The 57,671-nt window shown below is 41.7% G+C and carries 51 protein-coding genes and 1 other RNA gene (2 of these 52 cut by a window edge); 25 read left to right on the plus strand and 27 right to left on the minus strand.

The annotated features are described in order from the left end of the window. Nucleotides 1-55: the beginning of an RNA polymerase factor sigma-54 gene (gene rpoN / locus ACEN9X_RS23885; protein WP_413667516.1), read on the minus strand. The gene continues 1,421 nt to the left of window position 1, outside the view; 55 of the gene's 1,476 nt are visible here — the first part of the coding sequence; the start codon lies at nt 53-55; its stop codon lies off the left edge, out of view. A 176-nt stretch (nt 56-231) separates the two neighbouring features. Between rpoN and mscL the strand changes: the two genes are divergently transcribed. After that, complete coding sequence (mscL, locus tag ACEN9X_RS23890) at nt 232-636, plus strand: large-conductance mechanosensitive channel protein MscL (protein WP_413667517.1); 405 nt, start codon at nt 232-234, stop codon at nt 634-636. Between the two features lie 77 nt (nt 637-713). Here mscL and ACEN9X_RS23895 read toward each other — a convergent pair whose 3' ends face one another. Further along, nucleotides 714-1,592, minus strand: a complete 879-nt coding sequence (locus ACEN9X_RS23895) for a ChaN family lipoprotein (protein ID WP_413667518.1) — start codon at nt 1,590-1,592, stop codon at nt 714-716. A gap of 369 nt (nt 1,593-1,961) precedes the next feature. On the opposite strand from ACEN9X_RS23895, the gene ACEN9X_RS23900 reads away from it, so the two are divergent. The 5 genes from ACEN9X_RS23900 to tsaB all read left to right on the plus strand — a co-directional run bounded on the left by ACEN9X_RS23900 (nt 1,962) and on the right by tsaB (nt 4,542). Then, nucleotides 1,962-2,534, plus strand: coding sequence for an ankyrin repeat domain-containing protein (locus ACEN9X_RS23900; RefSeq protein WP_413667519.1), 573 nt, complete (start codon nt 1,962-1,964; stop codon nt 2,532-2,534). 407 nt (nt 2,535-2,941) lie between these two features. Beyond that, the gene (rpmH, locus tag ACEN9X_RS23905) at nt 2,942-3,100 is read left to right on the plus strand and encodes a 50S ribosomal protein L34 (RefSeq protein WP_083878950.1); all 159 of its coding nucleotides are present in this window, start codon (nt 2,942-2,944) and stop codon (nt 3,098-3,100) included. Nucleotides 3,101-3,177: 77 nt separating this feature from the next. Further along, the gene (locus ACEN9X_RS23910; protein ID WP_413667520.1) at nt 3,178-3,585 is read left to right on the plus strand and encodes a ribonuclease P protein component; all 408 of its coding nucleotides are present in this window, start codon (nt 3,178-3,180) and stop codon (nt 3,583-3,585) included. Nucleotides 3,586-3,597: 12 nt separating this feature from the next. Next, the gene (gene yidD, locus ACEN9X_RS23915; protein ID WP_091211634.1) at nt 3,598-3,840 is read left to right on the plus strand and encodes a membrane protein insertion efficiency factor YidD; all 243 of its coding nucleotides are present in this window, start codon (nt 3,598-3,600) and stop codon (nt 3,838-3,840) included. A 9-nt stretch (nt 3,841-3,849) separates the two neighbouring features. Continuing rightward, nucleotides 3,850-4,542 carry a tRNA (adenosine(37)-N6)-threonylcarbamoyltransferase complex dimerization subunit type 1 TsaB gene (gene tsaB / locus ACEN9X_RS23920; RefSeq protein WP_413667521.1) on the plus strand — a complete coding sequence of 231 codons (693 nt, stop codon included), beginning with the start codon at nt 3,850-3,852 and terminating at the stop codon, nt 4,540-4,542. On the opposite strand, the gene ACEN9X_RS23925 is transcribed toward tsaB, so the two are convergent. Beyond that, complete coding sequence (locus ACEN9X_RS23925) at nt 4,539-5,990, minus strand: DUF5723 family protein (RefSeq protein ID WP_413667522.1); 1,452 nt, start codon at nt 5,988-5,990, stop codon at nt 4,539-4,541. The genes tsaB and ACEN9X_RS23925 overlap by 4 nt on opposite strands. Nucleotides 5,991-6,123: 133 nt before the next feature. Continuing rightward, nucleotides 6,124-7,713, minus strand: coding sequence for a hypothetical protein (locus ACEN9X_RS23930; RefSeq protein WP_413667523.1), 1,590 nt, complete (start codon nt 7,711-7,713; stop codon nt 6,124-6,126). 86 nt (nt 7,714-7,799) lie between these two features. Here ACEN9X_RS23930 and ACEN9X_RS23935 point away from each other — a divergent pair, with 86 nt between their 5' ends. Together ACEN9X_RS23935 and priA are read left to right on the plus strand one after the other, a co-directional pair. Beyond that, nucleotides 7,800-8,189: a DUF423 domain-containing protein gene (locus ACEN9X_RS23935; RefSeq protein WP_413667524.1), complete on the plus strand. Its 390-nt coding sequence runs from the start codon at nt 7,800-7,802 to the stop codon at nt 8,187-8,189. 6 nt (nt 8,190-8,195) lie between these two features. Continuing rightward, nucleotides 8,196-10,685, plus strand: coding sequence for a primosomal protein N' (gene priA, locus ACEN9X_RS23940; RefSeq protein ID WP_413667525.1), 2,490 nt, complete (start codon nt 8,196-8,198; stop codon nt 10,683-10,685). A 141-nt stretch (nt 10,686-10,826) separates the two neighbouring features. On the opposite strand, the gene ACEN9X_RS23945 is transcribed toward priA, so the two are convergent. The 4 genes from ACEN9X_RS23945 to argB all read right to left on the minus strand — a co-directional run bounded on the left by ACEN9X_RS23945 (nt 10,827) and on the right by argB (nt 17,011). Continuing rightward, nucleotides 10,827-13,637, minus strand: coding sequence for a prolyl oligopeptidase family serine peptidase (locus ACEN9X_RS23945; protein WP_413667526.1), 2,811 nt, complete (start codon nt 13,635-13,637; stop codon nt 10,827-10,829). 140 nt (nt 13,638-13,777) lie between these two features. Continuing rightward, the gene (locus ACEN9X_RS23950) at nt 13,778-15,154 is read right to left on the minus strand and encodes an aspartate kinase (protein ID WP_413667527.1); all 1,377 of its coding nucleotides are present in this window, start codon (nt 15,152-15,154) and stop codon (nt 13,778-13,780) included. Between the two features lie 196 nt (nt 15,155-15,350). Beyond that, nucleotides 15,351-16,169, minus strand: a complete 819-nt coding sequence (gene proC / locus ACEN9X_RS23955; RefSeq protein ID WP_413667528.1) for a pyrroline-5-carboxylate reductase — start codon at nt 16,167-16,169, stop codon at nt 15,351-15,353. After that, nucleotides 16,166-17,011, minus strand: a complete 846-nt coding sequence (gene argB / locus ACEN9X_RS23960) for an acetylglutamate kinase (RefSeq protein ID WP_413667529.1) — start codon at nt 17,009-17,011, stop codon at nt 16,166-16,168. The genes proC and argB overlap by 4 nt, the downstream gene beginning before the upstream one ends. Before the next feature lie 204 nt (nt 17,012-17,215). Here argB and ACEN9X_RS23965 point away from each other — a divergent pair, with 204 nt between their 5' ends. Together ACEN9X_RS23965 and ACEN9X_RS23970 are read left to right on the plus strand one after the other, a co-directional pair. Beyond that, entirely contained in the window at nt 17,216-18,514 is a 1,299-nt protein-coding gene (locus tag ACEN9X_RS23965; RefSeq protein ID WP_413667530.1) for an NAD(P)/FAD-dependent oxidoreductase, read from the plus strand. Between the two features lie 42 nt (nt 18,515-18,556). Continuing rightward, nucleotides 18,557-19,804, plus strand: a complete 1,248-nt coding sequence (locus ACEN9X_RS23970) for a cation:proton antiporter (RefSeq protein WP_413667531.1) — start codon at nt 18,557-18,559, stop codon at nt 19,802-19,804. A 141-nt stretch (nt 19,805-19,945) separates the two neighbouring features. Here the strand turns inward: ACEN9X_RS23970 and ACEN9X_RS23975 are convergent, their stop codons facing one another. The 13 genes from ACEN9X_RS23975 to ACEN9X_RS24035 form a co-directional block, all read right to left on the minus strand. Then, nucleotides 19,946-20,554, minus strand: coding sequence for an FMN-binding negative transcriptional regulator (locus tag ACEN9X_RS23975; RefSeq protein ID WP_413667532.1), 609 nt, complete (start codon nt 20,552-20,554; stop codon nt 19,946-19,948). An 81-nt stretch (nt 20,555-20,635) separates the two neighbouring features. After that, nucleotides 20,636-21,583, minus strand: coding sequence for an N-acetylornithine carbamoyltransferase (locus ACEN9X_RS23980; protein WP_413667533.1), 948 nt, complete (start codon nt 21,581-21,583; stop codon nt 20,636-20,638). Nucleotides 21,584-21,665: 82 nt separating this feature from the next. Continuing rightward, entirely contained in the window at nt 21,666-22,793 is a 1,128-nt protein-coding gene (locus ACEN9X_RS23985) for an aspartate aminotransferase family protein (RefSeq protein WP_413667534.1), read from the minus strand. A 66-nt stretch (nt 22,794-22,859) separates the two neighbouring features. Then, nucleotides 22,860-23,789 (minus strand): N-acetyl-gamma-glutamyl-phosphate reductase, encoded by a 930-nt coding sequence (argC, locus tag ACEN9X_RS23990; RefSeq protein WP_413671155.1) that lies wholly within the window; start codon nt 23,787-23,789, stop codon nt 22,860-22,862. Nucleotides 23,790-23,927: 138 nt separating this feature from the next. After that, entirely contained in the window at nt 23,928-24,353 is a 426-nt protein-coding gene (locus ACEN9X_RS23995) for a cupin domain-containing protein (RefSeq protein WP_413667535.1), read from the minus strand. After that, nucleotides 24,343-25,566 carry an argininosuccinate synthase gene (gene argG, locus ACEN9X_RS24000; RefSeq protein WP_413667536.1) on the minus strand — a complete coding sequence of 408 codons (1,224 nt, stop codon included), beginning with the start codon at nt 25,564-25,566 and terminating at the stop codon, nt 24,343-24,345. The genes ACEN9X_RS23995 and argG overlap by 11 nt, the downstream gene beginning before the upstream one ends. A gap of 94 nt (nt 25,567-25,660) precedes the next feature. Then, nucleotides 25,661-26,308 carry a GNAT family N-acetyltransferase gene (locus tag ACEN9X_RS24005; protein ID WP_413667537.1) on the minus strand — a complete coding sequence of 216 codons (648 nt, stop codon included), beginning with the start codon at nt 26,306-26,308 and terminating at the stop codon, nt 25,661-25,663. 434 nt (nt 26,309-26,742) lie between these two features. Further along, nucleotides 26,743-27,699: a YpdA family putative bacillithiol disulfide reductase gene (locus ACEN9X_RS24010; protein WP_413667538.1), complete on the minus strand. Its 957-nt coding sequence runs from the start codon at nt 27,697-27,699 to the stop codon at nt 26,743-26,745. Next, a complete protein-coding gene (locus ACEN9X_RS24015) occupies nt 27,700-28,650 on the minus strand; it encodes a hypothetical protein (RefSeq protein WP_413667539.1) in 951 nt (316 codons plus the stop codon). A 52-nt stretch (nt 28,651-28,702) separates the two neighbouring features. Then, nucleotides 28,703-28,801, minus strand: an RNA gene (ffs, locus tag ACEN9X_RS24020) — signal recognition particle sRNA small type. 79 nt (nt 28,802-28,880) lie between these two features. After that, on the minus strand, nt 28,881-29,510 hold the full coding sequence (locus tag ACEN9X_RS24025) for a hypothetical protein (RefSeq protein WP_413667540.1): 630 nt from the start codon (nt 29,508-29,510) through the stop codon (nt 28,881-28,883). A gap of 172 nt (nt 29,511-29,682) precedes the next feature. Beyond that, nucleotides 29,683-30,312, minus strand: coding sequence for a hypothetical protein (locus ACEN9X_RS24030; protein ID WP_413667541.1), 630 nt, complete (start codon nt 30,310-30,312; stop codon nt 29,683-29,685). Between the two features lie 12 nt (nt 30,313-30,324). After that, nucleotides 30,325-30,945: a 2'-5' RNA ligase family protein gene (locus ACEN9X_RS24035; protein WP_413667542.1), complete on the minus strand. Its 621-nt coding sequence runs from the start codon at nt 30,943-30,945 to the stop codon at nt 30,325-30,327. A gap of 76 nt (nt 30,946-31,021) precedes the next feature. Here ACEN9X_RS24035 and dinB point away from each other — a divergent pair, with 76 nt between their 5' ends. The 8 genes from dinB to ACEN9X_RS24075 all read left to right on the plus strand — a co-directional run bounded on the left by dinB (nt 31,022) and on the right by ACEN9X_RS24075 (nt 41,644). Next, nucleotides 31,022-32,206: a DNA polymerase IV gene (gene dinB, locus ACEN9X_RS24040; protein ID WP_413667543.1), complete on the plus strand. Its 1,185-nt coding sequence runs from the start codon at nt 31,022-31,024 to the stop codon at nt 32,204-32,206. A gap of 490 nt (nt 32,207-32,696) precedes the next feature. After that, nucleotides 32,697-33,911 carry an acyltransferase family protein gene (locus ACEN9X_RS24045; protein ID WP_413667544.1) on the plus strand — a complete coding sequence of 405 codons (1,215 nt, stop codon included), beginning with the start codon at nt 32,697-32,699 and terminating at the stop codon, nt 33,909-33,911. An 18-nt stretch (nt 33,912-33,929) separates the two neighbouring features. Continuing rightward, entirely contained in the window at nt 33,930-34,988 is a 1,059-nt protein-coding gene (locus tag ACEN9X_RS24050) for a sensor histidine kinase (protein ID WP_413667545.1), read from the plus strand. Continuing rightward, the gene (locus ACEN9X_RS24055; RefSeq protein WP_413667546.1) at nt 34,975-35,673 is read left to right on the plus strand and encodes a LytR/AlgR family response regulator transcription factor; all 699 of its coding nucleotides are present in this window, start codon (nt 34,975-34,977) and stop codon (nt 35,671-35,673) included. Before ACEN9X_RS24050 ends, ACEN9X_RS24055 begins: the two co-directional genes overlap by 14 nt. A 104-nt stretch (nt 35,674-35,777) precedes the next feature. Then, entirely contained in the window at nt 35,778-38,384 is a 2,607-nt protein-coding gene (locus ACEN9X_RS24060) for a hypothetical protein (protein ID WP_413667547.1), read from the plus strand. Nucleotides 38,385-38,671: 287 nt separating this feature from the next. Then, a complete protein-coding gene (gene rpe, locus ACEN9X_RS24065; protein ID WP_413667548.1) occupies nt 38,672-39,322 on the plus strand; it encodes a ribulose-phosphate 3-epimerase in 651 nt (216 codons plus the stop codon). Between the two features lie 201 nt (nt 39,323-39,523). After that, nucleotides 39,524-40,591, plus strand: coding sequence for a 3-phosphoserine/phosphohydroxythreonine transaminase (serC, locus tag ACEN9X_RS24070; RefSeq protein WP_413667549.1), 1,068 nt, complete (start codon nt 39,524-39,526; stop codon nt 40,589-40,591). 99 nt (nt 40,592-40,690) lie between these two features. Further along, a complete protein-coding gene (locus ACEN9X_RS24075) occupies nt 40,691-41,644 on the plus strand; it encodes a D-2-hydroxyacid dehydrogenase (RefSeq protein ID WP_208864729.1) in 954 nt (317 codons plus the stop codon). Nucleotides 41,645-41,848: 204 nt separating this feature from the next. Here the strand turns inward: ACEN9X_RS24075 and ACEN9X_RS24080 are convergent, their stop codons facing one another. The 4 genes from ACEN9X_RS24080 to ACEN9X_RS24095 all read right to left on the minus strand — a co-directional run bounded on the left by ACEN9X_RS24080 (nt 41,849) and on the right by ACEN9X_RS24095 (nt 46,593). Further along, complete coding sequence (locus tag ACEN9X_RS24080; protein ID WP_413667550.1) at nt 41,849-43,249, minus strand: MBL fold metallo-hydrolase; 1,401 nt, start codon at nt 43,247-43,249, stop codon at nt 41,849-41,851. Nucleotides 43,250-43,413: 164 nt separating this feature from the next. Beyond that, nucleotides 43,414-45,246 carry an ABC transporter ATP-binding protein gene (locus ACEN9X_RS24085; RefSeq protein ID WP_413667551.1) on the minus strand — a complete coding sequence of 611 codons (1,833 nt, stop codon included), beginning with the start codon at nt 45,244-45,246 and terminating at the stop codon, nt 43,414-43,416. A gap of 30 nt (nt 45,247-45,276) precedes the next feature. Beyond that, the gene (locus ACEN9X_RS24090; RefSeq protein ID WP_413667552.1) at nt 45,277-45,804 is read right to left on the minus strand and encodes a hypothetical protein; all 528 of its coding nucleotides are present in this window, start codon (nt 45,802-45,804) and stop codon (nt 45,277-45,279) included. A 12-nt stretch (nt 45,805-45,816) separates the two neighbouring features. Further along, entirely contained in the window at nt 45,817-46,593 is a 777-nt protein-coding gene (locus ACEN9X_RS24095; RefSeq protein WP_091211666.1) for an S-adenosyl-l-methionine hydroxide adenosyltransferase family protein, read from the minus strand. A gap of 101 nt (nt 46,594-46,694) precedes the next feature. On the opposite strand from ACEN9X_RS24095, the gene ACEN9X_RS24100 reads away from it, so the two are divergent. The 4 genes from ACEN9X_RS24100 to ACEN9X_RS24115 all read left to right on the plus strand — a co-directional run bounded on the left by ACEN9X_RS24100 (nt 46,695) and on the right by ACEN9X_RS24115 (nt 50,061). Further along, nucleotides 46,695-47,660, plus strand: coding sequence for a PhoH family protein (locus ACEN9X_RS24100; protein WP_413667553.1), 966 nt, complete (start codon nt 46,695-46,697; stop codon nt 47,658-47,660). Nucleotides 47,661-47,751: 91 nt separating this feature from the next. After that, a complete protein-coding gene (locus ACEN9X_RS24105; protein ID WP_413667554.1) occupies nt 47,752-48,696 on the plus strand; it encodes a phosphoribosylaminoimidazolesuccinocarboxamide synthase in 945 nt (314 codons plus the stop codon). 50 nt (nt 48,697-48,746) lie between these two features. Continuing rightward, entirely contained in the window at nt 48,747-49,124 is a 378-nt protein-coding gene (locus ACEN9X_RS24110) for an STAS domain-containing protein (RefSeq protein WP_091211669.1), read from the plus strand. 22 nt (nt 49,125-49,146) lie between these two features. Continuing rightward, nucleotides 49,147-50,061: a ribonuclease Z gene (locus ACEN9X_RS24115; RefSeq protein WP_413667555.1), complete on the plus strand. Its 915-nt coding sequence runs from the start codon at nt 49,147-49,149 to the stop codon at nt 50,059-50,061. 101 nt (nt 50,062-50,162) lie between these two features. On the opposite strand, the gene ACEN9X_RS24120 is transcribed toward ACEN9X_RS24115, so the two are convergent. Together ACEN9X_RS24120 and ACEN9X_RS24125 are read right to left on the minus strand one after the other, a co-directional pair. After that, nucleotides 50,163-51,107: an MlaD family protein gene (locus ACEN9X_RS24120; RefSeq protein WP_091211671.1), complete on the minus strand. Its 945-nt coding sequence runs from the start codon at nt 51,105-51,107 to the stop codon at nt 50,163-50,165. A gap of 112 nt (nt 51,108-51,219) precedes the next feature. After that, nucleotides 51,220-52,152, minus strand: a complete 933-nt coding sequence (locus ACEN9X_RS24125; RefSeq protein WP_413667556.1) for an N-acetylmuramoyl-L-alanine amidase family protein — start codon at nt 52,150-52,152, stop codon at nt 51,220-51,222. A gap of 52 nt (nt 52,153-52,204) precedes the next feature. Between ACEN9X_RS24125 and ACEN9X_RS24130 the strand changes: the two genes are divergently transcribed. The 3 genes in view from ACEN9X_RS24130 to ACEN9X_RS24140 are tightly spaced (at most 43 nt apart) and all read left to right on the plus strand, a layout consistent with a single transcriptional unit that may run on beyond the window. Beyond that, on the plus strand, nt 52,205-54,943 hold the full coding sequence (locus ACEN9X_RS24130) for a putative LPS assembly protein LptD (RefSeq protein ID WP_413667557.1): 2,739 nt from the start codon (nt 52,205-52,207) through the stop codon (nt 54,941-54,943). Between the two features lie 7 nt (nt 54,944-54,950). Further along, nucleotides 54,951-56,198, plus strand: coding sequence for a competence/damage-inducible protein A (locus ACEN9X_RS24135; RefSeq protein WP_413667558.1), 1,248 nt, complete (start codon nt 54,951-54,953; stop codon nt 56,196-56,198). Between the two features lie 43 nt (nt 56,199-56,241). Further along, nucleotides 56,242-57,671: the 5' portion of a dihydrolipoamide acetyltransferase family protein gene (locus tag ACEN9X_RS24140; RefSeq protein ID WP_413667559.1), read on the plus strand. The gene runs 139 nt beyond the window's last position; the window shows 1,430 of its 1,569 coding nt (coding positions 1-1,430); the start codon lies at nt 56,242-56,244; its stop codon lies beyond the right edge, outside the window.

Here is a 57,671-nt window from a genome sequence, read left to right on the forward strand (position 1 = left end):
TTTGCTGCGGCGAAAGTTTTTGTAAAAGTTTTTGTTGAAGGTTCTGTTTAAGCATATTTAAGATGTAGCCAAAAATACATCAAATTAATATTAACTAAAAATTACTTGAGGTATCTGCCTTAAAGTTGTTAAATGTTTTAGGCATGTCAATTGTTTTGCTCGCAACAAAAAAACTATATAAATAAATTGTTTGTGTAATATTATTAACTTTAAGTAACCAAACTTTAATTTATGGCAATAGGAAAAGAGTTTAAAGAATTCGCAATGCGGGGCAACGTGGTTGACCTTGCTGTAGGTGTTATCATCGGTGCTGCCTTCGGTAAAATTGTTACATCGTTAGTAAATGATATCATTATGCCGCCAATAGGTATGTTAACCGGTGGCATTGATTTTAAAGATCTTAAATATGTACTTAAGCCCGCGGTTGATAAAACTCCGGAAACGGCTATCAATTATGGTTTGTTTATCAATAACATAATTGATTTTATCATTGTGGCGTTCTGTATCTTTTTAATTGTAAAAGGTATCAACTCGATGAAGAAAAAAGAAGAAGCTGCCCCGGCTGCTCCGCCCGAACCAACTAAGGAGGAAGTATTACTTACCGAAATCCGCGATTTACTGGCTAAGAAAGCTTAATAGTTCATGGATCATAGTTCATGGATCATAGTTTTTTCCTTAATAGCTATGATCTGTGAACTATCAACTATGATCTATCAAAAGGTTTTTGGCAGCTTTGGATCGGTTAAAATAACGTAGTCGGCCATGCCGGCGAATTTACTCCAGTTGGGATTGTCAAAACTATCATCTGCGTATGTGGCTATGTTAAGTACACGCAGTTTGGGTGCATATTTTTTGAGTTGTGCCACAGCACCAAGTTTCTCCCCGCTGTGAAATCCGCCATTTAGTTGTAGTACTTTAAAACTCGAGTGACTTTTCATGAATTTTGCTATCGACCACCCCATCGTAGCATCCCATAAATTTTGCGACTGATAGATCTGCATGCCAGGCATGGATGCGTGGCCTCCCATTATTTTAGCAAATTTATCATAATAGGCTCCTGTTGCGGTATCAATAGGTAGCGGTGCGAGATAGCTTTTGGCCTGAGCGTCAAGCTGCTTTAAAATATCAAGGCCACCGCGCGTAACCATATTGGTATAGCGGGTAGGTGCGTTGGCGGCTATTACAGGCAGATGGTTGCTTTTAGCCAGCTCAACCATTGGTTTGTAATCCTTGTAGTTGGGCCAGGTACGAGCATCTGTAATCAGGTTTTTTTCGCGGATAAGCCCAGCAAGGTATTCATTTAACACAAGCTGGCAGTCGGTTTGAAACATCTCCATTGACAGTGCGGTTTTTTGCGGATATTTTTCGGACAGTTTTTTTAATAAGCTCAGTTCAAGATAATGTGCTGTTGAATCATTATGCTCTTCGCCAAAGAAAAGAACATCTGCGTTAGCCATATCATTGACTATATCATCTTCCGAAATTATCTTTTGTGCCGATGTACTGTAAATTTTATAATGGCTTACAGGTAAGTCCTGGGCAATACCTGCAGTTGACAGGCCTGCTAATAATATGGAGAGGATTAATTTCATTTTTCGTAATAAAACGGGTGAATTTACGCGCTGATTTGTGCTTAGAGCTATTTTGTTTAATCTTTTTAAGGCTGTAGTGTCATTCAAATGTCAGCTAATATTCTTTAAAGATTTAGGTGGCTAAACTAATAATTAACTCACTTTTTAACTGTTTGTTTAGCGGTTTAAATACCGGTAATTTTTTCAGTTCATTTCGTTCATTTTTTCTGAAAATTATGATGTTATAAATTTAAATGCTAAGAAAACGGTCATTTTTTCAATGGTTTTTGTTCTTGCCCTGAAGTTATTCAGTTAAAATTACGGTAATGTTTTTTTTGTTAATTGCGAAGATTTATTAACCGGCTTATGCCACTAAACAATTGATTATTAATGAAAAAGAAACTTACCCTGTTGTTCCTGATGCTTTCATGTTCGCTGCCAATCTTCGCTCAAAACATTTTTACAGCAATCCAGGCCAATGATACCCCCGGGGTTAAATTTTTGCTGAGCAAGAGTGCTAATGTAAATGTGAAAGACGAAAATGGCGATAGCCCCCTGATCGTTGCAGTTAAAAACAACCAAAGCAGAATGGTGAACCTGGTATTACAGGCTGATGTTAAGGTAGATTATAAAGATAAAGAGGGCAATACCGCTTTAATGATTGCCGGCAAAAACGGCAATGCCGGAATTATTGATCAGTTGCTGCATTATTACCCTAATATCAATATCCGTAATAGCAATGGTGCTACTGCTTTAATGTTAGCCGTTAATGAAGGTAATGCCGGCATAGTAAAGAGCCTGCTTGAACATGGTGCAAGTGTTAAAATAAAGGATAAGCAAAATAAAACAGCTGCTGACTATGTTAAGGATGCCGGCAAAGATGAAATGCTATCATTACTGAATACTTACCCGGTTACTGCCAGTCTTAAAAATAGCGGCTCATACGCTATTCCGTTTCAATAATTATGCTTCGACGAGCTACCTATGATAAGTTGTAGAATCCAGACTTACGAAGTTTTTAAAACTTCGTAAGTCTTTTCGCTTGCCATTTTACACCCAGACTTTAACTCTACCCATGACAACTTAAAAAGGGTGTCATATTGAGCTTGTCGAAGTATAGCGGGTTAGGACTCTACGCACGAGTCATCGATAGGCCCAGACTGACAGGCAGTGTAGTTAGCCGGGATTTGTTTACCAGTTGAAAATATCGCAGATCAATTAGTTATTGTCAATAAAAAACTGCTAATTTGCTGTTATTGGGCATGTGTGCTCATGTTATAATAAATCAGAAAAATAGTATTTGAATTATTAAATAAAATAACTACATTTGCGCTCTTGTTTAAAAAAGACGAATAGAATAAAATATAGCCATGAAAAGAACGTTTCAGCCTTCTCAAAGAAAAAGAAGAAATAAACACGGTTTCCGTGAACGCATGTCAACTGCTAACGGTAGGAGAGTATTAGCAGCCAGAAGAGCTAAAGGCAGAAAAAGATTAACCGTTTCTGACGAAGGCAGGCACAAAGCATAATTGAGGTTGCCCTGCCCTTATTTATAAGGGTTTGGAACCGCTTATCTGCTTTATCCTTCGGTTCAAAAATGGCAACAATGTATACTTTTAAAAAAGAAGAACGGTTATGTAACAAGAGGCTTATCGATAAGCTTTTTCATAACGGTTCTTCTTTTTTATGTTATCCCTTCCGGGTATCCTGGCTTGTTAATCCCGAGCCTCAGCTTCACCCTGCACAAATTCTTTTTTCTGTACCCAAAAAGCGTTACAAGCACGCTGTCGACCGTAATTTAGCGAAAAGATTAATGCGGGAGGCTTACAGGTTGCATAAACAACAACATCTTTATGATATCCTGCAGCAAACAGATAAGAGGATAATTGTTTCGGTAGGATATGTTGGTAAGGAAGTCGAACCGTACCTTTTCATCGAAAAAAAGATGCTGAAGATGCTTACCCAGCTTGGTAACGAATTAGCGGCAGCTTCGGTACAGGTTCCGGCTAATTAACATGGCAGGGTTATGGATTTAATTGTCAGGTTTTTAAAAACGATAGTCGGGTGGATCTTCATTATCCTGATTAAGTTTTACCAGTATTTTATATCACCGCTTTCGGCTGCATCATGCCGGTACACACCTACCTGCTCGCAATACGGTGTTGAAGCTATCAAGAAGCATGGCGCTTTTAAAGGTGGTTGGTTAACCATAAAACGCATAGCAAGTTGTAATCCCTGGGGCGGTCATGGGCATGATCCCGTACCTTAAATTTGTAATATGAGCCTGATACTTCAAATAGAAACAGCAACAACATCTTGTTCGGTAGCCCTTGCCCGTGTTGGTGAGGTTTTGGATTTTAAGGAAATAAATGCCCGTAATATTCATGCCGAGGTTATTACAATTTACATAAACGAACTGCTGAATAATACAGGGATAAGTTATAATGATCTTGATGCTATTGCTGTAAGCAGTGGCCCCGGTTCTTATACCGGTTTGCGGATAGGCGTGTCTACCGCTAAAGGCTTATGTTTTGCTTTGGATAAACCCCTGATAGCTATTGAAACCCTTGAGGCTATGGCTGACGGCGTTATTAATAACCCCGGCTTTTTCGCTGATGACAAAACGTTGCTATGCCCAATGATTGATGCGCGCCGGATGGAGGTTTATACCGCCTTATTTGACGCATCGGGTAACAGGGTACGTGAAACCGCAGCTGATATTATTGATGAAAACAGCTTTGCTGATTATCTGTTGCATCACAAAATCATCTTTTTTGGCGATGGCGCCGAAAAGTGTAAAGACGTATTAAGCAATAATGCTAATGCGATGTTTTTAGATGATTTTGCCAATTCGGCAATTTACCTTACCGAAAGGGCTGCTCAAAAATTTGCCGATGGTAATTTTGAGGATGTAGCTTATTACGAACCTTATTATCTCAAAGATTTTATAGCCGGAAAAAAAACACTTTAATTATTGGTTTTAAAGATCCGGCCAAATAAACGGCCAAAGAAACCTTTTTCACCCATAGGGATGTAGCTTGAATTCATGGGGTGCTCAATTACCCGCCCAAATTTAAGTGAAAAACCCAGGAATACATCAGCTCCGGTATAGTTGCCCACGCGATTTATTTGATTAGTATTGCCCAAAGCTGCAAAGGCAAAACGGCCGCTGTTCAGTAACCGTTCGGAGCCGATAAAAAATTCGGCATTGGGTGATTTTACCATAATTTGCGCACCGAGATTAAAGAATTTATAATCATCATAGGTTGCCGATAAGGTAGCTACGAGGTTGTTTTTTTGTATAGAGTTAACCAATGCGCCTGTAAAACCGGTGTCAAACATTTCTTTTTGGGCTACAACAGTTGGAAAATACCTGAATGTTTTTTCATCATCAAGCCAATAGCTTTTAGATACGCTCAGCTCGGCTTTGGCATTGGTTTTTGTGCTAAAAGAAGTAACCATGCCATTGCCTCTAACTAAAGCATAAACCGCATTGTAGATATTTTCTTCCCTGTGTTGGGAGGTGATATCGGCTATATTGGTTGTATTATCAAAATCAGTAATGGTTGAACGTTTATTCCAGTGAATAAAACCCAGGTCTTTTATATTGCCTTGTATAAGTATGCCATCTTCGGTTCGATAAGTAGCACCCATAGATATCGAAGCGCCCGGATTGCGAAGCGTTGGTAAAAAATCACGACCATCCAGGCGGCCGGGCACATAGCTTCTGTAATAACGCCCCTTCATATAAACGTCGGCATTGTCGTTGTTTGGGTCAACCGGATCCCTGTTAATTTGCAGGCTCGACTCGTCCACATCAATTTTATTATATTGAACACCTGAAAGGTAACTTAGCTTAAAACCTATTGCCAATTGTTTGTTAATCTGTTCGCGATAAGAATAACTTAACTGATCATACATCTGCAACTTGTAATGATTGTTAAATATATTATTGTAGTTGTTGTAGGCGAAATTTGAGGGGCCATCAAGAAAAGCTACTGATTCGTCAGTAGCGAGAGCTTTGCCTTCCACTCTTGTTTGGGCCGAAAAACCCATTTCCACATTCCCGTTCAGACTTGTAAAAAACTTAAGCATTATTAAATAAGCATTGGCATTAACATTAAAATGGTTAAGCGCATTTTTGCCAATGTGCAGCGATGAAGTATTATAGTACGCAGGTTTTCCAAACGCGCGGCTTTTAAGCGGCCGCTGAATATCGCCGGTTAAAAAAAGATTGGCGTCAAAATTAGGTATCAAAAAGTTGAACGCTACTGCCCTGCTCGAATCCGGGATAAAGGACCTTTGTGACGGGTTTTCAAAAGAATCATACAGCGTGCCCGTATTGTATTGTGAAAATTGTTGAGCCGACACAGATAAAGAACAAAGGGTTAAAAAGAGAATAGTAAAGATCTTATTCATATTATAGCTCACACACCTCCACTCCGGATTATTAAAAAAAGCCAAAGTTGATGCCGGTAAAGTTTATTACAAATTTCTATTTGTATTGTTCTACGAAATCGGCCGGGTATTGTTGTGTAAACACACAACAAATTTATTTTTTTAGTGAGCTGGTGTCGGGAGCGTTCAGGCGCATGCAGAAATTGGTGTAAAAATTCTTATCAGAAGCAGTGAGCTGAAAAGCTGCGCTATAATAGTCTTTCCAACCGGGGCTGTTATTTTCAAAAGCGTCGTAAAAAGGTTTTTTTAAATCGCGCTTTAATACAGGCTGCATGTTTTTAAAGTTGATAAAGTACGCTACGTTACTTCTTTCGGCCAGTAAATTATCAAATTGTGTATACTGATCTGTTTTGCCGATGAATTTCCGGTTAAAGTAGGTATCGTTATAACTCTCCAGTTCGGATACTGATGTAGCAAGAATAAGATAGTTGTCGATAATCATAAAGTACGGCTTCCTGAAAACGCTGAAAGCATCACCCAATAAAAAGAAAGGCAGCTTTTCATAATTAAACTGGCCAACCTTATCGGTCACCATATTGCTGATATTCATCATCAGCGGAAACAGCCTTGAGCCATCCTTAACAGATATAATGGCGAATTTTTCAAAATAGCGCGTTGTAACTATCGCAAACTCGTTACCAAGCAGCTTTTCAAATTCCGGTTTTATAAACAGGCCCGCTTCTGATTTTACTTTGGCTAAAAGTTCGTTTTTTTCCTTGCTCACACCTGCTTTATCATGCCATTGCGAAAGATCGGCCTCGAATTTTTTAGGGTCCGAAACAGCAAAACTGATGCTATAGGCCGTAGTGGCCGGGAAAATGTCTTTCAAATGGTTCTCAACCGGTTGCTGGGTCGAATAGATGTTCAAATAGCTGGTAGCATTATTTTGCTTAGTTGTAAAGCCGTTAAACATCAACGCGTCGCTTTTATAATTCAGGTTTAATGCGGCGTAAGCCGGTAGCATCCGGAAACTCTTAAAAAGATCGGTAGTTTTATTAATGAACAACTGATCAAAAAGCGGGTTAAGCTGGTTATAGTTGATATAAAGGTTTGCCAGCGAATTGGCGTTTTGCTGCTCGGGCAGCGGTACAAAGCCATTTTGGCCTTTATCCTGTTGGTATATGGCGCTATGGTCGACCAAATCTTTTGAAAAGCTGCCCGAAAATATATTGTCGCCTGTTTTTATGATGTAGAAATGTTTGTTTAACGGTTTGACGAAAATATTATACCCCTGGCTTGCGGCTATCTGCATCGGTGCTATTTGTAAACTGTTTTTGGCCACGCCGGTTAAGTTATTAAACATGGCTGCCGAAAAGTTTTTTGATGCCGAGGTAGTTACAAGCAGGTCAACATCGTCGGTATGCGTTGGGTGAATAGAGATAAAAATGTTTTGACCGCTAAAAAACTGGCTGAGCTGCGGAGAAGCTATAAGCAACTTGCGTAATGTATCAAGCTCGCTTAATTTATCATGCCCGGCAAACGCACTGAGGAGTTTGTTACCTGCAAAAATCTCATAAAATCCTTTTTCGTTAGTAAACTCAAATACCGCAACGGCATTATCAGGAATAGCATGCATAACCTGCCCGGTACGCACTCCCGGCGGACTCAAATTTTTAAAATATAACACCGTTACAAGCACGGTAGCTATAATTAAAAATATAGTGGTTACTATCAGTCGTTTCATAGCAGGGGTGTGCAGCAAATATAGAATTTTACCCCACGGCGTTAAAGTAATACTTTCAATTGGTTAACTTAGCTTTTTATATCTGCATGAACAAACAAATAATTATTACTGCTTCGTTTTTAGGTATGCTGGCCGTTATAACCGGCGCTTTTGGCGCACATGGATTAAAAGCTGTGTTAACGCCTTCACAGCTTGAGGTTTGGCATACCGCTGTTCAATATAATTTTTACCATGTTTTTGCCTTGCTATTCCTGGCTGCCTTTGCAGGTAACAGGGACGGTGGGCTGATATCTGCCGCGCATTATCTTTTTACATTTGGCATCATCCTTTTTTCAGGGTCGTTATACTTGCTTTCCTGCCGTGATTTGCTTGGCTGGAACTGGCTTGTATTTATGGGGCCAATTACACCTATTGGTGGTTTATTGTTCATACTGGGTTGGCTGATGCTGGCCTTAGCCGCTATCCGCAACAAATAATACTGCATGTTAGAGTTTGCCGAAATTGAACATACCGACCGCGAAACACTTTTTGCCGAAGTGATTTTGCCCCTGGCTATTTCAAAAAACTATACTTATCGGATACCTTACGAGCAAAACAATGCTATTGCTATAGGCAAAAGGGTGGTGGTGCAGTTTGGCAAAAGCAAACTGTACACAGCAATTGTTAAGGAAATAGGCAAGCTCGCCCCCGAAAAGTATGAGGCCAAATATATCATCGAAATATTGGATGACCGCCCGGTTGTAACGCCAAAGCAGCTTGAGTTTTGGCAGTGGCTGGCCGATTACTATATGTGTAACATCGGTGAGGTGATGAATGCTGCGCTACCGTCGGCATTAAAACTGGCCAGCGAAACCCGCATAGTGCTTAACCGTGAATACGAGATAGATAAAGCTACACTTCATGACAAGGAGTTTTTAATTGTTGAAGCTCTTGAAATTCAGCCAGAGCTTACTATTAGCGATATTACCAAGCTGTTAGGGCAAAAAACTGTAATGCCGATATTGAAGCTGATGTTTGAGAAAAATATCATCAATATATCCGAAGAAGTTAGTGAACGCTACAAGCCCCGCAGACGCACGTTCATTACCCTTAACCCGGTTTATAATAACCAGGATAATTTACGTGAGCTATTCCCCATACTGGAAAAACGTGCACCTAAACAGGCGGATGCTTTACTGGCCTACATTAAGCTGTCGCGCCATCAAAAAAATATAACCAAAAACGAGCTTATTGAAGAGAGCGGGGCGGGCGAATCAAGTATTAAATCGCTCATTGAAAAAGAAATCTTTTTTTCGGAAGATAGGAGCGTTAGCCGTTTGCATTTTGAAGGAGAAGAGGGCGAAGGAAATAACTTCGAGTTGAGCGAGCAGCAAACCGGGGTGCTTCAAAGCATTCGTGAGCAGTTTAAAGAGAAAGATGTGGCCCTGTTACATGGCGTAACCTCATCGGGCAAAACACAGTTGTATGTAAGGCTGATAGAAGAGATTGTACGAAATGGTAAACAGGTGCTTTACCTGCTGCCCGAAATTGCGCTCACAACGCATATCATCGAACGTCTCAGGGCATATTTTGGTGCTGACATTGGCGTTTATCATTCCCGCTTTAATGATAATGAGCGGGTAGAAGTTTGGCAAAAAGTTTTAAGCGGAGAGTACAAGATTGTGCTTGGTGCCCGTTCGTCGGTGTTTTTACCGTTTGCTGATCTGGGCCTGATCATTGTTGATGAAGAACATGAAACCTCTTACAAGCAATTTGACCCGGCGCCGCGCTATAATGCACGTGATGCAGCTATCTTTTTAGCCAACATGCACCAGGGTAAAGTGCTGCTGGGTTCGGCTACGCCCTCTTTTGAAAGCTACTACAATGCCCGCACACATAAATACGGTTTTGCCGAATTAACTGAACGCTTCGGAGGCGTTGAACTGCCTGATGTGCAGGTGGTAAGCATCGCGCATGAAACCAAACAGAAAACTATCCAGTCGCACTTTACCAGTGTGTTGATGGAGGGGATAAAACAGGCGCTTGAAAATAAAGAGCAGGTGATTTTGTTTCAAAACCGCCGTGGCTATGCACCTATCCTGATGTGTAAAGTTTGTGCTTACACGCCTAAATGTATCAATTGTGATGTAAGCCTAACCTATCATAAAAGCAGCGGCAAACTGCATTGCCATTACTGTGGCTATAAGGAAGATACACCATCCATTTGCCCGGCCTGTGGCTCAACCCATTTGGAATACAAAGGCTTCGGCACCGAAAAAATAGAGGACGAGCTGAGCGTTTTATTGCCCGAAGCCCGGATTGCCCGTATGGATTTGGATACCACACGGTCAAGAAACTCCCTACAGACTATCCTTAATGATCTGGAAGAAAAACGGATAGATATTTTGGTTGGCACCCAGATGGTAGCCAAAGGGCTCGACTTTTCTGATGTGACGCTCATTGGGATTATTAATGCGGATAGCTTGCTGAAATTCCCGGATTACAGGGCTAACGAACGCGGGTACCAACTCCTGTCGCAGGTGAGCGGCAGGGCAGGACGAAGGGGCAAACAGGGTAAAGTAGTAGTGCAAACCTATGATATTTATCACCGGGTATTAAAGCAAGTGATTGATAACAATTACGCCGATCTTTATTTTACGGAGATGGAAGAGCGGAAAAGCTTTAAATACCCGCCATTCTATCGTATCGTCAACCTTGATATCAAACATAAAAATCCGGATGTGCTTTATAACCAGGCCGAATATCTCGGCGCACGCCTCCGGGAGCATTTTGGCGAACGGGTGATAGGCCCGGAGCAGCCGCTCATCAGCAGGATCCGTAATTACTACATCAAAAGCATCATGCTTAAGTTTGAGAAGGATGGCATCTCCATCGTAAAAGCAAAATCTGTTTTACGGGATGTGATCACTCAATATTATACAACCAAGCTTAGCACCGGCAGTATTGTACAGCCCGATATTGATCCGTATTGAAGCGTTTAATCAGAAGCTTGTCGAAGCCATGTCATTGCGAGCGTAGCGCGGCAATCTCGTAGCCAATGCATATTCGATCTGCATAGCTACGAGATTGCTTCGTCGTTCTTCCTCGCAATGACATGTAGAGGAGAGATGTAATTACTTTTCCAACTCCAATCCCCAATCTTTTCCTTTATCAACAGCGGGTACGCCTTTATCCATCCAAACAGGCATTGGGGCTCCTTTTAAAAAGTGATCGAAAAATTGCTGCTCGCGGATAGTAATATCTTTCTTGTTTTGGCGCAGAACAAGGTTGTGGGCTTCGCCATTATATTGCAACAGCCAAACGGGCTTGCCTAAGCGGCGTAGTGCCGTAAACATTTCAATGCCCTGGTACCATGGCACGGCCCCGTCTGCATCGTTGCTCATGATCATAACTGGCGTTTTTACTTTAGGCAGCTGAAATAGGGGCGAATTTTCGATATATAGTTCCGGCTTTTCCCAAAGCGTTGCACCAATACGGCTTTGCGATTTTTCATATTGAAATTGCCTGTTCAAGCCAGATTCCCACCTGATACCGCCATAGGCCGAGGTCATATTGGCTACCGGTGCGCCAGCCCATGCCGCTGCGTACATATTAGTTTGGGTAATAAGATATGCCACCTGGTAGCCGCCCCAGCTTTGGCCCTGTATGCCGATATGCGCTGCGTCAACCCAAGCGTTTTTCTTTAGTGATTCAACGCCCGAATTAATAAACTCAACTGCCGAAGCTCCCGGATGCCCGGTTTGATAACTGATATCCGGTGCAAAAACCAGGTAACCATTGCTCACAAAGAAGGAGATAGGTAACCGGGATGGTGTGGGGGCAGGCGCTATATAATTAAAAAGCCCATCCGAAAGTTTCTCGTAGAAGTAAACTACCATCGGGTACTTTTTGGCCGGGTCAAAATCTTCTGGCTTATACAGGATGCCTTTTGATTGATAGCCTTTAGGTGTTGTCCACCTTACCAGTTCGGCAGTACCCCAGTTGTATTCGCTTTGCTGTGGGTTAATGCTGCTTAGTTTGATCTCTTTCTTCAAATCAGAAGAAAAGTAGAGATCTGGGGATTGTTTATAGCTTGCTTTGGTATAAATATAAGCATCGACATTTTTAGCTTTCAATAGGTTATCATAGCTCATCGGGGCCATGACGATCTTTTCGGGTTGATCGTTTGCTTCAGGGAATTTTCGAAAATATCCCCATTGTTTGGTTTCCTCATTTTGGGTAAGAAGCCACATCGGTTCTTTTACCGGGATAAATTTCTGCTCCGGATCAGTTTGATCATACCTGATGATGAACTTGTTTTTACGACCGATGCCTTTAGTAAAATTGAACGCATCGCCCGTTTCGGGATCAAAACGCCATATATCGTACCTGTCGTAAATAAATACGGCTTTGTCGCCCGCAGTCCAGCCTGCTAAACCATATGGTGAGGCGTATCCCGGTACATCGTTTAGCTCATCGCCCATTTTAGTGCCTGTTGCCTTGCTCAGGTTTATTTTTTGCCCTGTAGCAATGGTATAACAATACCAGGCTTGGTCTTTCATATCAAACCAAAGCACATAATTGCCATGCGGTGAAATATAATAACGCCCTATGGAAGCGTTGACAAGCCTGTGGTTGCCGCTTTTGGTATCAATTAAAATAGCCTGTTGTTTGGTACTGCCTTCCCACTGTGCGGCTACGCGGGCACCAGTATCCGTAACCCCTAAAACATAGCGTGCATCCTTGTTTTCGGCAGTTAATATCTCGGGAATGGCCTTATTGCCTAACTGAACGGTTTTGGTATTTGATTCCTCGGGCTTAATGACCGCAAGGTAGCTTCGCTTTAACTCGGTTTGCAGGTTTTTAAGCTGTTGTGGCTGCAAATAATCGTCTTTGTAGTTCCAGATATCCAGTTTGGCAACCTCAAAATCAACCAGGGTAGTATCTGCGGGTTTCGGGATGGGGGCAGTGCCAAAGAAAAGGTTGTTGCCACTTTTGCTGAAGCTTACTTTGCCATCACCGCTTACTGCCCAGTTATTGGGAATTCCGGCGGTGCCTGCTGATGCAATAACATCCGCACTATCTTTTGTTGTATTATAGTAATAAAGTTTAAAAGGTTTTACTAATACTTTTTCCTGATTCTTTTCAGCGGTAAATGCAATCTGTCTGCCGGCATCATCAATGCTGATATTATGATAATTGCCCCGGCCGGTACTCAACCGTTTAACTGTGTTTTTCTCAACTTCAAATAAATACAAGCCGGATGTAACCTCTTTTTGCTTGGCTGGTGCCGTTACCGCAAATGCAACCCATTTTCCATTTTTACTTACCTGGTATTCGGTAACATATTTGAAAGTTCGTTGGGTGCCGGTGTTTAGTTTTCTAATAGTTAAATCGGCGCCATCGTGGGTAGGAGGGGCAACGGTTACTGCAATAGCTTTTTTTGACGTATCGCTGGTAACGGGCTTTTTAACAGTATCAGCAGCTGCCAGATAAGCAACAACCGGCGCGTTCTCTGCTATTTTAAAGGAACGTATGGCCGCAACTTTGGTTATCGATGATGATCCCAAAGTAATTATGCCTAAGGTGTCTTTTGGAAAATCGGATTGTTTTTTCTTTTTGATTTTAGCCTGCCTTGTTTCCTGGTAAAACGGCCGGATGAGGCATACGGCAAACTTTGAATCTCCGGTTATTTTTACCGTATCAGCGCGGGGTATTTTTACTAAGGTTGTGTTTTTGCTGGTTTTGATAACAAGCTCTGCATCTCCCTGTTGTGGTTTTATTACATAACCTATCCATTTACCATCATTGCTGATGCGTTGACCCGCTATGCTTTGCCATCCATCAAAAACAGAATGATCTAAGGGTTTTTTAGGGGATTTTTGAGCAGATACATGAACCCCAATAGCCAATAACAGGCAAGCTGATAGTAAAAGTTTACGCATACAGGAAAGATGTCAAAACCTAAATATGCTGAAAACTTACGGCTTAATGAAATAAGCTACGGGAAAGTTACATTGAGGCGAAAGGTAAAAGGTTGTTTTATATTCCTATTTAACATAATGCCTTTCGCCTTTAACCTCGATTAGCACATCGCCTTGTTCAAAGCGCGGATAGCTTCATCGAAATCTTCACGGGCTATCAAAAACTGGATATTTACCATTCTTAAGGCAAAGCCGCCGCTTCTGATATTGATGCCTTTTTGAGCAAGAGCTGTTGCTGCTTTGGCCAATAAGCCCGGCTGGTCCATATTGGAACCAATCAAACAAACCATGGCTACTTTTTCGACAGTTACTTTTTCATAATTGTCTTCCAGTTCGCTGATCAGTTTTTTATTCAGGTCTTTTTCCCATATCACGATAGAAATGCTGTTAGCACTCGTGGCTTTAAAGCTGTAGCTGACACCAAACTTGTAAAACAGCTGCATGATGTGGAAATCGGTACCTACGTTACCCACCATTGATGGGTCGTAAATATCGATCATCACCACCTTCTCGGTACCGGTAATCACTTCAACGCGTTTTTTATCGCAAATGTACTCACGGGTGATCAGTGTCCCCGGGTGTTCTGGCTGGAACGTATTTTTGATCCTTAAGTCGATATCGTTTATTTCCAAAGGTTTTGATGCCTTGGGATGGATAGCTTCCATGCCTACATCGGCCAGCTGATCGGCAACATCATAATTGGTGTTACCTACCGGGAAACAGTTTTCAACACCAACCAGTTGTGGGTCGGCAGTACAAAGGTGGTACTCCTTGTGAATGATGGCCTCCTGTGGTTCAACAGCAACTGCAATTTTGCTGAAGGTAACTTCGGAGTATCCACGGTCAAACTCACGCATGATGCCTTCGGTACCTTTGGCGTAGCCGGTAACAATGGTGATGGTTTTTGTAAAATCAATATGTGCCAGATCTTTTTTAATGCGCTGGTCGATAGTTAATGCACGGTGGTCATGAAATCCGCTCAAATCAACTAAAGTAGCGTTAATACCCATGTTTTGCAGGATATTCGTAAAGTTAAAAGCCGAATGACTTTCGCCTATAGATGCCAGGATCTCGCGGGCTGCCTGCAAAATGCCTTCTTTCCCTACGTAACCGGATGCCAGGATGTTGGCCAGGTTCTCAAGATAGGTTTGTGCATCCTTAATCCTTGTCTCAATGTATTTATCGGCTTCGGCAACGTTAAGACCAAGGGTTTCATACGTTTTATTGATCTGCTTTAAACGGGTAATCAGTTGCTTTAAAGGTGTATGGAAATCCTTGTAGTTGGCAAGCTTATGATATACGCCGGGGGCACCTGTCTTTTTGTTTTCGAGCAGGAGATTGGTTACCCCCGAAAATGCTGATACTACAAATATGCGGTTGTAAAGTTGGTCACCGCTGCGTTCAAACAGGATGATGTTTTTGATCACATCACCCAAAGCGGTCATGGATGTACCGCCAATTTTTTCTACTGTTAACATTTTATACTGAAAAGATCAACAGCCAAATACCATAACTATACCAAAGTGCTGTAGCTATTTATAATTAATTGAATGTAAATAGCTTGTATCTGAACTGCTTTTTTTAAAATAACTCATTTTGATATACACTATCAAAACGATCGAAATATAATGATTAAAAAGCTTTGAGCCGTCTGCCTTAAGCTTTTTGCTTAAATTAACTGTCTTTTTTATACAAATCGCCCGCTTTTTCGGCAGATAAACGGATGCCCTTTATCATAGCCGAACTGAAACCGTGGTGCTCCATCTCGTTCAGGCCTGCAATAGTACAGCCGCTTGGCGAAGTTACCTTGTCAATTTCCTGTTCTGGGTGCGATGCTAATTGTAATAGCAGGTCGGCCGCACCTTTAGCAGTTTGTGCAGCCATTTTTAGGGCATCATGAGCATGGAAACCGATTTCTGTTCCGCCTTGTGAGGCAGCACGGATGGACCTTAAAAAGAAAGCGATACCGCAAGCGCAAAGAGCGGTGGCCGAGGTCATCAATTCCTCATTGATTTGTATGGTTACACCAACGGTATCAAAAAGCGATTTGGCCAGGTTGATGTTTTTATTGGTGCCGTTATCTGTGGCGATACAGGTCATGGAATGGCCGATAGCGATGGCAGTATTAGGCATAGCGCGAACTATCTGCACGTTTAGGTCGAGGTGCTGGCGAATATCGGCACAGCTAACGCCTGAGATAACGGAAATTAATAGTTGTTTATCCGGTTTTAACGATGGTTTAATTTCATCTAACAGTTTGTTAAGCTGTTGTGGCAGTACGGCCAGCACAATAATGTCGGCTTTACGCACGGCACGCAGGTTGTTATCAGATACATGATACCCTTGATCGGCAAATTGAGACAATGCGGCTACGTTGCGGCGTGTTAATGATATTTGCTGCGGCTTACAAATCCCCGATTTAACTAAACCTTTGGCTAATGACAGGCCTATATTACCAGAGCCTAATATTGAGATGTGCTGTTGAGAGTTCATGCGTTTTTCGTTAAACGTGTTCCAAATGGTTTGTTATCTTTCAATTGACCAAGATCATCTGATTTGCCAATAATCACAGCCTTTACTCCGCAAGCAATTGCGGTAAAAGCATTATCAAGTTTAGGTAGCATTCCGCTATGTATTATCCTTTCCACTTTCAGTTCTTCGTAATGCTGCGGGTCAATTTCCCTTATCAGCGATTCTTCGTCATTAATATCTTTTAACACACCTTTCTTCTCAAAACAGTATATCAGCGTGGTGTCATACAATCCAGATAAGGCTACAGCCAGGGCCGAAGCGATGGTATCAGCATTGGTATTTAGCAACTGCCCTTCACCATCGTGCGTAATGGCGCAAAAAACAGGGGTAAAGCCTGCTTCTAATAAGCGGCTTATATTTTCGGGGTTTATTGAATCTTTAACAATATCGCCCACAAAGCCGTAATCAATGGTTTTTACCGGTCGTTTAACCGCTTTAATAAAATTACCGTCGGCGCCGGTTAAGCCTATGGCGTTATTACCAAAGCGCTGCAATTGGGCTACAATATTTTTATTGATGAGGCCACCGTACACCATGGTAACCACCCGTAATGTTTCAATATCGGTGATGCGCCTGCCGTCAACCATTTTTGATTCGATGCCTAAATCTTCGGCCATTTGCGTGGCCACTTTCCCACCTCCGTGTACCAGGATCTTGAGGCCATCAAGCGCTTCAAAGTCCTTTAAAAAATGATATAGGTTTTCTGAGTTATCAATAACGTTTCCACCTATTTTGATTATATAAAGATCCTTATTTGAGGTTAATTTCCCCGTTTTGATATGATCTGTATCAATTTTGTCCATTCCAGCTGTCAATATAACTCTTTTAATGTCAAATTTCCACTTTTTTGAGCGGAAAACTGTTAAAATTACGAAAATATAGTGTGTTTTTTCAAAAATTGATTTAAAAATGAATAACTGAATTTGCAGTTTAAGTTTACAATTTGATTATGAAAGAATTAGTAATATTGGAAAACTTTAAGGGATCATCCTTGCTTATACCTATCTATGGAGCAAAAAAAGAATACCAGGCCGCGGGTGGCAATTATTGGGGGAGGATTTGGCGGCATCCAGTTAGCTAAGAAATTAAAAGATGCACCTGTTGATGTGCTGATGATCGATAAGCATAATTATCACACGTTTCAACCCTTATTGTACCAGGTTGCCGGGGGCTCCATAGCTGCCGATTCAATCGGTTTTCCTTTACGGCGTATCTTTACGCGGCAAAAGAATTTTCGCTTCGCACTTGCAGAGGTGAAGAAGATCAATGCCGAAAGCAATACACTTGATACCGATATCGGTACCATTTATTACGACTACCTCGCTATAGCTACAGGCTCAAATACGAACTTTTTTGGCAATAAAGAGATTGAACATTTTGCCATGCCGATGAAAAACATTCCGGAGGCATTAAACTTACGGAGCCTGATCCTGCAAAATCTGGAGATGTCGCTGGTGTCTAAAGACCCGGAAGAAAAGGCAGCATTAATGACTTTTGTTGTAGTGGGCGGTGGCCCTACCGGTGTGGAACTTTCCGGTGCTTTGGCCGAAATGCGCGAGCTGATATTAATGAAGGATTATCATGGCCTGCGTAAACATAGCATGAAGGTTTATCTTGTTGAAGGTAAGCCGGACTTACTTGCTGCTTTTTCGCCCAAAGCCCGTGCAAAGGCCAAAAAATTTCTGGAAGATATGAACGTGACTATTTATAATAGTGTGCACGTAGAAAGTTATAATGGCTATTTGCTTAAAATAGATAATGGGACAACTATCCTTACCCGTAACGTACTTTGGGCGGCGGGAGTGAAAGGAGAAGTGCCGGAAGGAATTGCTGTCGATAACATTGCGCGCGGCAACAGGATCCTGGTTGATGAGTTTAATAAAGTAAAGGGCTATAAAAATATTTATGCCATAGGCGATGTCGCGGCTATGATCACCGACGAATATCCAAACGGCCATCCCGGTGTAGCCCCTGTAGCTATTCAGCAAGGGCAAAACCTTGGCGAAAATGTTTACCGGATGTTTGATCGTAAACCGCTGGTACCATTCAAATACAGGGATAAGGGTTCCCTGGCCACCATCGGGCGTAATAAGGCAGTGGCTGATTTGGGGAAAATTCATTTCCAGGGATTTTTTGCCTGGTTGGTGTGGGGCTTTGTACATATCATGTCGCTGGCAGGATTTACTAATAAGGGCATCATATTTTTTAGCTGGGCTATCAACTACTTCACCAAAAACAGCGATAACCGACTAATAGTACGTTTTTTTAATCCGGAGACCCGGATGACTGATCCAGAATCGAGATAAAAACAAACAATAGTCCTTTTAAATCCTTACTTGTAAGTATTTATGGATCTGTTTGTTGTAATTGCTTTACTGGTTATTGTAAGCGCGGTTTTCTCATACCTTAACGCGCGCTATATTAAGTTGCCGGGTACCATTGGTATTGTACTGTTGGCAACAATAGCTTCTATAACGATACTTATCGTTGATAAAGTCGACTCATCAATAGCCGGTTATCTCGGCACTCTTGCTAAAAATATCAATTTTTCAAAAGCCGTATTGAATGTGCTGCTTGGCTTCCTGCTTTTTTCAAGTTCGTTTAATTTGGATGGCCGGAAACTGAAGAAAGAAATGCGCCCGGTATTTGTACTAAGCACGTTAGGTGTTATTATTTCAACCGCTGTTTTTGGACTTTGGCTATTTTATGTGGCCCCCGTCTTTCATATCCATATGCCGCTGATCTACTGCCTGTTGTTTGGCGCGTTGATTTCACCTACTGATCCGGTTGCAGTATCGGCTATTATCCGTAATTCCAAACTACCAGCCAATTTGGAAACTATTATTTCGGGCGAATCGCTGTTTAACGATGGGATAGGGCTTATCCTGTTTGTGATTATTTTAGAAATAGCCCGGGTAGGCGAAGAAAAAATTGAGTTGGCTAAAGTAACGATGCTTATCATCAAGGAGATTATCGGCGGAATAGTAGCCGGAGCAATTTTAGGCTACATAGCCCATCGGCTTATGCATTCGGTTAAAGATTTTCAGACTATTGTGCTGATCTCCCTGGCCCTGGTGATGGGATTATCGGTATTGGCAGTATTACTTAGTTTTTCACTTCCGCTGTCAGTAGTTATAGCCGGATTATTTGCAGGCGGGCAATCCATTAATCAGGATAATAAAGAAAAATCGCATGAGGCATTGGAGAAATTCTGGAAGCTGGTTGATGAGATTCTGAACACGATTTTATTTGTAATGATAGGCCTGCAACTGGTTAATTTGCCTTTCGTAAATAATTACTGGATTACAGGGAGTGTTTCTATCGTTACTGTTTTAATAGCTCGCTGGCTAAGTATTATGCTGCCGCTCACGTTTTTAAGGCATACGCTTAAGGTAAACTACAGCAATATCAATATCATGACCTGGGCGGGCTTGCGCGGGGGGATCTCAATAGCTCTGGCATTGTCGCTTCCCAATACGCCATACAGGCACCTGATCCTGTCGGGAAGTTATTTTATCGTGATATTTTCGGTGATTGTACAGGGGCTAACTTTAAACAGAATGATCAATAGTGCTTCCAAAAAGATAGAAGAATAAAACATTCTATAATTCTGCCACGGGTTTAGCGCAGCGTAACCCGTGGTTAGCCATGGTTGAAGTTTTTAACTTCAGTAGTTAAGTTGAAAACTTAACTGATATGTCCCACGGGTTACGCTGCGCTAAACCCGCGGTAGTTAATTATTTAAGGCGCGACATATATTTAGCAATCTCTGCCTCGGTAGTATCTTTGCTCTTATCCAGCGCTTCAATGATGTTTTCCCGTTCCACTTCAGTACGATTTTGACTGAGTTTCTGTTTGCCTTGCAGATCGTTAACAATGATCTCAAAGGCCACAATGCCTTTCATCATCCGTTGTTTATACTCATTAGGAAGATTATTCCATTGCGTTAGGTAATCAGCTTCATAATTGCTGATCATCTGCGCTAACAAATTAGCAGTTTGTTCACCTTCAGATAATATCGTGGCTTTGCCGTAAGCATGCACTGCAATGTAGTTCCAGGTGGGAACATTAGTTTCCTTTTCGTAATGTTTGGGCGATATATAAGCGTGGGGCTCAGTAAATATCACTAAAACCTCTTTTTCAATAATTTCAGTAGCCTGCGGATTTGCCTTAGCAAAATGTGATGACAATACAATTTTATCATCACGCTTACTTACCAAAAAGGGGAGGTGAGTAGCAAACGGAATATTATCAGTAGCCGTTACGATTGTAGCAAAGCTATAGCGCTGCATAAAGCTGATAGCTTCCTGCTCATCCGTTAACTGGAAGTGTTTTGGCGTGTACATCTTGAGAAAAGATTTAAGAAGGGAAGAAACAAGAGTCAAGACAAAGGCTGTCTGACTCCTGTTTTATATAGAGTATTTTACTTACAAACTCTCCAGCATTTGTTTTAGCACAGCCTGGGCCGCCCAAACGCGGTTGCCAGCCTCATGTACAACGATTGAGCTTGGTCCGTCTAATATTTCATCAGAAAGTTCCAGATTACGGCGTACAGGCAAGCAATGCATTACTTTAGCATTATTGGTTTGCTCCAGCTTTTTATTGGTGAGCATCCACTCTTCGTGTTTGCCCAATATATTACCATAAGGCTCATAAGCTGACCAGTTTTTTACGTAGATGAAATCCGCACCGGCTAAAGCTTCGTCCTGGTTGTAAGTGATGTTTGCACCCTGGGTAAAATCGGTACAAAGCTCATAGCCTTTAGGCTGAACGATGGTAAAGTCAACATCGGCCTTGCACATCCATTCAGAAAATGAGTTTGGAACAGCCTGCGGCAAAGGTTTGATATGCGGGGCCCAGGTTAATACCACTTTAGGACGTGCTGTTTTCTTTAGTTCTTCGATGGTGATTAAGTCGGCAAGGCTTTGCAGCGGGTGGCGGGTAGCTGATTCCAGGCTTACAACCGGAACTTTGCAAAACTCAACAAACTTATTGAAAATCATTTCGCTGTAATCTTCCTCACGGTTCCTCAAACCAGGGAACGAACGCACGCCGATGATATCAGCATATTGCCCCATAACACCTGCTGCCTCACGGATATGCTCAACGGTGGTACCGTCCATGATCACGCCGTCGCGGAGTTCAAGCGCCCAGCCTTCTTTGTCGATATTAAGCACCATCACATTCATGCCCAGATTGATAGCAGCTTTCTGTGTACTCATGCGTGTACGAAGACTTGGGTTTAAGAACACTAAGGCAAGCGTTTTATTTTTACCAAGTTGCTGGTGCGCAAAGGGATCCTGCTTAAGCGCCAATGCCTCTTTTACAAGTGCGTTAACATCAGCTACGTCATTAACAGAAGAGAATAGTTTCATGAACTTTACAATTATTGGGTGAGTTGTTCTGCTATTTATTTTTTAAGTCTCCCCCCTCAGGGGGAGATTTAGAGGGGGCGTCTTATTGATTTAAAACATTTACAAAAGCTTCCAGGAACCTATCAGCATGGGCCTTAGTTAAATTTAAAGCTGGTAATAACCTGATCACATTTGGCTTAGCTTCACCAGTAAATATGTGGTGCTTGTTCAGCAATTCTTTACGGGCATGAGCCAATTCTTCAGGTAACTCAATACCGATCATCAAACCACGACCACGAACTTCTTTAACCTGCTCCAGCTTGTTAAGTTCTTTTATCAGGTAACTGCCAACTTCGGCAGCGTTTTGCAATAGGTTATCCTGCTCAATAGTTTCAAGTACAGCTAAACCGGCTGCACAAGCTAAATGGTTACCACCAAAAGTGGTACCTAACATGCCGTAAGCAGGTTGTATTTTAGGTGATATAATGATGCCACCAACAGGGAAACCATTACCCATACCTTTGGCCATGCTGTAAATATCAGCATCTACCCCAGCAAAGTCATGAGAAAAGAATTTACCTGTACGACCGTAACCGCACTGTACCGAATCGGCAATGAAAACGGCATTGTACTGGTCGCACAATGAGCGGATTTTTTGCAGGAAGCCCTCAGGTGCTACCTGGATACCGCCAACACCCTGGATACCTTCGATAATTACTGAAGATATTTCGTTGTTTTTGAATGCCTCTTCCAGCGCGGCCTCGTCAGCCCAAGGCAAAAAGATCACATTATCGGTTTCATTGATTGGGGCAACGATCTTAGGGTTGTCGGTAACAGCAACCGCCAAAGAGGTACGGCCGTGGAATGACTTACTGAAAGCGATAACTTTCTTCTTTCCGTTATAAAAAGAAGCCAGTTTTAAAGCATTTTCATTGGCCTCGGCACCAGAGTTGCACAAGAATAACTGGTAATCTTCCTTGCCGGAAACCTTGCCTAACTTTTGAGCTAATTCTTTTTGAATAGGGATCTCGATAGAATTAGAATAAAAGCCCAGTTTATGCAGCTGGTCTTCGAGTCTTTTTACATAATGCGGATGGGTATGACCAATAGAGATCACTGCATGACCGCCGTACATATCTAAATACTCGGTATCCTGAGCATCGTAAACCAGGCTTCCCTGACCACGGGTTATATTTATATTATTTATAGGGTATACATCAAACAATTTCATTGTTGTAGAGATAAAATGGCAAACTTATTTAATAACAGAACTTTCGGGATTCGGCGAGCAGCTTAATTAAAAGCCGATCGCCTTAAGTCGTAAGCCTGCGCGCTCGTCCAGTCCGAACAATAAGTTCATGTTTTGTACTGCCTGGCCGGATGCGCCTTTAAGTAAGTTATCCATTATGCTGATAATGAATATTTTGTTATCGTGTTTTTTTACCTGGATAAAGCATTTGTTAGTATTAACAATCTGCTTTAAGTCGATATTACGGTTGGTTACATGCGTAAACGGATGACCATCGTAATAGCTTTGGTAAAGTGCTAAAGCTTCTTCTTCGCTTAAATCACTTTCGGTATAAATTGACGCAATAATGCCGCGGGTAAAATCGCCGCGGTAAGGTATAAAATTGATAGCCTTATCAAAGCCGGCTTGCAACTGCCTTAACGATTGGCCAATTTCATTCAAATGCTGGTGGCTAAAAGCTTTGTAAACCGAGAGGTTGTCATTACGCCAGGTAAAGTGCGAGGTAGGCGATAGGCTTTGACCTGCACCTGTAGAACCTGTTGTAGCAGTAATGTGTACTTCATTGTTTAGCAATCCTTTTGACGCCAATGGAAGCAGTCCTAATTGCAAACAGGTAGCAAAGCACCCCGGGTTAGCAATATTAGTAGCCGTTTTAATAGCTTCACGGTTTAATTCAGGTAAGCCATAAACAAAGTTTTTACCGTTTAAGGTTGAGTTTTGATTAAGCCTGAAATCCTGGCTCAAATCAATGATCTTAACCGAATCGGGAATAGCGTTTGCTTCCATGAATTTTTTGGCATCGCCATGGCCAACACAAAGGAAAAGTACGTCAACATCGGTAGAAAGTTCGGCGGCAAATTTCAGATCGGTATCGCCAAACAGGTCGGTATGTACTTCGTAAACATAGTTACCCGCGTTGCTGTTGCTATGAGCAAAAGCTATCTCCACGTTAGGGTGGTTGATCAGGATCCGCAACATTTCGCCGCCGGTGTATCCTGCTCCGCCAACTATACCTGCACGTATCGCCCCCCAGCCCCCTGAAGGGGGAGCAAGGGTAGCGTCATTATTATCTTTAAATTCAGTCATAATTTTAACAATTATTCCCCCTTTAGGGGGTTAGGGGGCTAAATTTATCCGATCATTGTTTGTAGATGGATATGAATATAAAATAAACTCGAGATCGCTCCGGTCGTTATTGCTGATGAAATGCTTTTGCCCCGGATGTATCTCGATACCCTGTTCGGGCTTCAATACCGTAACCTCGCCGTCTATCGAAAAGGTAGCACGCCCTTTCAAAATAAAAAATACCTGTGTAGCTTTCTTGTGATAGTGCAATTGTTCGGCAGTATCAGGTGGCATTAACTCCTGCTTAACGGACAAAGCTTCAGTATCAATGAAAGTCCATCCGTGGCAGTCGTCACCCCAGTTATAATGCTTTAGGCATTCACCTTTTGAAAAAGCGATACCCCCTCCGCCCCCTAAAGGGGGAACCTGAATGTTGGATTTATTTATCGGATCGGCCATTTTATCTTTATTGAGCATTTGCTCCCCCTTCGGGGGGCTGGGGGGCGGCGTTAACCTTGTGATAGATCATTACCTGGTTACCAAATATTTTGGAGAACCCTTTAACGTCTTCGCCGCTCCATGCATTGTTCATTTCGCCGTAGCTGCCAAACTTGTTCGACATCAAATCATAAGGTGATTCAATACCAATTACATGGAAACGATATGGGTGTAACTGAACAAATACTTTACCGGTAACATTTTTCTGTGTATCGGTTAAGAAAGCTTCGATATTGCGCATGATCGGGTCATGGAACTGACCTTCATGCAGCCAGTTGCCGTAGAAAGATGATAACTGATCTTTCCATGAAAGCTGCCATTTGGTTAATACGTGTTTCTCTAATGTATGGTGAGCTTTAATAATAACCATAGGGGCAGCAGCTTCAAAGCCTACACGACCTTTAATACCGATGATAGTATCACCAACGTGAATATCGCGACCGATGCCATAAGGCTGTGCGATAGCTTGCAATGCCTGGATAGCTTTGGTTGGATGATCATATTTTTCATCACCGATGGCTACTAATTCGCCTTTTTCAAAAGTAAGCACAAGATCTTTTACTTCAGATTCTGTAACCTGTGTAGGCCATGCTTCTTCCGGTAGGCCAAGGTTTGAAGTTAAAGTTTCTTTACCACCAACTGATGTACCCCAGATACCTTTGTTAATAGAGTATTTGGCTTTTTCGAAGTTCATATCAACACCGTGTTTTTTCAGGTATTCGATCTCCTCTTCGCGGCTCAGTTTCAGATCACGGATAGGGGTGATGATCTTTACTTCCGGAACAAGGATATTGAAGATCATATCAAAACGCACCTGGTCGTTACCAGCACCGGTACTACCGTGGGCAACAAACTCTGCACCAATTTCTTTAGCGTAGTTAGCAATAGCAGTAGCCTGGCTTACGCGCTCGGCACTTACAGATAGCGGATAGGTGTTATTTTTTAATACGTTGCCGTAAATTAAAAAGCGTACACAGGTATTGTAAAAGTTTTCGGTTTCATCAACCACATGGTGTGATGTAACTCCCATTTTATAGGCACGTTCTTCAACGCCTTTTAACTCTTCCTCGCTAAAACCGCCGGTATTTACAATAACCGAATGAACCTCATAACCAAGATCCTGTGTTAAATAAATACAGCAAAATGAGGTATCTAAACCTCCGCTATAAGCTAATACTACTTTTTTTTTCATGTTTTGGTGAGCTTAAAGCTAAAGGCACAAGGCTTAAAGCTTTACTTATCAATTATGTTGATCTGTTTTGTTAATTATAAGTATTAAGCCAGGCTTAATGTTCGGTATGGCCGATGCGTTTTTTTATTGCGTTTTCGATGCGCTCCAAGAGCGTAGCTTTGTGCGTAATGCGCTGCATCTTTTCCTCATACTCTTTTTGTTTTTCGGCCGGATCAAAAAGCATGGCTGTACACATACAGTTTTTGCGGTTTTTGCTGGTTAAAATGTCAAAGTTTACACAGCTTTTGCAGCCTGCCCAAAAGTTTTCGTCCTGGGTAAGTTCAGAGTAGGTAACCGGTTCATAGCCAAGCTCCGAGTTTATTTTCATTACCGCTAAGCCGGTTGTTAACCCGAATATTTTGGCATCAGGGTATTTGGTGCGCGATAGTTGGAAAATGCGATGTTTAATAGCCTTTGCTAATCCCGCCTTACGGAATTGCGGATTAACAATAAGGCCCGAGTTGGCAACAAAGTCGCCATGGCTCCAGGTTTCAATATAGCAAAAACCGGCCCAGGTGCCGTCTTTATGCAGGGCTATAACAGCCTTGCCTTCCAGCATTTTATTAGCAACATATTCGGGCGAGCGTGTAGCTATACCGGTTCCGCGTGCCTTAGCCGATTCGGCCATCTCATCGCAAATCATAGTGGCATAATCTACATGCTGTGCAGTAGCAACCTGAATATCAAAATCTTGTATTGTCATTTAAATAGATAATTACCGTGAAATTAATTGGCTTTTTAAAGCCTTAAATAATTAGATGGTTTTCTTAAAAAGACGTTTAAAAAACTCTTTTTGTGTGGGCAGGAGGAAAATTAATTCAAACCCGTGGCATGTAGGTCCTTCGTCGGAGAGGGCAGTTTAAAAAAACAGTTGAACCCAAGGCAGCGGCAGCCGGAGCAAATGTTGCTCTTGTTGCGGGCTTATTTAAGCTTGGTTGATTCATTTTTGTATTGAATTACTGTGTTTTTAATTTGGCTGCAAATTAGGCTATAAATTTTTATTTATACAAGAAAAAAATGTGATTATTTGTGGGTTGGTGAATAGTTGATTAGGTTGATTGGGTGAATGGTTTTATTTTTATCTTAACTTTCTGGTCTGCAGGTGTAACTACTCACTCAATCAACCTAATCAACCATTCACTTTTTCTCAACAATATCATTGATAATCATATCAGCGTGTACCCTCGAGTTTTCGATGAACCACAAGTGGGTATCGAGGCCGCCACAAACTACACCTGCAAGGTATAAACCGGGCATATTTGTTTCCATAGTTTCGGGGTTGTATTGTGGGATAAATTTATCTTCAGAAAGGATGATGCCAAGCTTTTTCAAAAACTCAAAATTGGGTTTGTAGCCCGTCATCGCCATTACAAAATCATTTGGGATGGTGATTAGCCCATCAGGAGTTTGGATATCCACTTCATTTTCACGAATAGCTTCGAGGTTTGAGTTGAAATAAGCTTTAATACTTCCTTCCTTAATGCGGTTAAGGATATCCGGCCGTACCCAATATTTAACCCTGTGGCTTACTTCGCTGCCGCGAATCACTAATGTTACCTCGGCACCTTTACGGTAGGTTTCCAGGGCCACATCAATAGCCGAATTGCTTGAACCAACTACCACCACTTTTTGCAGGGTATAATAATGCGGGTCCTGGTAATAGTGTTTTACTTTGGGCAGGTTTTCACCTGGGATGTTAAGGTTAACGGCTATATCATAAAAACCGGTTGAAAGGATCACTTTTTTAGCCTGGTAGGTTGCTTTTTTTGTGGTGATGGTATAAAATCCATCTTCATACTTCACTTCAGTAACTTCTTCAAAAAGGTGAATGGGCAGGCTATTTGACAGTGCTACACGGCGATAATACTCCAAAGCATCATTGCGGGTAGGTTTGTTATGTACCGTAACAAATGGAACGCCGCCAATTTCCAATTTTTCGGATGTGGAGAAAAACGTCATGGTAGCAGGATAGTTGTACAATGAATTTACAAGTGTGCCTTTTTCGACAATTACAAAACTTAAACCGGCTTTTTGAGCTGCAAGTCCGCAAGTTAAACCTATCGGGCCACCACCAATAATGAATATATCGAGCATTTAATTATGTTTCCAGTTGAATGAATAAAAATCTAATTTGTTATTTTCAATGGTTATAAAACCAGATGTTTGGTAGTTTCCAAAACTATAAATCGTTTGGTCACCATATGTGCGATTGATTGGATAATATGACCATATCGAAAATTCGCTTAGCTGATCAATATTGACAAATTTATTGTTCTGAATAGTTGTTATAAATGTTTTATTGTTATTTGACACTAAATAGAACATCTGTTTTTTATAAACAAAACTTGATACAGATTCAATGCCCACGCTATCTACTAATTGAGTTGTACCTTTTGTTGATTTACTTTCATTATCTCCAACATATATTATTTTTTTACCCTTTAACAGGTTTGGGTTATATGGCGCTAATAACAAAGGATCTTTTACGTCGAATACATTTCCAAATCCTGATAAATGGGCTAATGTGGCAGTAATGTTATACTTGTCATTTACCTTTTTTACATTGACTACACAGGCAGCTTGCGCAGTGTATACTTTCTTGGTCCGTTTATCTTTAAAATAAACAGAGCCTCCCCATTCACCGCTACAAGTTGAAGCTACAAGGAATTTATCATCTTCAAAAAGAGGAGGAACCGAAAAAGGTTTGTTTAACGGGATCCAATTGTTTTGACTATTTAAAAGATAATTTTTATTCTTGGACAGTCCGATAAGACTATCACCTCTAACATACAAGTTTAATAAATTTAATTGCCTGGAGTTGTCTTTATAGCTGGAATCGATGCTATTTGTAACTTTGGTAATGACAAATATGCTACCGTTAGATTTTAAGCAGTAAAACTTATCTCCTAAAGGAACGGCAAGTCTGATGGAGGTATCAATATTGAAATTATGATATTCTTTCTGAAAAGAGGCTTTTATATCCTGGCCTTCGGCATTGCGACAGATCAAAAATATAAAGGTGAGTAATAGGTAGATTTTGCTCATTTTATGGCTGAAAGGTTAAAGGCCCGTTAGTAGCAAAAATAAGAAAATAAAAAAAGGGTAAGCTACTTTTATCGCGCCGCTCAACTCTCTACCCTTGCTGTGTTCCCACCCTGGGGGAGTTCAAGAGGAGCTGGCCGTAAAAGACTTACCCCGGCGCAAATATAGAAAAAGTTGCGTCTATGAATTAAGAAAATGTTAAAAAAGGCTTAAATCATTGATTGATAATGCAATTAAATTAAAGAGTTTATATTACTCCTTTTTTTTGCATCGTTAAAAGTTCTACCGATTTCTTGACCTATGATTTCTTTAAACTCCGAAGCCTTAGAGTCAATGTATTTTTGGTTTATTTCAAGCGCTTTTTCAATGCTTGAAATGATTTTATCCCTCTTAGCTTTAATTTCTATAGCGATGGTTTCATCGATTTCTTTATCAGTGTAAATATTTATCACCAATGAGTTTTTGGAGTATTTTCCTAAAAAAGATATTTTCGATCCTTCAATACCGTAAGTTAATATATCTGTAGATGGATTAAGAGAAAATTGATAACTAATTTTGGTTGCCAAAACATTGCTGTACTCGATCGAAGTCCTTCCTGGATATATAATTTCAAGTACATCTTCAGGGCTCATTAAAACATTTTCAGAGTCTTTGGTCATATTATCCTTATTAAAACCCATCTCCGGCCAATCCCAAAGTTTTTTGAATGCACCATCTTTGAGGATTTGTATCTGCTGTTGCGTTAACGAACTATTAATATCCAATTGGTAAACATAATCTTCAATCTTATCGCATTTTTGCTTATACAGATTTTCGATATTTCTGTCGAATAAAAACCCTTTAATAATTCTATCTACTGTCATTTGAATAAACATTTGAATAAATTTATACGTAAATGTAAGAGTTTTTTACTAATTTTTTTATTTTGTTAGGAAATAAATGCTAATAAAAATTGCATTTTTTTAATGTAATTTGATTTGGATTTCTTAGTTTGAAATTGCCCAGCCATTCCTAATATTCCTGCTTAAGAAAATGTTAAAAAAGGCTTATCTGTTGATTTATAGAGGGATAATTTTTAAATTGCCTTGCTATAACCAGATTATCGTACTTCGTTAATACGTTTTCATCTCCCCGAAACTCAAATTCGCGGTAAGTTTTGGCATGCTGGTCGATATCGAGCAACAGATTTTTCAAAATAGTAAGCCGGTTAACAACAAATTTTACGGTCATTTCCCTCTTTTGAAAATAAGGCCAAAGCAGGTTAAATTGTTCGGGCGTTATAGCTCTTGCTACGGTGATATGGGGCATGGTGCTGCTATCGCCAACGATATCCTTTAATAACTTTAGCCAATATTGGTTTTGCCCGGTAAGTTTAAGCTTTGCAAAAATGGTTTTGTTATAATTGTTATCCTCATTGAAGCAATCAAACCCATCTATCTCAAAAACGGCCGGAGGTAACAAACTAAGCTTCCTGCTCAAAAACGAAAAACCCTGAACATCTACATCAAGTGGTTTGCGCGGATAATTGTTTATGGTGATATGCGCTCTGGCATGCATACTGGGGTAATTGCCGATAACGCGTTTTGCTTCGTTCTTTAATTTCCTGACCATGACATCAACATGATCGGGTATCGGGAGGATAAAATGATAAAATGCGTAGTCCATGATTATTAAATTTTAAATGAACAAATTGATTTGATCGGGATCGCCGGCCTTAAGTAATTCCAGCTCATCGCGGGTATAGCCCGGGCCGGTCATATTTTTAAATTCAAGAACTTTAAACTTATTCCATTTGGCGAAGGCGTCAAGCGTATCACGTTTTAAAATGGTAAGTTCTTTAACCCAAAATGGCTCCACCAACTTTTTATGCCTGAAATGTGGCCAAAGGGTATCAAAATCTTTTTCAGGGATATCGCGCACGACGGTTATGTGCGGGACGATATTCTTTTTAATCCGCAGCTTCTTTTTTAAAGTGTTAAACCATTTATCGGCCGCAGGTGTTGGGCGAATAGTTGCATAAATTGTCATCCTGTTATGCAAATGAGTGAAATGAGCAAAGCCGTCCATATGCAGTAATACGGGTGGCATAGTATTCAACGCCTGTTCCATCAATTCCAGATTTTTATCGGCCATAAAAGGCTTTTGCCTTTCCAGGTGCTGTACAGAGATATGAGCGGGCGAATCCATGCTTTTAAAGTTGCCAATGAGCTTTGCCGATGCTTTTTTGTAACGCGCAACCTCATGCTTCACCGTTTCGGGAGGAGATAACAACATCAGGTAATCTTCATATATACTCATTGGCTGTGTCATTTTTGTTATTTCAAATTTGCTAAAAAAATTAGCAAAATGCCAAATTAATTTTCATATTTGTTGTGTGGAAGCTAAACGCTATATCGTTCATATCGACCTCGATTCGTTTTTCGTTTCGGTGGAACGCAAGTTTCACCCGGAACTGATCGGTAAGCCGGTGATTATAGGTGGCTCGCCCGAAAGGGGAGTGGTGGCGTCATGCAGTTACGAGGCGAGGGCGTTTGGCGTACATTCGGCTATGCCTACAAAAAAAGCTTTGCAGCTTTGTCCGCATGCTATCCTTATCCGCGGTTCGCACGGGCGGTATGGGGAGGCCTCACGTGAGGTTACACAGATCATTCATGATACGGTGCCTTTGTACCAAAAAACGTCGGTTGATGAGTTTTATATTGATTATACCGGCATGGACCGCTTTTATGATTGCTATCACGAAGCAAGTAAGCTAAGGCAAAAGATCATTAAAGAAACAGGTTTGCCTATTTCATTTGGTATGGCATCCGGCAAAACGATAGCCAAAATGGCCACCAACCAGGCCAAGCCCAACGGACAAATGTTTGTAAAACATGGCGATGAACTGAAGTTTCTGGCGCCGCTCAACATAGGCAAGATACCCGGCTTGGGCGAAAGCACCCGTAGTAAACTATATCAGTACGGGATCGAGAAAATAGGTGACCTGCAGCGTACCAATATCCGTTTCCTGGAAACTGTTTTTGGTAAATACGGGCACTCGCTTTGGGAGAAAGCTAACGGTATAGATCATAGCGAAATTGTTCCTCACTCCGACAGGAAATCCATCAGCACAGAGCATACTTTCCATACCAACGTATCTGATCCGCGCACGCTCGAAACTACGCTGGTGTCCATGACCGAAGAGCTATCGTCTAAATTGAGGCGGGAGAATAAACTTTCATCATGCCTGGCTATTAAAATACGTTATGGTAATTTTGAAACGCATACCCAACAGCAAAAAATAGCGCTTACGGCAGCAGAACACATCCTGATCCCCGGGGTGAAGAACCTGCTTAAAATAGCCTGGGACCAGCACCGGCCAATCAGGTTGATAGGCGTGCGGCTGAGCGATCTTTGTACAGGCAGCTACCAGATCAACCTTTTTGAGGATAATGAAGAACGCATCAAACTTTACCAGGCCATGGATCAGATCAACTTTAAGTTTGGCGATAAAACCGTCTGTAGAGCGGCAGGAATGGAGATTGGGACGAGGAATTTTAATCCGTTTATGCGGGGCTGACCGTTGATGGTTTTGATTGCGTTGATTTCGCTGATGCTTGTTTAGTTAGAGAAAGCGTGGGATTGTGCGATTCCCCTGGGAGGGTGTAGGGAGGGGGGCATCGCCAGGCTTATTCGCTTTAATAGTGTAAAAAACTCTCTGCCAATGCATATCCGCTCTGTGTAGCTACGAGATTGCTTCGTCGTTCCTCCTCGCAATGACATGATTTTTTTGAGCTTGTTGCCGGTATTAAGCCTGTGGTCGGTGTTTTCACCGCACCACATTTTTGAGTTTGTGAAGTCTTTGTACTGTTACCTAATTAATGATGCAGTGAAAACACCGATCATAAGCTGAATCTCCCCCGCAGGGGAGAGTTTTTCTTTAAGCCCTCCCTTCCGGGGAGGGTTGGGTGGGGCTGATTCAACCAATGGTCAAAGGTTTTTTACCGTTGGTCAAAGTAATTTTATGGGACGAAGAGCAGTGGCTTCTTTTGATAAAAAAAGAAGAAATCATGGAAACCACACAACGTCAAACTTACCTCGATTGGTTGAGGATCTTATCCATATTGGGAGTGTTATTTTTTCATTCGGCGATGCCTTTTGTTGCCGAGGATGGCTGGCATATCAAAAACCACGAAACCAGTAACCTGATGATGGAATCAAATCATTTTTTGCACCTTTTTCGCATGCCGTTGCTCTTTTTTATTTCAGGTACCGTGAGTTACTACATGATGCAGCGGCGTTCTACACTCAGTTTCATAGGTTTGCGTTTCCGCCGGCTTTTTATTCCGCTTTTAGTGGGCATGTTCATCATTGTGCCGCCGCAGATCTACATGGAACGATTGGCCAATGGCTACAAAGGCTCATTCCTGGACTTTTATCCAAGTACATTTAGCTTCCAACCTTATCCCAAAGGCAATTTCAGCTGGCACCACCTTTGGTTTATTGCCTACCTGTTTCTTTATGACCTGATCTTTGCACCATTATTTGCCTGGATGATCTCGCCCAAAAGCAATGGCTTTAAACAAAAGCTTGGGGTATTGGCAGAGGGGAAATGGGTGTACCTATTGATGCTGCCCGGAATCCTTTGGTTTACTTTCACCAGTTGGGATCTGCCCGAAACCAACGACCTGATCCACGATGGCAGTTACTTTGTTTACTGGTTATTATTCCTGCTGGCAGGTTTTATCTGTATCCTTCAGCCTAAGCTGATGGATAGCCTGGAGCGCAATCGCCGGTTTGCCTTAACCATCGGTTTTTTAAGCCTGATGACATGGGAAGTAATGCGCTGGAACGGCATCGAACCATTGCATGCCCACTGGCCTTTTCAAAATATCGCGTTTTCGTATGCCTTTACCGCTTTACGACCAATCATTGCCTGGGGATGGGTATTGGCGCTGGTAGGTTATGGCAAGCATTATTTTAATCGCAGTCACAAAGTGCTTGGTTATTTGAACCAGGCGGTATACCCGTTTTACATATTGCACCAAACTGTTATTGTTTTAATAGTTTATTATATTGTGCAAACGCAAAATGAAAGCATCCTATCAAAGTATATTTATACTGTTGGCATTACTTTTTTTGTAACCGTGCTTATCTACCATTTACTGGTACGTCCGTACGCATTAACCCGGTTTTTATTCGGTATGAAACCCAAGGATAAAACCAAATCAATTATTGAGTTACCCACAGCAGAAATGAAGCCCGTTGAAGTGCTTTCTGCATGAAATTTATAACTTAACGGCATGAAGTTTTTCAGAAGATATATTTTCCCGGCAGTATATGGCCTATTGGTATATTTTACCATCAGGCTGTTACATGATACCGACCTTGGGCAGCATTTTTGGAAAAGGGATTTTTATGTCAATGGCATTGAAATGGCCTGTTCGGTATTGGTGGGCTATTTGGCGACCTATTTGTTTGAATGGCTTTTCCGGTACTATGACAAACATGGGATAGTACAGCTATCCTATCGGGGAGTAGCACGGGAGCTGGCCATTTTGGTGGGCGTAAACCTGGTATTGGTAAACGTAGTATTTGTTCCGATGGATATGGCCCTGCATGTAAGTCAGGGCATAGACGAGCTAATGCCCTGGGCGGATGTGGCCGATATTAATATGATACCCACGTTGTATGCTATTATTTACTACGGTGTTGCACGTAGCAGTACCTGGCTGAAGGCCTATGTAAATAACAAAATGCAACTGGAAAAATTAACCAATGATCAGCTGGAGACCGAGTTGAAATTTTTAAAGGCACAATACCATCCGCATTTCCTGTTCAATGCTTTGAATACCATCTACTTTCAGATGGATGACGATGTTCCGGGTGCCAAAAAAAGTACCGAGTTGTTATCGAGTTTATTGCGTTATCAGCTTTATGATCAGCATCAGCAGGTACCTGTAAAACAGGAGTTGGAATATCTTGAAAACTATATTCGGTTACAGCAGATCAGGGCAAGCAGCAAAATGCAGCTTAGCGTGCAATTTGACGGATGTTTAACAGATCAGTTGATTTACCCGCTGCTTTTGTTACCATTGGTTGAAAACGCCTTTAAATATATTGGTGGCGAATACAAAATTACCATTGAAGGAAATGTCATGGACAATACCTTTATTTTTAAAGTTTATAACGATGTGCCTCCCAATATGAAAACGCCTGATAATTACAGCGGGATCGGTTTGGAAAATTTGAGCCGCAGGCTGCAACTGCTTTATCCGGATAAGCATAAGTTAATTGCGAATCGTGAAGACAATCATTATACTGCTATACTTGAATTAAACTTGACACATGGCATTAATTAGTTGCATTATTACCGACGACGAACCATTTGCCCGTAAAGGCCTGGAAGGCTATGTTGCAAAAGCCGGTTTTTTTGACCTGAAAGCCCAATGCGAGGATGCTATGGAACTGGGCGCATTGTTGGCTCAACAACCTGTCGATCTGCTGTTTTTGGATATCCAGATGCCGTATTTAACCGGCGTTGAGTTTATCCGCTCATTGCCCAATCCTCCAAAAGTGATTTTCACTACCGCTTTTAAAGAATATGCAACAGACGGTTTTGACCTGGATGTACTTGATTACCTGCTTAAACCTATCCCGTTTGAGCGCTTTATGAAGGCTGCTTTTAAAGCTAAAGACTATTTTGATTTAAGAAATAATGCAGGTACGGTCGATTACATTTTTATTAAAAGCAATGGCAAGCTCGAGAAGATAGTTTTTGATGAGGTGCTATTTATCAAAGGCATGGAAAACTATGTTGAGATCTATACATCTAACCGTAAAATAATAACCCATAGTACTTTGCGGGCTTTCGCCGATAAGTTGCCTGCCCGTAAGTTCATGCAAACGCACAAGTCATATATTATCGCCAGCAATAAAATTACATCGATAGAAGGGAATATGCTAAATATTGGCACGTTTGAAGTCCCGATCAGCAGGCAGCTTAAAGATCAGGTAATGCATACGCTGATTAATCAGTCCAGGTAGTTTGGAATGATGAATGATGCGGTAATTTGGTATGGTCTTGTGTTTTTTAGCGTGATTTCCCTGTGTATAATTAAAACTATTTTGTAATATGCATTATTCTACTGATGCATTACCTACAAAACCTCATGGGCGGCAAAAAACTGTTCAACGCTTTATCCTTTTTTTTAACGGCAGGCATATGCTTAGCCGGCAATATTTCATTTGCTCAAACCCGTGCCGATAGTATCAAGCTGGCCATCGAGCCATCGTATAATAATGTAAGCGGCACCCATCAATTTTTTCTGGGCGATAATTACCGTAAGCTTTGGGCTGCACCGGTTACGCTGCCTGTATTTCATCTTACCACAGAAAAAGGCGGCCTTAAAATATTGCAAAGGGGCGGGGGCAAGCAAACCAAATCATTGCGTCTGCAGGATCCTACAGGGCAGCAATGGGTATTACGTACTATTCAGAAATATCCCGAAAAAGGCCTGCCTGTTGATTTAAGGCCTACGGTGGCTAAAGATATTCTGCAAGACCAGGTTTCGGCCGCGCATCCGTTTTCGGCACTTACTGTGCCGCCTTTGGCCGAAGCACTTGGCGTACCGCATTCAAACCCCAAAATTGTTTATGTTCCTGATGATCCTGCTTTTAGTGAGTATCAAAAAGACTTTGCCAACCAGGTGTTTTTATTTGAAGAACGCGAGCCGCTTGATGCCGAAAAAACCGACAATACCGAAAAGGTACAGCGCAAACTACAGGATGATAATGATAATCGGGTTGATCAGAAGACTGTACTCCGTGCCCGCCTGCTTGATATGCTTTTAGGCGATTGGGACAGGCATGAAGACCAATGGCGCTGGGAAAAGATCGACGGAAAACATGAAACTGTTTACGAACCCGTTCCACGCGACCGTGACCAGGTGTACTATAAAACTTCGGGAGTGTTGCCCTGGATAGTAGCACATCAATGGCTTAAATCAAAATTTCAGGGTTATAGTGACGAGATCAGGGATATTAATGGATGGAATTTTAATGCCCGCTATTTTGACCGTTATTTCCTGAACCAACTGAGTGAAGATGATTGGAAAGAGCAGATAGCCTATGTGCAAAGCAAGCTTACCGACGATCTGATCAAAAAAGCGGTGCACTTAATGCCCGATACCATCTACAAACTGTCGGGGCCGGAGATCATCAGCAAAATGATTGCACGGCGCAATATCCTGCAAAAGCAGGCGCTTGAGTATTATAAATTCATCTCAATATATGTAGATGTACCAGCAAGTGACAAAACGGACAAGTTCACTGTAGCCCACGAAAGCAATGGCGATATCACCCTTACCATAAATAAGATAAAGAAAGACGGCAGCGTAGATAAGGTAACCTACCAGCGTACTTTTAAACCCGATGTTACTAAAGAGATCAGGATGTATGGTTTTGATGGTGACGATTTTTTTGCGGTAATTGGATCAACGCCTTCGCCCATTATAATTAGGATGATAGGCGGCGATGGCAAGGACACTTTTGCTGTTGACAGCAGTTTGCATAATAAAGGCAAGACTTATATTTATGACCGATCGGATCAGAAAAATATATTGCCCTCTTCATCGCTGGCTAAAAACCGTACTTCGACAGATACAACTGTAAACAGCTATGATAAAACGGCCTTTAAGTTTGACAGGTTTGAGCCTATCATTCTGGCCAATTACAGTAATGATATCGGTATTTTGCTGATTGGTGGTTTCTCATACGAGCGGCACGGCTTTCGTAAGGAACCCTATGCTTTCCGCGAAGAGTTTTTGACGAATTATTCATTGGGGCGTAAATCATTTTTGTTTACTTATACGGCCGACTGGAAAAAAGCCATTGGCGAAAATGACTTGAAGATCAACCTGCTTTCGCGCGGGCCGAGTAACCTGAGCAACTTTTTTGGAATCGGTAATAATACCGTTTTTGAAAACGAGGGCGACAGGAAGATCTCCTACTATCGTAACCGCTATGACTATGTTACAGGTGATGTTTCCTTGCACCGCAGTTTCGGAAACCTGCACGTAAGCGCCGGCGTTGCAGGTCAGTTTTATAACAGCAAGGCCTCCAACAATACCGAAAGGTTTTTGAACGGTTATAATGCCGCGTTCCCTAACGAGGCGGTTTTTGGCACCAAAGTTTACGGAGGTTTAACAGCCAACGCAACGGTTGATACCCGGAATAAACTAATTATACCCACGCAGGGTATTTTATGGACGACTACTGTAAGTGGCTTTAGCGGAGGAGGTTCGGGAAGTCACAACACCTACGGACAGGTATTGTCTGAGTTTAGTTTCTATTTAAATCCCGACAGGGATTCGGTATTGGTAATTGCTAACCGCACGGGCTTAGGTACTACCGTGGGGAATGCCGCATATTTTCAGCAGATGAAACTTGGCGGCTCGCAAAATTTCAGAGGATTTCATACCAACAGGTTTACCGGTAAAACAATCGCTTATAATAACCTCGAGTTACGATTAAAAGTTATGGATTTCACATCGTACCTGCTGCCAGGTTCATTCGGTTTAATCGGCTTTAATGATGTAGGCAGGGTATGGGTACCCGGAGAGTCATCGGACAGGTGGCATGATGGTTATGGTGGTGGCTTATATATCATCCCAGCTCAACTGGTGCTGATAGAGGCTGTTATGGGTTTTTCAAAAGAAGGATCATTACCTTATATATCTATCGGGTTTAGGTTTTAAAATAACTGCCGCGGGTTTAGCGTAGCATAACCCGTGGTTGGCATGTTCAAAGCTTTCAGCTTGTGAGTCCAAAACGCGCGTTCAAGCGTCCACGCTTGAATTATTTCTTAGCATGAGCGTCCTCGCTCCCGGTTAAATGTTAAGCGTGGACGCTTAACATTGTATGGGTTCAAGCGGAGGACGCTTGAACCTGCAGCATTTGCTGGTGCCTGTCATTTTTTACATTCATATCATAAAATAATTCTCATTTCGCAGCCCCCGGGTTAGGGGGATTTATATATTTGCATATGAATCACCTCATAGCTCCATCTATCTTAGCAGCCGATTTTGCCAACCTGCAACGCGATATTGAAATGATCAATAACAGCGAAGCCGACTGGATACACGTTGATATTATGGATGGCATGTTTGTTCCAAATATCTCTTTTGGTTTCCCGGTTGTAAACGCTGCAAAAAAACACGCAACTAAACCGCTTGACGTACACCTGATGATTGTTGATCCGGATCGTTACCTTAAAGCTTTTAAGGATGCCGGCGCTGATAGCATCACTGTACACCAGGAAACTTGTCCGCATTTACATCGTACCATTCAGGCTATTAAGCAATTAGGTTGTAAGGCTGCAGTTGCCATTAACCCGGCTACCCCTGTATCTACGCTGGAGGATATTGTTGCCGATCTGGATATGGTTTTGATCATGTCGGTTAATCCTGGCTTTGGCGGACAGCATTTTATAGAAAATACTTATAAAAAGATCAAAGAGCTCAGGACACTAAGTGCCGAAAAAAATCCCGGCCTGTTAATTGAGATTGACGGAGGGGTAGATGCTAACAATGTAACAAAATTGATAGAAGCCGGGGCAAATGTGTTTGTTGCGGGTACTTCTGTATTCTCGTCGGCCAACCAGGTGGCCGCAATTTCAAAACTCAAACATCCCTAAAAGTATTATAATGATAATAATTAAACCAGCCCCGTGGGGTTAGTTTAATTATTTGCAATCAAAAGGCCTTTTGTTGATTAATTGTATATTTTTCCAAAAAATGTAAATAATGTCTATATATTTTGTCAAATTAATTAACTTCGGCCCAACAAAATACAAACTTCCTAATAGTGTATTTAGAACCTACAATTCGTTAATTATATGAAACATAATTTTGGTGCCGGACCCGGCATTCTACCACACGAAGTTTTAAAGCAAGCTTCAGAAGCAGTTATTGATTTTAATGGTACTGGACTCTCTTTGCTTGAAATTTCGCACCGATCAAAAGAGTTTGAAGCCGTTTTAGACGAAGCTGTAAGCCTGGTAAAAGAATTATTCAACGTTCCGGAAGGTTATTCGGTATTGTTTCTGCAAGGTGGCGCCAGCACCCAGTTTGCTTTGGCTCCTTACAACCTGTTACCTGAAGGTGGTAAAGCAGCTTATGTTGAAACCGGTGTTTGGGCCAACAAAGCTTTAAAAGAAGCTAAATATTTTGGCGAAGTACAAGTTGTAGCTACTTCAAAAGAGGCTAACTTTACTTACATCCCTAAGGATTTTGAAATCCCTGCCGATGCTGCTTATATCCATATTACATCTAACAATACCATTTACGGTACGCAGTTACAGGAGTTCTTTAAATCACCAATTCCGGTGGTTTGTGATATGTCGTCAGATATTTTCAGCCGCGTGGTTAACGTTGCCGATTTTGGTTTGATCTACGCCGGTGCTCAGAAAAACATGGGCCCTGCCGGCGTTACTTTAGTTATTGTTAAGGAGGATCTGTTGGGTAAAACCGGCCGTAAGATCCCTGCAATGTTTAACTACCAAACTCAAATTGAAGGTGGTTCAATGTACAATACCCCTCCTGTATTTGCTATCTACGTTTCAATGCTTACCCTTAAATGGTTAAAAGCAAAAGGCGGTGTGCCGGCAATTGAGCAGGAAAACATCACCAAAGCGCGTGTATTGTATGAAGAAATTGACCGCAACCCATTGTTTAAAGCAGTGGCTGCCGTTGAAGACCGTTCAAAAATGAACGTTTGCTTCGTAATGGAAAATCCTGAGTTGGAAAAACCATTCCTGAAACTTGCCGAAGAACGCGGTATAGTAGGTATCAAAGGCCACAGAAGTGTAGGTGGTTTCCGTGCTTCAATTTACAACGCATTGCCAATAAGCAGCATCTATGTGCTGATTGACGTAATGCAGGAATTTGCTGAAAAGAATAAATAATTTAAAAGTATCATTAGTTCACTGGTTCATTAGTTCATTAGTTTTTGATGAAGCAGACCAATGAACCATTGAACTAATGAACCATTGAACATAAAAGAGATGATCAAAATATTAGCTAACGACGGTATCGATCCGATAGGTAAAAAAATGCTGGAAGATGCCGGCTTTTTTGTTGATACTAACAATATCCCACAGGACGAGCTTCCTGAAAAATTGAAAAACTATGATGCTATTACTGTACGTAGTGCTACTAAAGTACGTAAAGCATTAATTGACGCTACTCCTAACCTGAAACTGATTGGTCGTGGTGGTGTTGGTGTTGATAATATTGATGTTGACTATGCCAAAGAAAAAGGCATTGGCGTATACAATACTCCTGCATCATCTTCATTGTCAGTTGCTGAGCTTGTATTTGCCAGCTTATTTGGCGCTGTGCGCTTTTTACCTGATAGCAACCGCAAAATGCCGGTTGATGGCGGTACTAAATTTAACGATCTAAAAAAAGCTTATGCTAAAGGCGTTGAGCTCCGCGGTAAAACTTTAGGTATCGTAGGCTTTGGCCGCATCGGCAGGGAAGTAGCTAAAATAGCTATCGGTGTTGGTATGGATGTTTTGGCTTATGACCTTTTTGATTTCAACCCTGAGTTGGATCTTGTTTTAGGTGGCGGTACTACTGTTAAAGTAGCTGTTAAAAAATCTACGCTCGATGAGATCATCACTACTGCTGATTTCATTACATTGCATACTCCGTTCATCGACAAAGCCCTTTTTGGTGCTGAAGAATTGGCTAAAACTAAAAAAGGTGTTGGCCTGGTAAATATTTCACGCGGCGGTTTAATCGACGAGCTTGCTTTGGTAGATGCCTTAAACAGCGGCCAGGTTTCATTTGCTGCTCTTGACGTATTTGACAATGAGCCAACTCCGCGCGCAGAGATCTTAACTCATCCAAAAATTTCCCTGACCCCACACATTGGTGCTGCCACTAATGAGGCTCAGGAAAGGATCGGCGTTGAGCTTGCGAGTTTGATCATTGAGCATTTTAAAAAAGCTTAACGCTAATTCACTCTAAATTAGAGCGAATTACACGAATAAAACCATAAAGCAAACGGCACGAATTGATAAAATTCGTGCCGTTTGCTTTATATGAAAAAACCATGTCATTGCGAGGCACGAAGCAATCGCATGCTATACAGGGCGGTCATGCTTCCGTGCGATTGCTTCGTGCCTCGCAATGACATGGTTTATATTGAATGATTTTTATATTATATAACTAACACCCTTCTCCGGCATCGTAACTCCATACCCTTCTTTTTCGAGGTCATTAGCTAATAGTTGCATACTTTCGCCCTCGCCGTGCACCAGGAATATATGTTTTAGTTTTCCTTTATCAATGGCTTTTACGGTATTCATGAGGTCGTCATGATCGCCGTGGGCACTTAGTACGTCGGTTTGTTTAATAGTAGCGTAAACGGCCAGTTCGCGGTCTTTAATGTGGACGATGGAATCTCCCCGCAATAAGCGATGTCCCAATGTGCCCTTGGCGCAGTAGCCGATGAATAGAATAGTTGCGTAGTAATTCTGAATATTGTAAAATAGATGGTCCTGGATGCGACCGCCTTCGAGCATCCCTGCAGATGAGATAATGATACAAGGCTCCCAATAATTAGAGATCTGCCTGCTATCCTTCAGTGTTTCTACATAAGTGAGGTTATCAAACTCAAATTCGTCTCCGCGTTTTTGATAAAACTCCTGGGCTTCCTGGTTAACATGATTATGATACTTCCTGAACACCTCTGTAGCTTGGGTAGCCATTGGGCTATCAACAAAAACTTTAACAGGCGGCAGTAGGCCGGTGCTAAAGATCTTGTTTAATGTATATACCAGTGATTGCGTTCGGCCAATACTAAATGCCGGGATAATCAAACGGCCTTGTTCTTTAATACAGGCTTTTTCAATAACCTCAATCAGGGTTTGCTCAACGGTTTTGTCTTTACTGTGGTAGCGCCCGCCATAGGTTGCTTCCGAAACCAGGAAATCAACAGGGGGCAATGGCTGCGGATCATTCAATACCGGGTAATTTTTTCTGCCGATATCGCCGGTAAAAGCAATTGATTTTTCTTCGCCTTTATCGTTTATTTTAAATACCGCAGCTGCTGCACCCAAAAGGTGGCCCACTGGTACAAAAGTTAGTTCAATATCGCCTGTAATGCGAAATGGTTTGTTAAAACCTATGGTAACAAAGCGTTCCATTGTATCCATAACATGCTTTTGCATGTATAAAGGCTGCGCATGAGTGTTAAACTTGCCTCTGCCGCGTTTGTGATGGCCGCCTCTACTTGCGGTTTTTCGCATAAAGATATTTACAGAATCAAGCAAAAGTAGCTCTGTTAAATCTGCGGTAGGAGGGGTACAAAGTATCTGTCCTTCGAAACCTAAACGGATCAGGGTAGGCAGGTTACCCGAATGATCGATATGAGCGTGAGTAAGCACCACCACATCAATATCTTCCGGGCGAAAAGGAAAGTTTTCGTTAGATATAATACTGCGGTCTTTTTCGTAATCAAGCCCGCAGTCAATTAAAATTTTATATTGTCCAACCTCAAGCAAATGCATGCTCCCGGTTACCTGACGGGCCGCCCCGTGTATAGTTAGTTTCATTTTTATATTTGATACACAACCAAATGCCGGTATCGATAATGATATTACGCTGTAAGTAATCTTTAAATTGTGAATATAACAGTTTACACCCGCTTTATTGCGAGTGTAAACGGATTAATGCGCTATAAGTTTTTTATAAACCGATAAGTTTTAAGAAGTGTTTGCTAAGCCTGGCTACTTTCAAACTGTAATTGGCTGAGGTAGCGGTAAAGGCCCTGTTCATTACCAATAAGCTCCATGTGGCTGCCGCTTTCAACAATGTTGCCTTTTTCAAGCACCACTATTTTATCGGCTTCGCGAATGGTTGAAAGGCGGTGAGCTATAATGATAGAAGTCCTGTTTTTCATCAATTCTTCCAGTGCTTCCTGTACAAGGCGTTCCGACTCAGAATCTAACGATGATGTAGCTTCGTCAAGTATCAATATCGAAGGGTTTTTAAGCAGCGCCCTCGCAATGGCAATACGCTGGCGTTGACCGCCTGATAGTTTTACGCCCCGTTCGCCAACAACGGTTTCATAACCTTCGGGGAAAGATGATATAAACTGATGGGCATTAGCGCGTTTAGCGGCCTGTATAATATCTTCTTTTGAGGCGTTTAATCGGCCGTAGGCAATATTCTCCATAATAGTACCGCCAAACAGCAATACATCCTGCGGAACGATGGCTACCTGGTTACGGATATCGGTAAGGGAATAATTGTCTGCTGATTTGCCATCAAATAAAATGCTGCCACTTTGCGGATGATAAAACTGCAATATCAGCGATGCCATGGTAGATTTACCGGAACCGCTTGGCCCCACAATAGCGACACGCTGGCCGGCATCGGCATTAAATGAGATGCCTTTTAATACGGTTATTTCCTGACGTGATGGGTAAGTAAATACTACGTTATCAAAAGCAAGATCACCTTTAATTGGTTGTTTGATGCCGTTTTCGCTTTCAATAATCGAAATGTCTTCGCCCTGTTCATGAAGGATCTCCAGTACCCGTTCGCTGGCGCCAACTGCTTTTTGCAAATTGGCGTACAAATCGGGGAAGCTACCCATAGCGGCGCCTACAAATATCGAGTACATGATAAAAGTAGTGAGATCGCCAACATATATTTCATGATTGGCTACCAGTACGGAACCATACCAGATAACGCCTACAAAGGTACCGAACAAGCAAAATACGATGAAGGAAGCAAAGGTACCCCTGAATTTTGCACCGCGAACAGCAATGTTCACCACTTTGCGTAATATTTTGTCGTACCGGTTGGCTTCGTAAGCTTCGTTAACAAAGGCTTTTACATTGGCAATTCCTTGCAATGTTTCTTCAACTATGGTATTTGACTCGGCTAATTTGTCCTGAGCCTCGCGGGATAGCTTACGGATATACCTTCCGAAGAACACAGCAAATGCTACCAGGAATGGCAATATAGCTAACAGGGCAAGGGTAAGTTTTATTGATACGATAGCCAGCAGGGTAGTGCTGCCCACCATGATCACCAACTGGCGGATCATTTCGGCAAAAGTGGTGGTCAATGTATCCTGGATCTGGGAAAGATCGGCAGAAATACGGCTGTTCAGTTCACCAACGCGACGGTTGGCAAAGAAGTTCATGGGTAACGTAATGAGCTTGAAATAGGTATCGCGCCTGATATCAGCCAATGATTTTTCGGCTACCTGCACAAACCAAACCACCCTGAAGAACGAAACAAAAGCCTGGGCGAATAATATGATAAAACCCATTATGGCTATGGCATTTAAGCCATGCGGCAGATATTTGTATTTGTAAATTCCTTGCGCTGCATCAATTAATGCGCCTAAGATTGCTGGAAATGCCAAACCTACAAGGCTCGACAGGAAAAGGAATACCAATCCTGCTATAAATTTCCAACGGTAAGGTTTAAGGTAAGTGAGGAGTTTTGCTACGTTACGCAGGCTGCTCCGGTTTATTTTTGCTTTAGGTAATTCTGCTTCGGCCTTGCTGCCACTGTTCAGTCGTCCTCTTGCCATGTATGGGTTTGAATGTTATAAGCCGCGAATTTACGCTTTAACCCGGTTTTTTCGGAACATAAGCAATAAAATTGACGCGCTCATGAGAACTATTGCCGCAACGAAAATATTTTGTTTGGTATTGTAGTGGTCTTCTGTACTCCTTACCTGCTGTTTAAGCCTGGCATTTTGCTGTTGTAAGTGTGTTATTACCTGCATATAACCAGCTGCGGTGGTTTCGGCTTCTTTGCTGTGGCTTTGGATTTGCTTTTGTTGAAAATCGCGGTACTCCAGCAGAATTTTAAGCTCTTTAAAAATAGCATCATCAGTTTTGGCAATATCCATCAAAATACCTGCCGAACGGCGGATATCATCTTTAGTTTGAAATCCGAAAATACCCGTGTGCTGCCCAAGGCTTGTTTCATACTGCCCGAATTTTTGCTTACGGGCGGTAAGCATATTGTTTATTTTTTGCCGTTGAAGCTGATACGCCACCGAGTCGGGATTAACGGTACCCTGGGCAAATGCCCCAAGGGATGTTACTAAGCAGATTAAAAGAAGCGGGACAGTTTTTCTCATCTATAAAATTCCTTATTGAAATTCAATGATCACTTTATCATTCAGGTTTAACCCCAGCAAGCCGCTTGCGTTGCCTTTGTTGATGGCTATTTCCAAATGGTCGCTGATGCCGAACAGGCAAAGCTTTTCGCCAACGGGTACTTCATTGTAATGCCAGCTTAAATGGTTGATGGTTTCGTTACGTTTAAAGTTGAGCACAAAACGCCTGCCTTGCTGTACACTGTTAAAAAACTCTTTGGTGATATTAGTTATCACGTTCTGGAACGAATCAATATAGATCACCACGCCTTTTATCAGGTTTTTTTCGATAACAGGCTGTAAATTCATTTTGTTTTCGATCTCGTTCACCGGTAGTCCTATTTCATCCAGCTTACCGCCCTTGGCCAAATGGCAGGCCGTTTTAACAAAAATATCTGCCAACGGGAAATGCAGAAATTTTAGGTCCTGCATAATATTGATCTCAACAAGTTCTTCCGGAGCCTCATCAAACATCAATGAAAAAATGCCATTATCTGCTCCTACAAAATAATGCTTTTTGTAACGGACAGCAAGGTATTTGGTATGGTCATTATAAACAGTATCAATACCAATAAGGTGTACGGTATCGTCGGGGAAATAATGAAAGCTGTTTTTAAGTATAAAGGCAGCCTGCTGTACATTAAAGGCGGCAACATTGTGGGTTATATCAACAATATTTACTGTAGGCAACAATTTGTAGATACTGCCTTTTAACGCAGCCTGGTAAATATCTTTATCGCCTAAATCAGTAGTTAATGTTATAATTGCCATTAATTTTATAAATATTTATTGCTAATCTTGTAGTAGCATTTGAAGCTACAAATATTCAATTTTTAATTCATAAAAATCTGTAACTAAAAAATCAATTAGTATTGAACGAACTTAAGCTATCAATTGAAAACGTAAACCCTGCAGTACTGTGGGGCCCCAATAATGATCATTTTGAGATCATTAAGAAACAATACCCCAAGCTTAAAATAGTTGCGCGCGGCAGTGAAGTGAAGGTTTTGGGCGATGATAATGAACTGAATATTTTCCAGGAAAAATTTACCCACCTGATAAATCATGTTGAGAAATTCGAAAACCTCAACATAACCGACCTCGAGCGGATTCTTGGTTCAAGAAATAACAACAACACAACTACGGCCGAACCTGCTGCATCTGATAAATTTGCAAGCGGCGAAGTGATTGTATTTGGGCCTAACGGTATAATGGTTAGGGCGCGCACCACCAATCAGCGCCGTATGGTTGATAGTATCAACAAAAGCGATATTCTGTTTGCCATTGGGCCTGCCGGTACCGGTAAAACTTATACTGCGGTAGCTTTAGCTGTAAGGGCGTTAAAAAACAAAGAGATTAAACGCATCATATTAACCCGTCCGGCTGTTGAAGCAGGGGAGAACCTTGGTTTTTTACCGGGCGACCTTAAAGAAAAGATCGATCCGTACCTGAGGCCTTTATATGATGCGCTTGATGATATGATCCCGGCCGAAAAGCTGAAGGTTTACCTGGAGAACCGCACCATTGAGATTGCACCGCTGGCATTTATGCGTGGCCGTACCCTTGATAACTGCTTTGTTATTTTGGACGAAGCCCAGAACGCCACCGACATGCAGCTTAAGATGTTCCTGACCCGTATGGGACCATCAGCTAAATTTATTGTAACCGGCGACGTAACACAGATAGATTTACCTAAGAAACAACAATCAGGCTTACATACTGCTTTAAGGATCCTGACAGATATTAAAGGCATTGAAATAGTTTACCTGAGCGGTGAAGACGTAGTAAGGCACAAACTGGTTAAACGCATATTAGAAGCCTACGGGGATATACAGTAATTTAATTTTAGTTCATAGTTCATAGTTGATGGTTCATGGTAATAATGCAAATCGGCTATGAACTATGAGCTATCAACCATGAACTAAAAGAATGAACTCAATAAAAGAAACACATTTCAACTTTCCGGGACAAACGTCATTTTACAAAGGGAAGGTACGCGATGTTTATACGATAGAAAATAAATTCCTGGCCATGGTTGTTACCGACCGTATATCGGCCTTTGATGTTGTATTGCCTGAAGCTATTCCTTTTAAAGGACAGGTGCTTAACCAGATAGCGGCCCGCTTTTTGGAGGCAACGGCAGATATTGTTCCTAACTGGGTTATTTCAGTTCCGGACCCGAGTGTTACGATTGGCCGTATTTGTGAACCGTTTAAGGTAGAGATGGTGATCCGCGGTTACCTGGCCGGTCATGCTGCCCGCGAATACACTGCAGGCAGACGCCACGTATGCGGTGTAGCTTTGCCCGAAGGTTTAAAAGAGAATGACATACTACCGGAGCCTATCATTACGCCAACCACTAAAGCATCGGTAGGGCATGACGAAGATATTTCACGCGAAGAGATCCTGGCAAGAGGTATCGTATCTGAAGAGGATTATGTAAAACTTGAAGCTTATACCCAGGCACTATTTAAACGTGGTACCGAAATTGCTGCTAAACAAGGTTTGATACTGGTTGATACCAAATATGAATTTGGTAAGGTTGAGGGGCAGATCTACCTGATTGATGAAATTCATACGCCCGACTCATCAAGGTATTTTTATAAAGAAGGCTACGAAGAGCGTCAGCAAAAAGGGGAGGCCCAAAAACAGCTTTCAAAAGAGTTTGTGCGCAAATGGCTTATCGAAAACGGTTTCCAGGGTAAAGACGGGCAGGTAGTACCTGTTATGACCGAAGAAATTGTTAACTCAATTTCCGAGCGTTATATCGAGCTTTACGAAAAAATTACCGGCGAACCATTTGTGAAACCTGCCGAAGGCAGTGTGTTAACCCGCGTTGAAACAGCAATTAATAACGCCTTGAGTGTTATGTAATTTTAAAATATCCATAAAATATTTATCTTAGCTTATTAAATTTAATAAGAATGAAATTTACTGTAGATAAACATGAGAAATATATATTATTGAAGCTTAATGAGTCAAAATTAAATTCAATAGTAACGCCTCAGTTAAAGTCTGAATTGATATTGATCAATACAGAGGGCCAGCGCAACATTATTCTCGACTTGTCGCAGGTGAAATATGCCGATTCATCGGGCTTAAGCAGTTTGTTGGTTGGTCACCGCTTGTGTAAAAATGCTGCAGGTTCCTTCATTCTGGCGGGTTTAAATGATGCGGTTGCCCGTTTGGTAACCATATCACAGCTGGATAATGTATTAACCATTGTTCCAACTGCCGAAGAAGGTGTCGATCATATTTTTATGGAAGAGATTGAAAAAGAGTTAAAAAAAGAAGTAAGATAAACCATTTGATTGTTTACCTGTTATGAAATTTGAGGTAACAATCCTTGGCAGCAGCTCTGCAACTCCCATCTTTAACAGAAATCCCACTTCACAGGTGCTCAATATCAATGAGCGCCTGTATTTAATAGACTGCGGCGAAGGCACGCAGCAGCAAATGCTCCGCTTTGATATCAAAGCCAGCCGCATTGATCATATTTTAATCAGTCATCTTCACGGCGATCATTATTTAGGCCTGGTTGGTTTACTGTCATCCATGCATCTCAACGGGCGTAAAAAGGCGCTTACATTGGCATGTCCCGCGCCTTTAAAAGAAATAATTGATCTGCAATTAAAATACTCAGATACCGAGCTGCAGTTTCCTATCGAATACATATTTACTAATGCTGAGCAACGCGAGATTGTGATCAGCAATAACGATGTTGTTGTTGAAACCATACCGCTTGATCATCGCATTGCCTGTACCGGCTTTTTGTTTAAAGAAAAGAAAAGACTCCGTAAACTGATCAAAGAGAAAATAGAAAACCTCAATATCTCTGTAGCCTATTATTCAATATTAAAAAAGGGGGGGGATTATACGGACGAAAAAGGCAACGTTTACAAAAATGAGGAACTGACCACCGATTCGGCCGAGCCTAAAACGTATGCGTATTGTTCAGATACGATGTATAATGAAAGCTATTTTGCTCAAATAGCTAATGCAACGCTACTTTACCATGAAGCTACATTTTTAAATGATATGCTTGACAGGGCTGTTATAACCCATCATACTACGGCATTACAGGCCGGAGAGATAGCCCTGAAAACAAACGCAAAAAAACTGCTGATCGGCCATTTTTCGGCCCGCTATAAAACCCTGAACGAGTTATTGGAAGAGGCTAAAACAATTTTCCCCTCAACTGAACTTGCAATTGAGGGGAAAACCTTTTTTATAGAGTAGGGAGCTGAATGCTTAAAGCCGAAGGCTGAAAGCTTCTAATTATCTAAAGTTTATTCATTAACTCCACGTATAGCTTTAGGCTTTATGCTTTCAGCTCTTTATTAATCTTTTTTACCGCCGAATACCGAGAAGCTCACATAGCGTTTTGGATGTGCTTTCAGATCAATAAACAGGTTGTTGAGGTTGTTTGATGCATCTGTAAGGTTTTTGTACATCTTATCATCATTAAGCAACAAGCCTAAAGAGCCCTGGCCTGCATTGATCTTAGCGATAGTAGCCTGTAAATCGGCCATTGCTTTGTTGGCGTTATCAAGCGTTTGCTTCAGGTTGGCAGCAGCAACATCGTTACTTACTTTTTCAAAATTGGCAGTCATGCCATTAAGGTGTGCTGTACTTGTTTTCAGGTTGCCCGATACAACTTCGGCATTGCCAAGTATGGCATCAATATGGCTGCTTTGTGAACCAACAAGTCTATCTATTTTCTTTGTAGTTCCTTCAAGGGTTTGCAAAGAGTTGGCAATGCTCATGAAGCTGCGGTCGATGTTTTTCTGAAAGTTAGGGTTCAGGATCTTGTTTACCGCAGTTAAAGATGAGTCAAGCTTGGTGATCAGCATTTCCGCCTTTTTTTGAATAGGCTGCAGGCTTTCGGCAAGGCTACCCTGGATATCAGCTTTAAGTGTATCCTTGTCTTCGGCAGGCACGTTGCTGTTGCCTAACTCAAAAACAATGGCTTTACTACCTAATAAATCGGTACTTTCCAGCTTGGCAAGCGTGTTTTTTGGTACAACTACATCTGGTTCAATTTTAAATTCAACCACGGTACGCCCGTCTGGTTGAAGCTGCATTTTAGAGATGCGGCCTATCTGGAAGCCGTTTACCAGTACAGGTTTTGAAACGGTTAAGCCTTCAACACTGTTATAAATAGCGTAATATTTATTTGATCCTGAAAAAATATCATTACCGCGTAAATAACTGTAACCTAATATGAGTATAGTAATTGCAATGGCCGTGAGTGCACCAATTTTGGTTTCGTTAGAGATTTTCATTAAGTAGAGTTTATGCGTTAATTGTGTTTAAGGTTATAAACCTGAAATTGAGCTTATATGTTTTATAATGTACGTTTTATTTGAGCAGAAGGTAACAGTTTGGCTTTGATAATTATTGCGAAACCTGTTCCATCTCTTTTTTATAGCTTGTTAAAGCACGGATAATTGAAGCCACGATCTCATTTTGTCCCTCTTCCGAATTAAGGTATTTTTCGTCGTCGGGATTGTTGATATAGCCTGTTTCAACCAATACCGATGGCATTGCGCTATGGCAAAGTACGTAAATACCCTGTTCCCTGATACCTTCGCTGCGCCTTCCGTCGGTATCGGTAAATTCACCGTTGATAAGGGTTGCAAGTTTAATACTTTGCTGCCTGAATTTTCTTTTGTACTCGTTTGTTAAAATAATTGTCATTGGGTCGTTCGGGTCCAATGCGCCGCCGTCAAGTTCTGATTCTTCGCCAACCTGATTTTTCTGGATAGCACTTTCCTCTTCACGGGTACGGTGTAAACCGTAAACCAAAATCAGTACACCTTTGCCCGATCTGTCCGGAACCCTAACCGTACGGTACACCGCTTTATGGCGTTTGGTGCCAACTTTTTCGCGAATGGTTCTGTCTGATAAAGAGTTACAGTGCAGTGAAATGAATAGCTGCCCCTTGTTTTCGTTGGCAATCTCGGCCCTGCGTTCAAAAGAAACATCATCTTCGGTGGTTCGGGTCATTACCGCCTTTACGCCGGTCAATTCTTTTTCTATAGCAGCCTGCAATTTAAAGCCAATAGCCAGCGTTACATTCCTTTCTGACGAATAAGAGCCCGATGCACCGTGCGAATAATGACCTGTAGAGGCCGACGGCTTGCCACCATGCCCGGGGTCGATGATAATGGTCTTGATCTTAAAGCCGCTGTTGTTTATAACAGTATCGCTTTGAATACGAAGTGTATTGGTTGAAATTGAGCTGTACGATTTAAATGGAAAAAATGAAAGGAGAACCAGCAATACCCACAAACTATAAATCAATCTTTTCAATGCCTTATTTTTCATTATTTTTGAACGCTGTTAACTATATCTGCAAAAATACTATTCATAATCAATTTTGAAATCCATAACCTTTTTTTTTCTGCTTGCAATTATATTAATAGTAAATGGGTTTGCTAACGCAGGTACTGTTTTAAATAACAGCTATGGCCGGAGGCCATTAACTGATACTATTATCAAACTTGATTCGCTTCGTGATAAGAAACTTCTTAAAGGTAAAAAATCGGGTTCAATTACACCACTTCGAAACGGTAAACCGGTAAATTCTTTACCTGCAAATGATACCACAAAAAAAAATAAAGGTGGATTGCAATCGGAAGTAAAAGCAACCGCCGAGGATTCAACACACTCAGACAGGGATCATCAGATTACTTATTTTTACGGCAAGGCCCGGGTAACTTATGAAGACTTTGAGCTTGATGCAGATTACATCAGGGTTGACGATAAAAACCACCTCATATTTGCAAGGGGAAGTATCGATCCGCGTACGCATCAGTATACCCGTCGGCCTATCATGAAACAAAAAACGGATAAGCCGGTAGCATCCGATTCGCTTATTTTTAATTATCAAACAAAAAAGGTAAAGATTTATAACCCGGCGTCCGAGCAGGAAGGTAACTTTATTTCGGGCGGCCAGGCAAAAAAGCTTAATGATGATGAGGTTGCCTACCGTAACGTAATTTTCAGTACCTGCGATTTGCCATACCCTGATACGCATTTCGGTATAGTAATAACACGCGGTATCGGCGAAAAGAAGCGTATCATATCCGGGCCGGCATATCTCGAAATTGAAGGCGTGCCTTTACCATTAGGGATACCTTTCGGGTTTTTCCCCAAGCCCGATACCAGGACATCAGGTGTTATTTTACCAACTTTTGGTGAGGACAATACCCTTGGTTTTTATCTGAAAGGCCTTGGATATTATATAGGTATAAGTGATTATGTTGATTTAACCACAACGGGCTCTATCTATTCAAAAGGCTCATATGAATTAAGCAGTACTGCACGGTACCTCAAACGCTATAAATATACCGGTAACGTTACGCTAAGCTTTGGCTCGCATAACTATGGCCTGGAGGGTGATCCGGCAACTAAAGATGCCCACATCTACTGGTCGCATGTGCAGGATGCCAATGCCAATCCCGGCTCAACTTTCAGTGCTTCGGTTGATGCTGGTACTTCGGGCTTCTTCAAGAATACACCATCGGCAAGTAATTATAATGTTAACTCTATTGCTCAAAGTAGTTTACGTTCAAGTATAGCTTATGGCAAAACCTGGGCAGGTACACCTTTTAACTTAAGTATAGGTATTTCGCATAGCCAGGATATCGCCCGTAAAACAGTAAATATCGAATTACCTACCATCGCTTTCGGTATGTCGTCGATAAACCCCTTCGATTCAAAAAACAGGGTGGGTGAACAAAAATGGTATCAGAAAATTACTGTCAGTTACAATTTGGTGGGTACCAATAAGTTGAGCGATATCCCCGAAAGCCAATTGTTCAAGAGCGAAACTTTATCAAAGCGCTTGCAAAACGGGTTTCAGCACACAATTCCGGTTAGTTTAGGTTTAAACGTGTTAAAATACTTTCAATTCAATAACAGTTTTAACTATACCGAACGCTGGTATTTTCAAAGCATTAATGAACGGTTTGAGAGGGGGAGCATCGCCGGCTCAAACCAGTTGATCACTGATACCATACCTGGCTTTAAGCGTGCCGGAGAGTACAGTATAAGCACAGGTTTATCAACCAAATTATACGGTACCATAAACTTTAAGCATGGCAACCTGAAAGCCATCAGGCATGTGGCTACGCCTTCAATAAGTTTCAGCTACCGTCCTGATTTTAGTGATCCGAGCTTCGGTTATTATAAAACAGCTGTAAGTACGGCCACTGTACCTTATCCATATACTTATCAAAAATATTCTATTTTTCAGAACGGTGTTTACGGCGGCCCATCAGCAGGTAAACAGGCTGGTTTAAACTTTTCGGTAGATAACACGATAGAAGCAAAGGTAAAAGCCAAAAGCACGGATACATCCGGCACCGACAGAAAGATCACCATTTTGCAGGGCCTGTCGTTCTCAACCTTTTATAACTTTGCGGCAGATTCGATGAAACTGTCGGACATTTCCTTTTCGGGACATACCGCTATTTTTAATCAAAAACTAAGCATCAGCTTTTCGGGAGTATTTCATCCTTATGAAACTATAGTAAGTGATTCTATCGCCAATAATCAGATCGTAAAAACAGCCCGTTATGTGAACAGATACACCTGGCAGGATGGGAAATTCCCAACTTTAACAGGTTTAAACATCTCCATGGGGGGAAGTTTAAATTCAACTAAGGCAAAACCGGGCAATGTAGCTTTGAATACCATTGCCACCATGAACCCAACCCAAACTCAACGATTGGCCCTGGTAAACAGCGATCCAAATGCTTATGTGGACTTTAATGTTCCCTGGAATATCTCGCTTAACTACAGTTTTAGCTATCAAAACTATTTAAACACCAAAACAACCAGCAATACGCTGCAGATTTCAGGCGATGTGAACCTTACGCAGAAGTGGAAGATCCAGTATACTACAACTTATGATATTAAGGCAGCTAAATTTGCCAGTGCAACGTCGTTTTCGATATACCGCGATTTGCATTGCTGGGATCTGGCCTTTCAGTGGATTCCTTTTGGGGTATATAAAATGTATAACGTAACTTTAAAGGTGAAGGCGTCTATCCTGCAGGATTTGAAACTGAGCAAGAAAAGCGATTACAACCCACAATCATCTTTTTATTAATATAATAATGCTGGCAGAAATAATTACCATTGGCGACGAGATACTTATTGGACAAATTGTTGATACCAACTCGGCCTGGATGGCAACCGAACTTAATAAGATAGGTGTAAGGGTAAAACAGATTTCATCAATAAGTGATGATAAGGATCATATCCTGAAAGCATTGGCCGAGGCTGCTAACAGGGCCAATGTTATTTTTATTACAGGCGGCCTTGGCCCTACCAAAGATGATATTACCAAAAAAACATTAGCCGAATATTTTGGCGTAGAACTTGTTGAAAACCGAGAGGCCCTTGCCAATGTTGAACGAATTTTTGCCAAATATAACCGCCCGTTACTTGAAGTTAACAAGCAGCAGGCGCTTGTTCCGGCTAATTGCGAGGTTGTGCTTAATGAAAATGGAACTGCTCCGGGTATGTGGTTTAATCACAACGGCGTTATCTACGTGTCAATGCCGGGTGTGCCTTTTGAGATGATGTATATGATGGATGAGCAGGTGCTGCCTAAAATTAAGGCTACTTTAAAGCTCCCTTCAATTATACATAAAACACTGTTAACCGTTGGCGAGGGTGAATCATTTTTGGCTGAGCGGATTGCGGATATTGAAAATGCTTTGCCATCATATATTAAACTGGCCTACCTGCCCAAATTAGGCCAGGTACGTTTACGTTTAAGTGCTTTTGGTAATGATGAAGCTGCTTTGCAAAAAGAAGTTGATGCATTTGCTGCCAGATTGATTGAGCGCATAGGTTCGCCGTTTGTAATTGATCAGGATATCCCGCTTGAAAAGGCTATACTTGACAGGATGGAAGCAAGCGGCCTTACTTTATCAGTAGCCGAGAGCTGTACCGGTGGCTATCTGTCACATTTGTTTACCCAGCATCCAGGTTCATCGCACGTGTTTTTAGGTGGCGCTGTGTCTTATTCATATGAATTAAAGGAGAGCATTTTGGGCGTAAAGAACGAAACTTTATGGCAGCACGGAGCCGTTAGCGAAGAAACTGTAAAGGAAATGGTGGAAGGTGCACTGTTAAATTTTAAGTCGGATTTGGCTGTTGCTATTACAGGTGTAGCCGGTCCGGGCGGTGGAACGGAGGATAAACCCGTTGGTACTGTGTGGATTGCAGTTGCAGCAAAAGAGAAATCATTAATAAAAAAACATACATTTGGCAGTAAACGCCGGCAAAACATTGAACGAAGTGCTGTAATGGCGCTGTCAATGTTGAATACTTTGCTTACTGAAATTAAAAAGTAAAGATTTAAATACATAATTTTGGAGTTAAACTATATTCTACTGTATGGCCAGATACCAGCTGTTATTGCCAAAAATGGGGGAGAGTGTTGCTGAGGCAACCGTTATCAAATGGGTTAAAAATCCAGGTGATAAGGTAAATGCCGACGACGCGGTGATGGAAATCGCTACTGATAAAGTCGACTCTGATGTACCTTCGCCTGTAGCAGGTAAGTTAGTTGAACAACTGTATAAAGAAAATGATGTTGTACAGGTTGGTGCGGTTATAGCTATCATCGAAACTGATGAGCCTGAAACAGCATCGGTAATTGCCCAGCCAGAGGAAGCTGCGCTTCGACCTGCCGAAGAACCGAAAATAGCAGACTCAACTTATCACGAAACTGTTCCGTTTAAAGAAGTTGAAAAAACTCCTGAACCTGAACTGAACGAAATTCAACCAGAAGATTTATCCGGTATTCCCGGTATTGATCAGCTTGAGCAGAAGAGCTCACCTATTGTTCCTGCATTTAAATCTGAAGGGCGCTTTTATTCGCCGCTTGTAAGAAATATAGCTACGCAGGAAGGTATCAGCATTGATGAGCTTGATAGCATTCCTGGCACCGGTTCAGAAGGGCGCCTTACTAAAGATGACCTGCTAAATTATCTGCAGGCAAAAACCTCGTCGGTTGCTCAAAATGGACAGTCGTTTGAGCCGGTTAATGCTCAATACACCGAACCGGTAAAGGTTGCCGAGCCTGTTAAAAAAGCAGATCCGGTTCCTGTTGCGGAACAGGCAAAAGCCCCTGTGCAAAATCCTGATCCTATACCTCAACCGGTGGTTCCTGCTACGGCCGGGCCTGCAAAAGCCGAGGTGCCCAAAACGGCGCCTGTTGAGCAACAACCTGCTGTTGCCGCTTCGGTATCGGGTGCCGACGAGATCATAGAAATGGATAGGATGCGCCGCTTGATTGCCGACCATATGGTAATGAGCAAACAGACATCGCCTCATGTTACCTCATTTGTGGAGGCCGATGTTACCAATCTTGTATTGTGGCGTGAAAAAATAAAGAATAGCTTTGAAAAGCGCGAGGGTGAAAAAATAACCTTTACGCCTATATTTATTGAGGCTGTAGCGAAAGCTCTTAAGGATTTCCCGATGATCAATGTGTCGGTTAACGGTACTCAGATCATTAAAAAAGCCGCAATCAATATCAGCATGGCTACGGCTTTGCCAAATGGTAACCTGATTGTGCCTGTAATTAAAAAGGCAGATGAGCTTAACCTTGTTGGCTTAACAAAGGCAGTTAATGACCTGGCAAACCGCGCACGCAACGGCAAGTTGCTGCCCGATGATGTAAAAGAAGGTACGTTTACTATTACCAACGTTGGCTCGTTTGGTAACGTAATGGGCACGCCTATTATTAATCAACCTCAGGTGGCTATTTTAGCCGTAGGCGCTATCAAGAAAAAGCCGGCCGTAATTGAAACTAAAGAAGG

The organism is Mucilaginibacter sp. Mucisp86, from assembly GCF_047324315.1.
In the GTDB taxonomy this organism is placed as follows: domain Bacteria; phylum Bacteroidota; class Bacteroidia; order Sphingobacteriales; family Sphingobacteriaceae; genus Mucilaginibacter.

Excerpts from the sequence above, each read along its gene's own strand:
- mscL (WP_413667517.1), top strand. The coding sequence starts at position 232 with ATGGCAATAGGAAAAGAGTTTAAAGAATTCGCAATGCGGGGCAACGTG.
- ACEN9X_RS23895 (WP_413667518.1), bottom strand. The coding sequence starts at position 1,592 with ATGAAATTAATCCTCTCCATATTATTAGCAGGCCTGTCAACTGCAGGT.
- ACEN9X_RS23900 (WP_413667519.1), top strand. The coding sequence starts at position 1,962 with ATGAAAAAGAAACTTACCCTGTTGTTCCTGATGCTTTCATGTTCGCTG.
- rpmH (WP_083878950.1), top strand. The coding sequence starts at position 2,942 with ATGAAAAGAACGTTTCAGCCTTCTCAAAGAAAAAGAAGAAATAAACAC.
- ACEN9X_RS23910 (WP_413667520.1), top strand. The coding sequence starts at position 3,178 with ATGTATACTTTTAAAAAAGAAGAACGGTTATGTAACAAGAGGCTTATC.
- yidD (WP_091211634.1), top strand. The coding sequence starts at position 3,598 with ATGGATTTAATTGTCAGGTTTTTAAAAACGATAGTCGGGTGGATCTTC.
- tsaB (WP_413667521.1), top strand. The coding sequence starts at position 3,850 with ATGAGCCTGATACTTCAAATAGAAACAGCAACAACATCTTGTTCGGTA.
- ACEN9X_RS23925 (WP_413667522.1), bottom strand. The coding sequence starts at position 5,990 with ATGAATAAGATCTTTACTATTCTCTTTTTAACCCTTTGTTCTTTATCT.
- ACEN9X_RS23930 (WP_413667523.1), bottom strand. The coding sequence starts at position 7,713 with ATGAAACGACTGATAGTAACCACTATATTTTTAATTATAGCTACCGTG.
- ACEN9X_RS23935 (WP_413667524.1), top strand. The coding sequence starts at position 7,800 with ATGAACAAACAAATAATTATTACTGCTTCGTTTTTAGGTATGCTGGCC.
- priA (WP_413667525.1), top strand. The coding sequence starts at position 8,196 with ATGTTAGAGTTTGCCGAAATTGAACATACCGACCGCGAAACACTTTTT.
- ACEN9X_RS23945 (WP_413667526.1), bottom strand. The coding sequence starts at position 13,637 with ATGCGTAAACTTTTACTATCAGCTTGCCTGTTATTGGCTATTGGGGTT.
- ACEN9X_RS23950 (WP_413667527.1), bottom strand. The coding sequence starts at position 15,154 with ATGTTAACAGTAGAAAAAATTGGCGGTACATCCATGACCGCTTTGGGT.
- proC (WP_413667528.1), bottom strand. The coding sequence starts at position 16,169 with ATGAACTCTCAACAGCACATCTCAATATTAGGCTCTGGTAATATAGGC.
- argB (WP_413667529.1), bottom strand. The coding sequence starts at position 17,011 with ATGGACAAAATTGATACAGATCATATCAAAACGGGGAAATTAACCTCA.
- ACEN9X_RS23965 (WP_413667530.1), top strand. The coding sequence starts at position 17,216 with ATGGAGCAAAAAAAGAATACCAGGCCGCGGGTGGCAATTATTGGGGGA.
- ACEN9X_RS23970 (WP_413667531.1), top strand. The coding sequence starts at position 18,557 with ATGGATCTGTTTGTTGTAATTGCTTTACTGGTTATTGTAAGCGCGGTT.
- ACEN9X_RS23975 (WP_413667532.1), bottom strand. The coding sequence starts at position 20,554 with ATGTACACGCCAAAACACTTCCAGTTAACGGATGAGCAGGAAGCTATC.
- ACEN9X_RS23980 (WP_413667533.1), bottom strand. The coding sequence starts at position 21,583 with ATGAAACTATTCTCTTCTGTTAATGACGTAGCTGATGTTAACGCACTT.
- ACEN9X_RS23985 (WP_413667534.1), bottom strand. The coding sequence starts at position 22,793 with ATGAAATTGTTTGATGTATACCCTATAAATAATATAAATATAACCCGT.
- argC (WP_413671155.1), bottom strand. The coding sequence starts at position 23,789 with ATGTTGCGGATCCTGATCAACCACCCTAACGTGGAGATAGCTTTTGCT.
- ACEN9X_RS23995 (WP_413667535.1), bottom strand. The coding sequence starts at position 24,353 with ATGCTCAATAAAGATAAAATGGCCGATCCGATAAATAAATCCAACATT.
- argG (WP_413667536.1), bottom strand. The coding sequence starts at position 25,566 with ATGAAAAAAAAAGTAGTATTAGCTTATAGCGGAGGTTTAGATACCTCA.
- ACEN9X_RS24005 (WP_413667537.1), bottom strand. The coding sequence starts at position 26,308 with ATGACAATACAAGATTTTGATATTCAGGTTGCTACTGCACAGCATGTA.
- ACEN9X_RS24010 (WP_413667538.1), bottom strand. The coding sequence starts at position 27,699 with ATGCTCGATATATTCATTATTGGTGGTGGCCCGATAGGTTTAACTTGC.
- ACEN9X_RS24015 (WP_413667539.1), bottom strand. The coding sequence starts at position 28,650 with ATGAGCAAAATCTACCTATTACTCACCTTTATATTTTTGATCTGTCGC.
- ACEN9X_RS24025 (WP_413667540.1), bottom strand. The coding sequence starts at position 29,510 with ATGACAGTAGATAGAATTATTAAAGGGTTTTTATTCGACAGAAATATC.
- ACEN9X_RS24030 (WP_413667541.1), bottom strand. The coding sequence starts at position 30,312 with ATGGACTACGCATTTTATCATTTTATCCTCCCGATACCCGATCATGTT.
- ACEN9X_RS24035 (WP_413667542.1), bottom strand. The coding sequence starts at position 30,945 with ATGAGTATATATGAAGATTACCTGATGTTGTTATCTCCTCCCGAAACG.
- ACEN9X_RS24045 (WP_413667544.1), top strand. The coding sequence starts at position 32,697 with ATGGAAACCACACAACGTCAAACTTACCTCGATTGGTTGAGGATCTTA.
- ACEN9X_RS24050 (WP_413667545.1), top strand. The coding sequence starts at position 33,930 with ATGAAGTTTTTCAGAAGATATATTTTCCCGGCAGTATATGGCCTATTG.
- ACEN9X_RS24055 (WP_413667546.1), top strand. The coding sequence starts at position 34,975 with ATGGCATTAATTAGTTGCATTATTACCGACGACGAACCATTTGCCCGT.
- ACEN9X_RS24060 (WP_413667547.1), top strand. The coding sequence starts at position 35,778 with ATGCATTACCTACAAAACCTCATGGGCGGCAAAAAACTGTTCAACGCT.
- rpe (WP_413667548.1), top strand. The coding sequence starts at position 38,672 with ATGAATCACCTCATAGCTCCATCTATCTTAGCAGCCGATTTTGCCAAC.
- serC (WP_413667549.1), top strand. The coding sequence starts at position 39,524 with ATGAAACATAATTTTGGTGCCGGACCCGGCATTCTACCACACGAAGTT.
- ACEN9X_RS24075 (WP_208864729.1), top strand. The coding sequence starts at position 40,691 with ATGATCAAAATATTAGCTAACGACGGTATCGATCCGATAGGTAAAAAA.
- ACEN9X_RS24080 (WP_413667550.1), bottom strand. The coding sequence starts at position 43,249 with ATGAAACTAACTATACACGGGGCGGCCCGTCAGGTAACCGGGAGCATG.
- ACEN9X_RS24085 (WP_413667551.1), bottom strand. The coding sequence starts at position 45,246 with ATGGCAAGAGGACGACTGAACAGTGGCAGCAAGGCCGAAGCAGAATTA.
- ACEN9X_RS24090 (WP_413667552.1), bottom strand. The coding sequence starts at position 45,804 with ATGAGAAAAACTGTCCCGCTTCTTTTAATCTGCTTAGTAACATCCCTT.
- ACEN9X_RS24095 (WP_091211666.1), bottom strand. The coding sequence starts at position 46,593 with ATGGCAATTATAACATTAACTACTGATTTAGGCGATAAAGATATTTAC.
- ACEN9X_RS24105 (WP_413667554.1), top strand. The coding sequence starts at position 47,752 with ATGAACTCAATAAAAGAAACACATTTCAACTTTCCGGGACAAACGTCA.
- ACEN9X_RS24110 (WP_091211669.1), top strand. The coding sequence starts at position 48,747 with ATGAAATTTACTGTAGATAAACATGAGAAATATATATTATTGAAGCTT.
- ACEN9X_RS24115 (WP_413667555.1), top strand. The coding sequence starts at position 49,147 with ATGAAATTTGAGGTAACAATCCTTGGCAGCAGCTCTGCAACTCCCATC.
- ACEN9X_RS24120 (WP_091211671.1), bottom strand. The coding sequence starts at position 51,107 with ATGAAAATCTCTAACGAAACCAAAATTGGTGCACTCACGGCCATTGCA.
- ACEN9X_RS24125 (WP_413667556.1), bottom strand. The coding sequence starts at position 52,152 with ATGAAAAATAAGGCATTGAAAAGATTGATTTATAGTTTGTGGGTATTG.
- ACEN9X_RS24135 (WP_413667558.1), top strand. The coding sequence starts at position 54,951 with ATGCTGGCAGAAATAATTACCATTGGCGACGAGATACTTATTGGACAA.